The 48,301-nt window shown below is 46.0% G+C and carries 46 protein-coding genes; 26 read left to right on the top strand and 20 right to left on the bottom strand.

The genetic code is table 11. From position 1 onward, the window contains the following. Positions 1-102: 102 nt before the first annotated feature. On the top strand, positions 103-549 hold the full coding sequence (locus tag A1359_RS19825) for a glycine zipper family protein (RefSeq protein WP_066987593.1): 447 nt from the start codon (positions 103-105) through the stop codon (positions 547-549). A gap of 101 nt (positions 550-650) precedes the next feature. Here the strand turns inward: A1359_RS19825 and rluB are convergent, their stop codons facing one another. From rluB to A1359_RS19780, 9 genes are read right to left on the bottom strand one after another with little or no spacing between them, the layout of a single operon-like run. Beyond that, positions 651-1,427: a 23S rRNA pseudouridine(2605) synthase RluB gene (gene rluB, locus A1359_RS19820; protein WP_157200610.1), complete on the bottom strand. Its 777-nt coding sequence runs from the start codon at positions 1,425-1,427 to the stop codon at positions 651-653. Next, a complete protein-coding gene (gene scpB, locus A1359_RS23575) occupies positions 1,399-2,475 on the bottom strand; it encodes an SMC-Scp complex subunit ScpB (protein WP_332310101.1) in 1,077 nt (358 codons plus the stop codon). The genes rluB and scpB overlap by 29 nt, the downstream gene beginning before the upstream one ends. Beyond that, on the bottom strand, positions 2,390-3,199 hold the full coding sequence (locus tag A1359_RS19810) for a segregation and condensation protein A (protein ID WP_066987591.1): 810 nt from the start codon (positions 3,197-3,199) through the stop codon (positions 2,390-2,392). The genes scpB and A1359_RS19810 overlap by 86 nt, the downstream gene beginning before the upstream one ends. A gap of 22 nt (positions 3,200-3,221) precedes the next feature. Continuing rightward, complete coding sequence (locus A1359_RS19805) at positions 3,222-3,875, bottom strand: site-2 protease family protein (RefSeq protein WP_066987589.1); 654 nt, start codon at positions 3,873-3,875, stop codon at positions 3,222-3,224. A 2-nt stretch (positions 3,876-3,877) separates the two neighbouring features. Further along, positions 3,878-4,501 carry an L-threonylcarbamoyladenylate synthase gene (locus A1359_RS19800; protein WP_066987587.1) on the bottom strand — a complete coding sequence of 208 codons (624 nt, stop codon included), beginning with the start codon at positions 4,499-4,501 and terminating at the stop codon, positions 3,878-3,880. A 40-nt stretch (positions 4,502-4,541) separates the two neighbouring features. After that, positions 4,542-5,225, bottom strand: a complete 684-nt coding sequence (gene tsaB / locus A1359_RS19795; protein WP_066987585.1) for a tRNA (adenosine(37)-N6)-threonylcarbamoyltransferase complex dimerization subunit type 1 TsaB — start codon at positions 5,223-5,225, stop codon at positions 4,542-4,544. Beyond that, complete coding sequence (locus A1359_RS19790; protein ID WP_066987583.1) at positions 5,222-7,144, bottom strand: ATP-dependent DNA helicase; 1,923 nt, start codon at positions 7,142-7,144, stop codon at positions 5,222-5,224. Before A1359_RS19790 ends, tsaB begins: the two co-directional genes overlap by 4 nt. Before the next feature lie 19 nt (positions 7,145-7,163). Then, positions 7,164-7,859 carry a tetratricopeptide repeat protein gene (locus A1359_RS19785; protein ID WP_066987581.1) on the bottom strand — a complete coding sequence of 232 codons (696 nt, stop codon included), beginning with the start codon at positions 7,857-7,859 and terminating at the stop codon, positions 7,164-7,166. A 17-nt stretch (positions 7,860-7,876) separates the two neighbouring features. Next, positions 7,877-8,089 carry a hypothetical protein gene (locus tag A1359_RS19780; RefSeq protein ID WP_066987579.1) on the bottom strand — a complete coding sequence of 71 codons (213 nt, stop codon included), beginning with the start codon at positions 8,087-8,089 and terminating at the stop codon, positions 7,877-7,879. Positions 8,090-8,307: 218 nt separating this feature from the next. Between A1359_RS19780 and A1359_RS19775 the strand changes: the two genes are divergently transcribed. Then, positions 8,308-9,723 carry a PhoH family protein gene (locus A1359_RS19775; RefSeq protein WP_066987577.1) on the top strand — a complete coding sequence of 472 codons (1,416 nt, stop codon included), beginning with the start codon at positions 8,308-8,310 and terminating at the stop codon, positions 9,721-9,723. A gap of 117 nt (positions 9,724-9,840) precedes the next feature. On the opposite strand, the gene A1359_RS19770 is transcribed toward A1359_RS19775, so the two are convergent. Beyond that, a complete protein-coding gene (locus A1359_RS19770) occupies positions 9,841-10,968 on the bottom strand; it encodes an AI-2E family transporter (protein WP_066987575.1) in 1,128 nt (375 codons plus the stop codon). A 401-nt stretch (positions 10,969-11,369) separates the two neighbouring features. Here A1359_RS19770 and A1359_RS19765 point away from each other — a divergent pair, with 401 nt between their 5' ends. From A1359_RS19765 to A1359_RS19750, 4 genes are all read left to right on the top strand, one after another. Further along, positions 11,370-12,260, top strand: coding sequence for a hypothetical protein (locus A1359_RS19765; protein WP_083960735.1), 891 nt, complete (start codon positions 11,370-11,372; stop codon positions 12,258-12,260). Between the two features lie 405 nt (positions 12,261-12,665). Beyond that, positions 12,666-13,658 carry a hypothetical protein gene (locus tag A1359_RS19760; protein ID WP_066987573.1) on the top strand — a complete coding sequence of 331 codons (993 nt, stop codon included), beginning with the start codon at positions 12,666-12,668 and terminating at the stop codon, positions 13,656-13,658. A 3-nt stretch (positions 13,659-13,661) separates the two neighbouring features. After that, complete coding sequence (gene waaF / locus A1359_RS19755; RefSeq protein ID WP_066987570.1) at positions 13,662-14,678, top strand: lipopolysaccharide heptosyltransferase II; 1,017 nt, start codon at positions 13,662-13,664, stop codon at positions 14,676-14,678. A 4-nt stretch (positions 14,679-14,682) separates the two neighbouring features. After that, positions 14,683-15,096 carry an oxidoreductase gene (locus A1359_RS19750; protein ID WP_066987567.1) on the top strand — a complete coding sequence of 138 codons (414 nt, stop codon included), beginning with the start codon at positions 14,683-14,685 and terminating at the stop codon, positions 15,094-15,096. 26 nt (positions 15,097-15,122) lie between these two features. Here the strand turns inward: A1359_RS19750 and A1359_RS19745 are convergent, their stop codons facing one another. From A1359_RS19745 to A1359_RS19735, 3 genes are all read right to left on the bottom strand, one after another. Next, on the bottom strand, positions 15,123-16,247 hold the full coding sequence (locus tag A1359_RS19745; protein ID WP_066987599.1) for a GGDEF domain-containing protein: 1,125 nt from the start codon (positions 16,245-16,247) through the stop codon (positions 15,123-15,125). Between the two features lie 96 nt (positions 16,248-16,343). Beyond that, on the bottom strand, positions 16,344-18,902 hold the full coding sequence (acnB, locus tag A1359_RS19740) for a bifunctional aconitate hydratase 2/2-methylisocitrate dehydratase (RefSeq protein ID WP_066987564.1): 2,559 nt from the start codon (positions 18,900-18,902) through the stop codon (positions 16,344-16,346). Positions 18,903-18,984: 82 nt separating this feature from the next. Further along, positions 18,985-19,995 carry an isocitrate/isopropylmalate dehydrogenase family protein gene (locus A1359_RS19735; protein WP_066987561.1) on the bottom strand — a complete coding sequence of 337 codons (1,011 nt, stop codon included), beginning with the start codon at positions 19,993-19,995 and terminating at the stop codon, positions 18,985-18,987. A gap of 298 nt (positions 19,996-20,293) precedes the next feature. On the opposite strand from A1359_RS19735, the gene A1359_RS19730 reads away from it, so the two are divergent. From A1359_RS19730 to A1359_RS19715, 4 genes are all read left to right on the top strand, one after another. Further along, positions 20,294-21,208, top strand: a complete 915-nt coding sequence (locus A1359_RS19730) for an ABC transporter ATP-binding protein (protein WP_066987557.1) — start codon at positions 20,294-20,296, stop codon at positions 21,206-21,208. After that, the gene (locus A1359_RS19725; protein WP_066987555.1) at positions 21,205-22,497 is read left to right on the top strand and encodes a hypothetical protein; all 1,293 of its coding nucleotides are present in this window, start codon (positions 21,205-21,207) and stop codon (positions 22,495-22,497) included. The genes A1359_RS19730 and A1359_RS19725 overlap by 4 nt, the downstream gene beginning before the upstream one ends. 27 nt (positions 22,498-22,524) lie before the next feature. Continuing rightward, entirely contained in the window at positions 22,525-23,391 is an 867-nt protein-coding gene (locus A1359_RS19720; RefSeq protein WP_066987552.1) for an ion transporter, read from the top strand. A gap of 214 nt (positions 23,392-23,605) precedes the next feature. Then, entirely contained in the window at positions 23,606-25,360 is a 1,755-nt protein-coding gene (locus tag A1359_RS19715) for a L,D-transpeptidase family protein (protein WP_232322401.1), read from the top strand. Between the two features lie 19 nt (positions 25,361-25,379). Here the strand turns inward: A1359_RS19715 and A1359_RS19710 are convergent, their stop codons facing one another. Beyond that, positions 25,380-25,970, bottom strand: coding sequence for a YcbK family protein (locus A1359_RS19710; RefSeq protein ID WP_066987549.1), 591 nt, complete (start codon positions 25,968-25,970; stop codon positions 25,380-25,382). Between the two features lie 258 nt (positions 25,971-26,228). Here A1359_RS19710 and A1359_RS19705 point away from each other — a divergent pair, with 258 nt between their 5' ends. The 11 genes from A1359_RS19705 (at position 26,229) to rpiA (ending at position 36,755) form a co-directional block, all read left to right on the top strand. Further along, positions 26,229-27,401: an acetylornithine transaminase gene (locus tag A1359_RS19705; RefSeq protein WP_066987546.1), complete on the top strand. Its 1,173-nt coding sequence runs from the start codon at positions 26,229-26,231 to the stop codon at positions 27,399-27,401. Positions 27,402-27,407: 6 nt separating this feature from the next. Further along, entirely contained in the window at positions 27,408-28,307 is a 900-nt protein-coding gene (argF, locus tag A1359_RS19700) for an ornithine carbamoyltransferase (RefSeq protein WP_066987543.1), read from the top strand. Between the two features lie 46 nt (positions 28,308-28,353). Continuing rightward, positions 28,354-28,992 carry a TIGR04211 family SH3 domain-containing protein gene (locus A1359_RS19695; RefSeq protein ID WP_066987540.1) on the top strand — a complete coding sequence of 213 codons (639 nt, stop codon included), beginning with the start codon at positions 28,354-28,356 and terminating at the stop codon, positions 28,990-28,992. Between the two features lie 56 nt (positions 28,993-29,048). Further along, a complete protein-coding gene (gene ilvD / locus A1359_RS19690; protein ID WP_066987537.1) occupies positions 29,049-30,743 on the top strand; it encodes a dihydroxy-acid dehydratase in 1,695 nt (564 codons plus the stop codon). 52 nt (positions 30,744-30,795) lie between these two features. Then, the gene (locus A1359_RS19685) at positions 30,796-31,020 is read left to right on the top strand and encodes an addiction module protein (RefSeq protein ID WP_066987532.1); all 225 of its coding nucleotides are present in this window, start codon (positions 30,796-30,798) and stop codon (positions 31,018-31,020) included. Beyond that, the gene (locus A1359_RS23750; RefSeq protein ID WP_408606567.1) at positions 31,017-31,313 is read left to right on the top strand and encodes a type II toxin-antitoxin system RelE/ParE family toxin; all 297 of its coding nucleotides are present in this window, start codon (positions 31,017-31,019) and stop codon (positions 31,311-31,313) included. The genes A1359_RS19685 and A1359_RS23750 overlap by 4 nt, the downstream gene beginning before the upstream one ends. A 96-nt stretch (positions 31,314-31,409) precedes the next feature. Next, positions 31,410-31,670: an addiction module protein gene (locus tag A1359_RS19680; RefSeq protein WP_066987512.1), complete on the top strand. Its 261-nt coding sequence runs from the start codon at positions 31,410-31,412 to the stop codon at positions 31,668-31,670. 250 nt (positions 31,671-31,920) lie between these two features. Continuing rightward, positions 31,921-32,745, top strand: a complete 825-nt coding sequence (locus A1359_RS19675) for an AlbA family DNA-binding domain-containing protein (protein WP_066987509.1) — start codon at positions 31,921-31,923, stop codon at positions 32,743-32,745. 42 nt (positions 32,746-32,787) lie between these two features. Then, entirely contained in the window at positions 32,788-35,022 is a 2,235-nt protein-coding gene (locus tag A1359_RS19670; protein WP_066987506.1) for a fused MFS/spermidine synthase, read from the top strand. Between the two features lie 8 nt (positions 35,023-35,030). Next, positions 35,031-36,059, top strand: coding sequence for a UDP-3-O-(3-hydroxymyristoyl)glucosamine N-acyltransferase (lpxD, locus tag A1359_RS19665; protein ID WP_066987502.1), 1,029 nt, complete (start codon positions 35,031-35,033; stop codon positions 36,057-36,059). Between the two features lie 24 nt (positions 36,060-36,083). Continuing rightward, positions 36,084-36,755, top strand: a complete 672-nt coding sequence (gene rpiA / locus A1359_RS19660; RefSeq protein WP_066987499.1) for a ribose-5-phosphate isomerase RpiA — start codon at positions 36,084-36,086, stop codon at positions 36,753-36,755. A 67-nt stretch (positions 36,756-36,822) separates the two neighbouring features. Here rpiA and cmoA read toward each other — a convergent pair whose 3' ends face one another. Continuing rightward, positions 36,823-37,560: a carboxy-S-adenosyl-L-methionine synthase CmoA gene (gene cmoA, locus A1359_RS19655; protein ID WP_066987496.1), complete on the bottom strand. Its 738-nt coding sequence runs from the start codon at positions 37,558-37,560 to the stop codon at positions 36,823-36,825. Positions 37,561-37,987: 427 nt separating this feature from the next. Here cmoA and A1359_RS19650 point away from each other — a divergent pair, with 427 nt between their 5' ends. Further along, complete coding sequence (locus A1359_RS19650) at positions 37,988-38,671, top strand: TVP38/TMEM64 family protein (protein ID WP_066987493.1); 684 nt, start codon at positions 37,988-37,990, stop codon at positions 38,669-38,671. A 26-nt stretch (positions 38,672-38,697) separates the two neighbouring features. Here A1359_RS19650 and asnB read toward each other — a convergent pair whose 3' ends face one another. Then, positions 38,698-40,554 (bottom strand): asparagine synthase (glutamine-hydrolyzing), encoded by a 1,857-nt coding sequence (gene asnB, locus A1359_RS19645; RefSeq protein ID WP_066987491.1) that lies wholly within the window; start codon positions 40,552-40,554, stop codon positions 38,698-38,700. A 1-nt stretch (position 40,555) separates the two neighbouring features. Next, on the bottom strand, positions 40,556-42,283 hold the full coding sequence (locus A1359_RS19640) for a glycosyltransferase family 39 protein (protein ID WP_232322399.1): 1,728 nt from the start codon (positions 42,281-42,283) through the stop codon (positions 40,556-40,558). A gap of 577 nt (positions 42,284-42,860) precedes the next feature. Here A1359_RS19640 and A1359_RS19635 point away from each other — a divergent pair. Then, complete coding sequence (locus tag A1359_RS19635) at positions 42,861-43,559, top strand: CPBP family intramembrane glutamic endopeptidase (protein ID WP_232322397.1); 699 nt, start codon at positions 42,861-42,863, stop codon at positions 43,557-43,559. A gap of 338 nt (positions 43,560-43,897) precedes the next feature. Beyond that, complete coding sequence (locus A1359_RS19630; RefSeq protein WP_066987484.1) at positions 43,898-44,377, top strand: peroxiredoxin; 480 nt, start codon at positions 43,898-43,900, stop codon at positions 44,375-44,377. Positions 44,378-44,439: 62 nt separating this feature from the next. On the opposite strand, the gene A1359_RS19625 is transcribed toward A1359_RS19630, so the two are convergent. Then, positions 44,440-45,672, bottom strand: coding sequence for a dicarboxylate/amino acid:cation symporter (locus A1359_RS19625; protein WP_066987481.1), 1,233 nt, complete (start codon positions 45,670-45,672; stop codon positions 44,440-44,442). A gap of 92 nt (positions 45,673-45,764) precedes the next feature. Between A1359_RS19625 and A1359_RS19620 the strand changes: the two genes are divergently transcribed. Then, the gene (locus A1359_RS19620; protein ID WP_066987479.1) at positions 45,765-46,256 is read left to right on the top strand and encodes a YchJ family protein; all 492 of its coding nucleotides are present in this window, start codon (positions 45,765-45,767) and stop codon (positions 46,254-46,256) included. 11 nt (positions 46,257-46,267) lie between these two features. On the opposite strand, the gene A1359_RS19615 is transcribed toward A1359_RS19620, so the two are convergent. Together A1359_RS19615 and A1359_RS19610 are read right to left on the bottom strand one after the other, a co-directional pair. Beyond that, positions 46,268-46,735, bottom strand: coding sequence for a peroxiredoxin (locus A1359_RS19615; protein ID WP_066987476.1), 468 nt, complete (start codon positions 46,733-46,735; stop codon positions 46,268-46,270). A gap of 4 nt (positions 46,736-46,739) precedes the next feature. After that, entirely contained in the window at positions 46,740-47,273 is a 534-nt protein-coding gene (locus tag A1359_RS19610) for a glycine cleavage system protein R (RefSeq protein ID WP_066987473.1), read from the bottom strand. 178 nt (positions 47,274-47,451) lie between these two features. On the opposite strand from A1359_RS19610, the gene A1359_RS19605 reads away from it, so the two are divergent. Then, the gene (locus A1359_RS19605; RefSeq protein WP_066987470.1) at positions 47,452-48,075 is read left to right on the top strand and encodes an inorganic pyrophosphatase; all 624 of its coding nucleotides are present in this window, start codon (positions 47,452-47,454) and stop codon (positions 48,073-48,075) included. Positions 48,076-48,301: the final 226 nt, after the last annotated feature.

Here is a 48,301-nt window from a genome sequence, read left to right as displayed (position 1 = left end):
ATCCGCACCTACACAGGATTCTTGCATATGATATTCCATGCATATTCCTAACCGTATAGCAAAACCAACCCTCTTTAGCTATAACAACACATAAGGTAAAACATGAAGATACGCATTAACCAACACTCAAAGTCACTCCTTATTCTGCTTGCCACTGCCAGTTTTCCAGCACTGGTCTCAGCCCAAGACGCCTGGAGCAACGGTGCACCCATTGTTTACCCTGCAAAAGGACAGAGCCAGGATCAGATGTCCAGAGACCGTTATGAGTGTAGTAACTGGGCCAATCAACAAGCCAGCTCCAGTGCCAATCAATCCAATAATGGCAGCGCCGCCAAAGAAGGTTTGCGCGGCGGATTTAGAGGAGCCGCCGCGGGCGCAGCCATCGGTGCCATTGCCGGAAATGCAGGTAAAGGTGCCGCCATCGGTGCAACAGGTGGCGCATTAAAACGCGGAATTAATAAATACGACAGTAACAAAAATACGGCTTCATCCAACTTTAACCGTGCTGAAGCCGCTTGCCTGGAAGCCCGCGGATATAGCGTTAAATAATCCTTTTAGCAGACACTTCCACCTTAAAAGTCCAGGCTAACTTAGTCAGCCCGGACGCTCACCTTATCCAGCTGTTAGTGCTTGATTTTCCCGGGTAAAAACTATAAGCCGACAAACTCGATCAAAGCCGCAAGCTCTTTATGCTCCAGCTCGTAAAATGAATGCGACCTGACCCGTTCCGGCAAAGTAATGTCGCCGTAACGCACACGAATCAAACGACTGACTTTGACGCCCTGAGATTCCCACAAGCGCCTGACCAGCCTATTACGACCTTGTTTGACGGTAACGTAAAACCATTTATTGGCCCCTTCTCCGGCATAAAATCGTACCGCATCGAAATGCGCCGGGCCGTCTTCCAGCTCTACATCATTGCGTAAGCGTTCCATCATGGCTTCGTCCACTTCGCCCAAAATACGCACTGCATATTCACGTTCGACCTCGCGAGATGGATGCATCAAGCGATTGGCAAGTTCACCATTATTGGTCACCAGTATTAAACCGGAGGTATTGATATCCAAGCGACCGACAGCTATCCAACGCCCGACTGACAACCGTGGCAGTTGGGTAAAAATCACCGGTCTACCTTCCGGGTCGCGACGAGTGACTAATTCACCCACAGGCTTGTGATACACCAATACCCTAGTAGGCTGCTCGGCGTATTTCTCCCATTTCACCACCCGACCATTAATTTGCAGGAAATCGCCGGGCTTTAGATGATAACCGGGCTGAACCTGATTATTGTTGACCGTGAGCTTGCCTTCTTCCATCCAGCGCTCGATTTCCCTTCGTGAGCCGACCCCTGCCCTGGCTAGTAACTTCTGAATGCGTTCACCGCCTTCACTGGCCGCTTTAGTGAAGTGTTCGGTTTTCGGCGCCACTGTCGGCTTCGGCTGGCGAATCGGCTTCGGTTTCCTGCTCTGCGGATCGGAATTCGGTTTGTACTGTTTCGGTGAGTTCGGTTTGCGATCTTTCACGGTGTTCCTGTGGTTGTTCGTGACTGAAATCAAAATCGGCGATTTCGTCCAGTGTAGGTAATTGGCTTAAAGAGGTTAGGTTGAAATAATCTAGAAATTGTTTGGTGGTGCCGTACAGGGCTGGACGCCCAGGTACTTCTTTGTGGGCGATCACGCGTATCCATTCCCGCTCCAGCAAGGTATGGATAATACTGGAGCTAACCCCAACACCGCGTATATCTTCGATTTCACCGCGGGTGGCCGGCTGACGGTAGGCGATGATGGACAAGGTTTCTAACAAGGCTCTGGAATAGCGTGCGGGTTTTTCTTCAAACAAACGCGTTACCCATGGCGCCATACCTTCCTTGACTTGAAAGCGATAACCGCTAGCAAGTTGTTTCAGGCCAATGGGGCGAATTAGATAATCCTGGGCTATCGCTTCAAGCGCCACTTGGATTTCCAGCGTATCCGGCCGCTCCAACTCGGGAAAGGCTGCTTGAATCTGCTTTATCGTCATCGGTTTATTGGCGGCAAACAGGATGGCTTCTACGATGCGTTTGGTATTCACGTCGCACTCAATGGGCTGTTCAGGTAAAGTGGGTTCGCGCTCTATCAGACTAGAACGGTGATTATTCCGCCGCAAACCGACTGCCCATAAAGGCGGCAGGCGCGAGGCGATTTTTCGGTCTGGCATTGCGACAATAGACTGCGTTTTATGTGCGCGCAATTCAACCGTCCAAACAGCAGGAAAGCGCGTGACCTTTCTTTTGCTTTGCACAACAACCACAACCGGCTCAGGCTTGACACGCGGTTTACGCGGTTTAGGCTTGGCTTCGATAACAACATCGGCAATAACGGATTCTTCAACAACCTTTTCAACAACAACCTCAGGCGGCAGAGCGGATTCTAACGCTGAGGTCGGCGTAGGGTGCAGACTGGAAGATGTCGATGATGTTTTCTTTGCTGAGCTCAAGGACGGCAAGAAACGCGACAACCACTCCGTTTTTTCCTTCACTTCGGGTAAAACACGCTGCGAAAGGGAGTTGATCTGTTCGGTTAAGTTTTTCCAAAATGGCTGCCATTCGTTCACGGACTGATAAGGGCTCTTTGGTTATTTGGTGGTGACTGAGTTGCTGGACACGTTTTAACACATCTTGAAACGCCAGTAGTAATTCCTTGAGTTGCACATCCGGCAACGCCTGTTGCACACTTACCGTAGCGACATCAACTGTCGCGTCGAACGTGTCGCGCTCGTTTCTGGGCAACAGGTCAATTTCTTCCGCAGCTTTTTTAATGGCTTCGTATTCTTGTAGTTTACGAATCAAAAAGGCACGTGGATCGTCTTCTTCCTCTTCGCTCTCCGGTTGTCGCGGTAGCAGCATACGGGATTTAATTTCCGCCAGCAGCGCCGCCATTACCAGATATTCCGCCGCCAATTCCAGCCGCATCTTATCCATCATGTCGATGTAGCCGATGTATTGCTGGGTAATCTGAGCGATAGGGATATTGAGAATATCCAAATTCTGCTTGCGGATCAAATACAACAGTAAATCCAGTGGTCCTTCAAAGGCATCCAGGAATACTTCCAGGGCATCAGGTGGGATGTACAAATCATCCGGCACGTCCTGATAGGGCTGGCCTTGTACGCGAGCAAAAGGCGCATGCAGGATTTCGACTAGTGGATCTACAGCACTCATTATTGTAGCAGAACAGGCAAACTCACATGCCGGCCAAGCTGAAAAACAGCTGCTGAGCGTAATACATGGGATAAGCCAAGATCAGGCCCAACACATTGGTTGCAAGTAACAACAACAGAATCAAAAAGCCCCAGCGTTCCAATTTGTTATACTGCCAAGCCCAATAATCCGGTAATAAGCCGGACAAAACCCGACTACCATCCAGCGGCGGGATCGGCAATAAGTTGATCAGCGCCAAAACCAGATTAATGGTTATGCCGGCCACTCCGCTATAGATCAATGGCATGGAGATAGACTCCACTTCGATAGTGATGCCTATGCGTGCTATAACCGCCCAACCGATGGCCATTAACAAATTTGCTAAGGGCCCAGCTAGTGCTACCATCATCATGGCTTTTTTGGGGTTTTTAAAATTACGCGCATCCACCGGCACCGGCTTTGCCCAGCCAAAAATAAAACCGGTAAAAGTAATCAACAACAAACCGGGCACAATGATAGTGCCAACCGGATCAATATGCTTCAATGGATTCAGTGTCAACCGTCCTTGTTGATCAGCGGTATTGTCGCCGAATTTTTTAGCCATCCAGCCGTGCGCCACTTCATGCACGGTAATGGCAAAAATCACCGGCAAAATCCACACTACGATACGCTGTATCAGCGTGAGTTCGTCCATCATGTTCAATTCTCCAGCATAGGCGCATGACCTATGCCCTGCCTGACGATTTCGATAACATCATCGATACAGGCAATCACGGTGGTCGGTTGATAATCGATAATGCCACCGTCAATAATCAAATCCAGTTCGCGATCCAGCTTTTGTCTGATGTCATAAGGATCGGCCAACGCATGTTCCTCGCCGGGCAAAATCAGCGTCGTGGTCAACAACGGTTCGCCGAGCTCTTCCAGCAAGGCCCGGGCAATGCGATTGTCGGTTATCCTGACACCAATGGTTTTCTTTTTCGGATGTTGCAGCCGACGCGGCACTTCACGGGTGGCATCCAATAAAAAGGTAAACGGGCCGGGTGTCAGTGTTTTAATCAAACGATGGGTATCGTTGCCCATTTTGGTAAAGGTCGACACCTGCGATAACTCATTACATAACAAGGTAAAGTCATGATCATCATTCAATCGGCGAATACGGCGAATAGTGTCAGCGGCCTGCTTGTCGCCGATTTGCGCACCGATTGCATAGGAGGCATCTGTTGGATAAACGATGACACCGCCATTACGAATAATTTTAACCGCCTGTTGAATCAGACGTGGCTGCGGGTTTTGCGGGTGAATTTCGAGGAACTCGGCCATTTGGAAGGTTTCACGGCTTGAATAAAACAGCCATTGTACCTTATCTTTCAGACTGCTTTTTAGCGACTTTATCTCTTAAGTAGACCGGCATGGCTTGTTCGACCGGCACGGCTAAACCGTTGGCAAAATCATACGCAGCCAATTGGGCAATGCAGGCAGCATGTGGCCAGGCTACACTGACAATGCCTTGTAGTTTATCGCCGAGTCTAGCCCGCAAAACATCACCCTGTACCGCCCAACCTGAACCCACCCCAAAACCGAAACGTTCAGGAAACACTACATCAGCTGCCGGCGTAACCAACTCATCACCCAACAGCTCTGCAAGGCCTATCGCATTGCGTTGGTATACACCCCAAAAGATTTCATTCATGCGGGCATCCATCGCCGTGAAAGACAGATCAACATCTTGTTGATTGAAAAAACCCTGAGCAATAGCAGCCAGCGTCGACACCAACACCACCGGAATATCAGCGCCAAAAGCAATCCCATGCGCAACGCCGGTAGCGATACGCACACCGGTAAACGAGCCTGGCCCCCGACTCAACGCCACAGCATCCAATTGCTGCGGCTTCAACGCCGCATCAGCCATCAAGGCATCGATCATCGGCAAAAGCAGCTTGGTATGTTCGCGCGGAGCTAGTTCAAATTTTTCCCTGATTTCACCGTCTATAAATAATGCTGCCGAACAGGCATCGGTAGAGGTTTCTACTGCTAATAATTTCACTGCTGATCCTCTGTTGCAAAAAACTGCCGCACATCTTCAATATCTCGGCTACGCTTCATGGCCGGTACGCTATCGAGAAACATCTGCCCGTAAGATTTTTTTAATAAGCGCGGGTCGCAAACCATCAGCACGCCTCTATCGTTCACATCGCGTATCAAACGCCCTACCCCTTGCCTAAGCATGATGATAGCGCTGGGTAATTGATGTTCAAAAAATGGATTGCGCCCCTGTTTTTCCAAGGCATTCATACGAGCTTTCAGAACAGGATCACCTGGCGAGGCAAACGGCAGCTTGTCGATAATGACGCAAGATAAGGCATCGCCGCGCACATCCACGCCTTCCCAAAAACTGGCGGTAGCCAGCAACACCGCATTACCCAATTCCTTAAATTGATCCAACAATACGCCTTTGGAACGACTGCCTTGTACCAGTATCGGGTGATCGATTTTGCCTTCGAGCAATTGCGCGGCTCTTTGCAAAGCTCTGTGACTGGTAAACAGAAAAAACGCCCTGCCCCGACTAGCTTCCAGTACCGGCAGGGCAAATTCGACAATTTTATCGGTAAATTCAGGATCACTGGGTTGCGGCAAACCTTTTGGATGATAAAACAAAGCTTGATTGGGATAATCAAATGGACTTTCCCAGCTTTGACTTAGCGCACTACTGAGACCTAAGTTTTTGGCAAAATGCACAAAATTATTAGCCACACTAAGGGTAGCCGAGGTAAAAATCCAACTGGCTTTATGTCGCGCCATAAAACCACGAAATTCTTTGGCAATATCCAGCGGCGTGCGGCTGAGGGTAAAGGATTTACTATAGGTTTCGTACCATTTAATCCACTGACCGTCTTTATCCTTAATCAGGGTTTCTAAATGCATATCCAGCGTTTCAGCTCGATCGAAACAGGATTCCAGACCTTTACTACGTACCGAAGCACGTTCTAATTGATCGGTCAGCCGAGCGAGTTGTTTTTGTAACGACTCCAGTGCACCGGCAATTTTGGGATTGGTTTCAATATCCAGCCAGTCGCCGCGGCGTAATTCCAAGCCAAACGCCAGCCGCATATCCTTGACTTCTAATTGCAAGTCTTCGCAGGCGCTGCGCAAATCTGGCATATCTTTGGCATCGGTATGATATTCGGCCAAGGTGTCATCGGCCAGATCGGTAAGCTGCTTACCACTCAGATTGACACCCAAAAAATTGGATGCGGTATCCGCCAATTGATGTGCTTCGTCGATGATAACGACTTCCGCATCCGGCAATAACTCGCCAAAACCGATTTCCCGAATCGACCAATCCGCGCACAACAAATGATGATTCACTACTACAACATCGGCTTCCTGCGCTTGTTTGCGGGCTTTGGTGAGAAAACAGTCTGCATAATCCGGGCAGTCTTGCCCCAGGCAATTGTCAATAGTGGAGGTCGCATGAAACCAAACCGGATCACCGTCATGCACATCGGCGACTTCAGAGATATCGCCTGCTTTGGTGCGTTTAGACCAGGCTTTGATTTGCGCTAATGCGGCAGCCTCTTCTTTGCTATAACCAAAGGCAGTATTTAAAGCCAGCTCCAGCCGATAGGTACACAAATAATTAGCCCGGCCTTTTAACAAGCTGGCTTTAAATGGGATACGGGATAACACTTTGCGGATCAGCGGCAAGTCTTTACTGAACAGCTGATCCTGCAAATTCTTGGTGCCGGTGGAAACAATGACTTTTTTGCGCGATAAAATTGCCGGTATCAGATAGGCAAAGGTTTTGCCGGTGCCGGTGCCGGCCTCGGCAATCAGGTGTTGCTGTTTATCAATGGCATCGGCAATAGTCTGTGCCATTTCGATTTGCCCGGCCCGGGGTGAATAGCCGGTAATGACCTCAGCTAACGCACCATCGCTGCCAAATATCTCGGCTAAATCAGTCACTGAATGTAAACCTTAAACATCAATGACCGAAAAAACTGTCTGCCTTAGCTTTGGCTTCTTTAGCACCCGAGTAGTTTTGCTGCATGCGCCTGGCCTCGGCAATCAACAACCAGCTTTTGCGTTTTAAATCCAAATCGCCACCCGCCAGTAAAGCTGCTTTGCCGGCTAACTCTTCTGCCATCTGCGGTTTGTTTTGCTTGATTCTTAGCTGAGCTAATTTATAAGTCAAAGTAGGATTGCGCGAATCTATGCGCAAGGCACGTTCGGTGGAAACCACTGCGGCATCCAAATCGCCCGAAGCCCGATTGCGCTCTGCGTCAGTCAACAAGGCGACCACTGCGGGAGAGGTACCTGCCGGTATGCGAGCATCTTCAACCTGAAACGCCGGAATCGCTTGTACTGGTTGTGCTGATTGACCAGTTGCCGAAGGCAACCCCGTTGGCGACAGCAAAGATTCCTCTTGCATGGCTGGCATACTGGACTCAACCTTGAAATTATTCTTACCATTATCGATGGCGTAGGTTGCTGTACCACTACCTGGCGTCGGCTTTTTTGGCACAATGGGCTTGGTATTTTTAGCAGTCGGTTGAGCTGGTAATGGCTTTTTGGGCTTAACGACTTTGGCAACGGACTTGGGTGGCTTCTCATTGACTGTCGTACAAGCCGCAAGCGACAACATTATAGGCAAAAAGACCAATAAGACTTTGTTTTTCATCAATTATTTAGGATATATTAAGAATTAAAAGAATTCGAGCTTGTCAAAATCACCTGGATAGCATTGATGTCTTCAGCCATACTCGTAAAAGACTCGCCCAATACGCCGACAGATTTACTAGCCAATTTCAGACCAGCCTCAACTTGCGCCACAGAGACAGTCAGCAATTGCACAATTTCTTTAAAATGACTCCAATCTAGATTCGGTTGCTTTGATTCTAAAGATGACATGCATAAACATCCATACACCGAATGTAAACTAGAAATCAATAAGAAACCTTCATCAGCTCTACATTCTAGTGTAATTGAACAAGCAACACAAACCACTCAATCTAATGTTGTGAACCATCACCTAGCGTGCATCAGCTTGATTTGACGCCTAGTCTACAGTTAGAGTAAAAACACTAAAAGTGACAGAGAATAATAATTCATAAATTCACAGGGCAACCATGAACATTCAATCCACCAGCAAAAAACTATTTGTACTCGACACCAACGTATTGATGCACGATCCTGCATCTATTTTTCGCTTCCAGGAACACAATCTATTTATTCCGATGGTGGTTTTGGAAGAACTGGATCACGCCAAAAAAGGCCTATCCGACGTTTCTCGTAACGTGCGGCAAGTCAGCCGCTTTTTGGATGAGCTGATTCAGGATGCAGACCAACAAACCATCAATGATGGTTTGCCATTATCACTTATCGAACACGGCCCCGCTGGCAACAATATCGAGCAACCTGGCCGGCTGTTTTTTCAAACCCGGCAACTGAAACATTTACTACCAGACGATTTGCCAGGACAAATTGCCGATAACTCCATCCTCAGCATAGTACTGGCCTTAACTAAAGAATATCCCGAAGTCAATGTCATACTGGTATCTAAAGACATCAATATGCGCATTAAAGCTGCTGCATTACAAATTAATGCCGAGGATTACCATAACGACCAAACCATTGAAGACATCGATTTACTCTACAGTGGCTCTATGGCATTAGAGGCTGATTTCTGGGAAGAGCACGGCAGTAAAATGGAATCCTGGCAAGAAAACAATCAAACGTTTTACCGGATTCATGGCCCGCATGTGGCCGACTGGTATCCAAATCAATTTCTGTATATAGATGACGAATCCGGCTTTGAAGCCATTGTTAAATCCTGCGATGGCGAAACCGCTGTCTTACAATTAGCCTTGGACTATCGCAACAAGCATCACAACATCTGGGGTATCAACGCAAAAAACCGTGAACAAAACTTTGCCTTGAATGCCCTGCTCGACCCCAACGTCGACTTCGTCACCCTTTTGGGCGCAGCCGGCACCGGCAAAACCCTGCTGGCTCTGGCCGCCGGCCTAACCCTAACATTAGAACGAAAAGCGTATATTGAGATCATCATGACGCGAGAAACCATGCCGGTAGGTGAAGATATCGGATTTTTACCCGGCTCCGAAGAAGAAAAAATGGCGCCATGGATGGGTGCTTTGATGGACAATCTGGAATTACTCGGTAGCCGCTCCGGCAGCACCGACTGGGAACAAGGCGCATCCCATAACGTGATGATGAATCGGGTAAAAATCCGTTCTTTAAACTTTATGCGTGGACGTACTTTTTTAAATCGCTATTTGATAATCGACGAGGCGCAAAACCTGACCCCCAAACAGATGAAAACCCTGATTACCCGGGCCGGGCCGGGCACCAAAATCATCTGCATTGGTAATTTGTCGCAAATTGACACCCCTTATCTGACGGCTACTAGTTCCGGTTTAACCTATGTCGTCGACCGTTTTAAAGGCTGGGAAAATAGTGCTCACATCACATTAAAACGCGGTGAACGTTCACGTCTGGCTGATTACGCATCAGACAACTTATAAGCCAGCGCAAAAGGTAACAAGACAGTTGTTAAGGCAATACACAAAGGGTTTGGGTGCCGACTCAAACATGCCTAAACCCTTTATGGATAAACCACTAAAGATTACCCCCTTTGAAATTCAGCCTTGAACTTCGCGTTCCTGCTGATTAACACTGAGATCAGGCATTTGCCCCGACTGCGGCCATGCTGTTAACACTGCTTTAACCAAGGTAGCCAACGGGATGGCGAAAAACACCCCCCAAAACCCCCAGGTACCACCAAAAAATAAAATGGCCACAATAATAGCAATCGGATGCAGATTAACCGCCTCGGAAAATAGTAATGGCACTAATACCACTCCATCCATGGCTTGAATAATGCAATAGGCTATTAATATGTACATGAATTCATTACCATCACTCATACCCCATTGGACATAAGCCACGCCTAACACAGGAAAAGTCACTAGGGTAGCCCCTACATAGGGAATCACTACCGACAATCCCATTAATACCGCCAACAACATGGCATAGTTTAATTTCAACAAACTAAAGGTTATATAACTGGCCGCCCACAGGATAAAAACCTCGACGAATTTACCTCTGACATAGTTAGCAATTTGTATATCCACTTCCTGCCAAACCCGCTGTGTCAATGTCATATCTTGAGGAGAAAACTGTGCAAACCAGCCGATTAACATATCTTTGTCTTTCATAAAGAAAAACACCATCATTGGCACTAAAAACAGATAAATCACAGCTGCCAACAAGCCGGCAAATGATTGCGCGGAACCGGATATTAGATCTTGGCCATACTTCAACAAATCCTGCTGGATGGAAAACATAATTTCTCGAATTCTAGCCTGAGTAATAATCTCGGGATACATTTCAGGCAATCGCATAATCTGAATTTGCGCACTGTATACCATCTCCGGAATACGTTGCACCAATTGCACAGTCTGCTCCGAAACCATAGGTAACAGCACAAACAATACAAATCCCAGCGCAGTTAAAAAGGCGAAAAACACTAAATGAACCGCTAAAACCCTGGGTGTAGGCAAACGTTCGACTTTATGCACCAAGCCTTCCAGCAAATATGCCAATACGATGGCTGCAAAAACCGGCATCAATAAACCTAGCAGGCTATAAATCAACAACGATCCGACAATCAGACTGATTGCCAGCGACACAACCTGCGAATTAGGTAAAAAACGATGAAAAAAATCTCTAACAAAATCGAAATTGGAAAAATCAGTTTTTTTGCTCATTTATGGGAATGGCGACAGATAAAGTAATAGTTAACCCAATAGATTATGGGCGCAAATAATGCCGCTCAGAATAAAGTAAAAAGCGCATCAAAGCGGATGTTTTTTAAAACGTGGGCGTATAGCATAGAGGACAATGTGTTTAATCATCTTAATTTATAGAAGATAACAAATTATTACAAAGGGCTGCGTTGATCAGAAACAGGCAATATTAACCATTTTAGCGATGCCAGTTAAAAAACTAAAAAAAATACCTGTACCGCTAAAATCCACTTCATCAAAACATAATTTTGCACTAAAATGGTACGGTATTATCGATAGCAGTGAAATTAGTCCACATAAGCCTTATCGCTAACTATACTTATTCTGAATAGAGGGCTCTCAGCTTAAATAATGGAGATAAAATGACCCAAAAACACAAAATATTGCACCAACTACCTGCTTTAGCTGGCTTATTGCTTGGACTTAGTTCTTACCCTCTATCTGCAGAAGAGACCGGCTATCAAGCTGACAAACAAGCCGAACGATTTGCCTACAAAGCACAAAATCCTTTAAGCCCAACCTATAGCATTCCTTTAGAATACACTCAACACGGGGGTGCTGATAATGGAGATGTATCTATCGGCAGCATCAAACCTATCATTCCAGTCGCGCTGGGTAACGATTGGCATATGATTAATCAGTTATCCTTGAATTTTATTGGCACGCCGGGTGCTGTAAACGGTATTGCCGAATTACCGGAACCTTATCCGGGCAATGGCGTAGCCGGTTTAGGTGATACAACATTAACCTCACTTTTTACTGCCCCCATATCCGATAGTTTTATGATAGGCTTCGGACCGACTTTTGTGTTTCCAACCGATACATTGATGAGTGACACTGAAGATCGCAGATCGCGAGAACTCGGTAGCGGTAAATTCAGCGTTGGCCCTGCGCTAACATTTGTAACCCAACCCAGACCTTGGACAGCCGGCGTTAGTATCAAACAAATCTGGTCAGTCTTCGGCAACGATAGCCGTCATAGCGTAAGCCAAATGATTTTGGAGCCTTTTGTTAACTACAACCTGTCTGACGGCTGGTATTTGACTTCTGACATGGACATGATTGCCAATTGGGGTAGCCAGACTAATCAACACTGGACAGTACCCGTGGGTGGTGGTTTCGGCAAAGTATTACCAATCGGTAAACATGCCCTCAACACAAAACTAGAAGCCTATTACAACCCGATTCGACCTGATCAAAACAGTCCCGAGTGGTCGGCAAACCTTACCTTACAATTTCTGTTTGGAAAGTAACTGGGTGTTTGGCTGAGGTTAATTCAGTTTACGCCTAATATTTGCCAGCATTCATTGCCAGAACAAACTCACCTAGCCAAGTCTTAGGACCTGGCTAGGTGAGTGACCTCAAGGCGGCATACTACTCCGTCTCCTGGTTTGATTCATCCCACCTAGCTTTATAGCCTGAGTGCTAAAACGACGTGTATCAAGCCACAATCATCCAGCTAAAACCCAGCAAAATGTTACAAGCCAATTGCAGAAGCCGCTATTTTGTGAATAATTACAGACTACAACAATCAGCCGGGTAGTGAATATTTTCGTTAGCCTTAATTTTTGCAGCCCCAAAAGATGCATAAATTCATGCAAATGACTATCCAACACCATTCCCTCCCATAAAAACAATAAACCTTGAGAGCACACAGCATGAAATTTGTCGTTTCTTACCCGCAAACCAACTGGGATTATGTCAAGTTTAGGTTAAACCGCATCATCAGAGGCAAAGACAAGTCCAATGATGTGTTTAGAGGCTTGCCTGGCGGAAAATTAGAGTTATTCGAACATAACGGTGCATTGGGTGGCATTAAATCACTGGGCGAAATAAATCCGGTTAAACCTTTTGGACTGCAATATGTAACAGGTGAAGGCCTGTATTTCATAACAGGCTTACCTTGTAGCGCAGATGGCGTTTCCGGTGATGAACATATCGCCAGAATGAACGACAAGGGTGAAATCGACCTGGAAATCCGCAGCCCTTTAATGACACAAGTCCGTTCGTTGCGTCGGACCGAACGCGGACTATTGGTCACAGCTAGCGGTGTAGACGCTTTATTAGAATTTGACTTGTCGGGTGAGTTGATTTGGTCATGGTGGGCAACTGAACATGGCTATGACCAAGCTTATGGCGGCGGCCAACGCGTCATCGACAAGCAAATGGATCATCGTTTAAAAAACTACCCCGGCCGTTTACAAACGACCCACTTAAATTCAGCCATTGTCGACCCTTACGACAGCAACAAAATACTCACTATTTTGTTCTATCAAGGCAAAGTCATCCGTATTGACAGAGCAACCTTAACCCATGAAGTTGTCATCAACGATTTAAACGGCGCACATCACATCCGGCCACATTCCGGTGGTTATATGCTTTCTAATTCACGTAAGGGTGAAGTGCTGTTGTTTGATAAAAACTTTAAACTGACTCAAACCATCCCCGGAACCAATCGCTATTTCCCGGTTAAATGGGTTCAAGACGCAATCGAAACCCCGTTCGGCACCCATCTTATCGCCGACTGTAATACCTTTAATTTGCGCGAGCGCGACAAAGACGGCCGAGAAAAAACCCACAACACCCACATGCCTAATCGAGTATTTCAAATCGAACCGGTGGATGATAGCTTTAATTTTGCGGCCAAATAACACATGCGATTTCTAGTCGTAGCACCGTCCTGGGTGGGTGATATGGTGATGGCGCAAAGCCTGTTCATCCGTTTAAAACAGCAACACCCGGACTGTCAAATTGATGTGATTGCACCGCCAGGAACACTGGCATTATTAAGCTATATGCCCGAAGTTACATTAGCTTTTGAAATGCCAGTCAAACGCGGTAAATTAGGACTGTTAACCCGCATAAAATTAGGTCAGGACTTACAAAAACATCATTATGACCAAGCCATACTGCTACCTAACACCTGGAAATCTGCGCTGACGCCTTTTTTCGCCAACATACCTTTAAGAACGGGCTACGTAGGCGAATTTCGCTGGGGTTTGCTAAATGATGCGCACCGCCTGGATAAAACCAAACTGACCAAAACAGTGCAACGTTTTGTCGCTTTAGCACCTCAATCAAACACAAACAAGCTGACAGATTTCCCTAAACCTGCTTTCAAAATTAACCCTGAACGCCAGAAACAGGTCTTAGAAAAATATAAATTATCTGAAAATCGGAAAATTTTGGCTTTATGCCCAGGTGCCGAATATGGTGAAGCAAAACGCTGGCCTGCGGGGCACTTCGCTGAAGTTGCCAGACAACAAATTAAATTGGGCTGGCAAGTCTGGCTCTTAGGCTCGGCCAAAGACCAAACCGTTACTGAAGAAATCAACCAACTGACCAACAACGCTTGTATCGATTTCGCTGGAAAAACCAGTCTTGGCGAAGCTGTAGACTTATTATCGCTAGTTGATGCTGTTGTCAGTAATGACTCGGGATTAATGCATGTTGCCAGCGCTTTAAGCAAAAATCTAATCGCTATTTATGGCTCTTCCGACCCCACGTTTACCCCACCATTAAATGATAAAGCCAAAATCCTGTATGCCGGCTTAAGCTGTTCACCTTGTTTTAAAAGGGTTTGCCCCTTAGGTCATACTGATTGCTTAACCAACATCAGAGCCAGCTCTGTTATTGACGAATTAAACAGCCTTCTATCATTAGAGAACTAAGCGTATGCATAATACAGACGAATATTTTCAAGGACTTAGCGCTTTATTTGAATCTTCTTTTCCCAAAAAATGCTCAGTTTGCGGCAAAGTGTACAAAAACAGTGATCAATTTTTATCTGAAACCCAAAACATGCCCAACGGCCGCAGCTCACTGAAAGAAGCAATAGAAGACAATGGCACCGCCATTGTTGAGGTTTTCAGAAACTGCGCGTGCGGATCAACGCTGATGGATGAGTTTAATTCGCGTCGGGATAATTCCAGCCAGGGCCAAAAAAGGCGCCTACAGTTTGATAAGTTATTGAATATTTTACAGAAACAAGGCATCACAACTGAGATAGGCCGCCGTGAAATCATTAATTTCATCAACGGTCAGCATAGCGACATAATCGATTCTATCCGAAAAAAAGAGGGCCAATGAAGCTGCACCCTGCAGCTTCCGGCCTGTCAGGCTTGCTTCAACAAATTATCTAAAACCACCCCACTATTTTTCACCCGATTTCTACCCTCGCGCTTAGCTTCGTATAAAGCCGCATCAGCAGATTGAATTAACGCATTGGCTTTTGCCAAAACAGGACTTGTGCTGGCTTGACAGGGATCAAAGGTAGACGTTCCAATTGAAATTGTTACCGGCATAGCTTGACCATTAATTTCAACGGCCAAAGCCGCAATGTTGCTGCGTATCCGTTCGGCAATTTCTCCTGCATTTTTTTCGTCGCTTTCCGCAAGCAAAACCACGAACTCCTCTCCACCAAAACGTGATAACACATCATTATTTCGCAGTTGTTTTTTAATCGAGGCAGCGATTAAAGCCAGTACATGATCACCGGCTTGATGTCCAAAATTATCGTTAATACGTTTAAAAAAATCGATATCCAGAAATAAACAAGACAATGGCAACCTGGTACGCATGCAACGAGCTAACTCTTCTTCTATTCGTTGTTCCAGAAATCGCCGATTATTGACACCTGTTAATGGATCAATCAGGCTGGTGCGACGAATGGTTTCTATAATCAGGGTATTTTCCAGGCAAACACTCATCACGGATGCCAAATGCTCAATAAAATCAGTGGCCATATTGCGTATAAACCGATCTGACCGATAGCTGCCTAAATTCAAAGAGCCTAAATATCTACCTTGTCTAATTAAAGGGGCCAATATCACTGAGGAAGGACTTAGAGATTCGGTAGGGAAAAATGCAGAATAGATTTCAGCCTTATAAATTCCTAACAAGGGTCGCTGATTAAAATCAAATACCCGCTTGAACACACTGTCATCTTTGGTCAATAGCAGACCTTCCCGAGTTTCATAGGGGTAATGGTCACTGGTTAAATAATCGGCTATTTCGTCTTTGGCATCCTGCAGACACAAACTAACGATATCCAGAGCGAACAACGTCTTAGTTTCACTCAAAATATATTCGATAATTTCAGCCAACGTGTCCAAACCCAATAAACGCATTTCAAAAGACTGTAGCCGTTTTAGCGTTAGGCTGTTGTGTTGAACACGGTCCAGCATACCATCCAGATAGTTTTCTAAAACATAGAGCTCGGTTGTAATATCTTTTTCCAAGATCAATCTCAGTGCAAATTGCAGGTTGGATAAGATTAGCAGTATTCTCGAAAATTGTCCGATTCCCGCCAGCCAACGGGAATCGGAGCTTGTTGTTTATGAGACTAGATCTGCCTTGTCTTGATAGCTTTGCAACTGATTGAAATTTAGATAGCGATAGGTATCGGCACTGGTTTCATCTATCGTCGCCGCATACTGCATGTATTCTTCTACCGTAGGGATTTTACCCAACAACGAACATACCGCAGCCAGTTCCGCCGAGGCCAGATAGACATTGGCGCCATTGCCTAAACGGTTTGGGAAATTGCGGGTCGAGGTGGACACTACGGTCGAACCTTCCGCCACCCGCGCCTGATTACCCATGCACAAGGAACAACCCGGCATTTCGGTACGCGCACCCACTTTACCAAAGGTGCTGTAGTAGCCCTCTTCCACCAACTGCGCCTGGTCCATTTTGGTCGGTGGCGCCACCCATAAACGGGTTGGTAAAGCATTTGCTTTTTCCAGTAGTTTGCCGGCAGCACGGAAATGACCGACATTAGTCATACAGGAACCGATAAACACTTCATCGATTTTGGTATTGGCCAGTTCAGACAAGGGTTTTATGTCATCCGGATCGTTCGGACAAGCCATCAGCGGCTCGGTGATCTGATCCATGTCTATTTCAATGATTTCCGCGTATTCGGCATCGGCATCGGCCTGCATCAACACTGGCGTTTCCAGCCACTCTTGCATGGCTTTGATGCGACGCTGAATGGTGCGCACATCGCCGTAACCTTCGGCAATCATCCATTTCAACAAGGTAATGTTGGAATTAAGGTATTCGCGAATCGGTGCCTCGTTGAGCTTGATAGTACAACCGCCGGCAGAACGTTCAGCGGAAGCATCTGAAAGCTCAAACGCTTGCTCCACTTTTAGATCCGGCAGTCCTTCGATTTCCAAAATCCGTCCGGAGAACACGTTCTTCTTACCCTGTTTTGCAACCGTTAATAAACCGCGCTGAATCGCTGCATACGGAATTGCATTAACCAAATCGCGCAAGGTAATACCGGGCTGCATAGTTCCTTTAAAACGCACCAAAACTGATTCCGGCATATCCAACGGCATCACGCCGGTGGCGGCGGCAAAGGCCACCAAGCCGGAACCGGCTGGAAAGGAAATCCCGATCGGAAAGCGGGTATGCGAATCGCCGCCGGTGCCCACCGTATCCGGCAACAGCATGCGGTTTAGCCAGGAATGAATGATGCCATCGCCGGGACGCAGCGATACGCCGCCACGAGTCATGATGAAATCCGGCAAGGTGTGTTGCATGGTGACATCGACCGGTTTCGGGTAGGCTGCGGTGTGGCAAAAGGACTGCATCACCAAATCCGCAGAAAAACCCAAGCAGGCCAAATCTTTCAGTTCATCGCGGGTCATCGGGCCGGTGGTATCTTGCGAGCCAACCGTAGTCATGCGGGGCTCGCAATAACTGCCCGGACGCACGCCCGGCAAACCGCAAGCCTTGCCGACCATTTTTTGCGCCAAAGTAAAACCTTTGTCGCTGTCGGCCACCGCCGCCAGGATGCGAAACACGGTCGACACCGGCAGACCCAAAGCTTTGCGCGCCCTATCGGTCAGGCCGCGACCGATGATCAACGGAATCCGACCGCCGGCGCGCACTTCATCCAGTATGACTTCGGTTTTTAGTTGAAATTCGCACACCACCTCGTCGCTGCCGTGACGCTTGACTACGCCTTGATAGGGATAAATGTCGATCACATCGCCCATTTGCATGGCGCTGACATCACACTCGATAGGCAAGGCGCCGGAATCTTCCATGGTGTTAAAAAATATCGGCGCAATTTTGCTACCAATACAAACACCACCGGCGCGTTTGTTGGGAATATACGGAATATCATCGCCCATAAACCACAACACCGAGTTGGTGGCGGATTTACGCGAGGAACCGGTACCGACCACATCGCCGACGTAAGCCACCGGAAAGCCTGTGGTTTTCAGATCGTCGATTTGTTGTTCGGCGTTGGTAATGCCTTCGCGCGGCATTTTCAGCATGGCTTTGGCGTGCAACGGGATATCCGGCCGCGACCAGGCATCCGGTGCCGGTGATAAATCGTCGGTATTGGTTTCGCCGCTGACTTTGAAAACCGCAACCGTCAATTTTTCCGGCACTTCCGGTTTGGCGGTAAACCATTCGGCATCCGCCCAGGATTGCAGCACCTGTTTGGCAAACACATTACCCGCTTCGGCTTTTTCCTGCACGTCGTGAAAGGCATCGAAAATCAGCAGGATATGTGACAAGGCCTTGGCCGCAATCGGCGCCAAATCGGCATGATCCAGCAACTCGACCAACGGAGCGATGTTGTAGCCACCCAACATGGTGCCTAATAATTCGGTGGCTTTTTGCGGCGAAACAATAGGCGATACAGCCACACCTTTAGCGACATCAGCTAAAAATGCGGCTTTAACATAAGCCGCTTCATCAACACCGGCAGGCACTCGATTGGTCAACAAATCCAGAATAAAGGCTGCTTCGGCAGCCGGCGGCTGTTTCAATAATTCCACCAGCGCCGCAACTTGTTCGGCATCCAGTGGCTTAGGAACGATGCCTTCAGCAGCGCGTTCGGCAACATGTTTACGGTATTGTTCTAACATAAGAATAACCCAGAGGAATTTGGAAAATAGTGTCGGGTGGATTTAAACACCATCCACCCTAAAATCAGTATTGGTTTTTAAGTTAAACCATAGCATCAACAATAGCCTGGCCCATTTCCTTGGTACCGCAGCTGCTATTTGGATTCAGATCCGGCGTCACATATACACCTTCGTTGACCACTTTTTCGATCGCATTCAGCATGCGGGTTGCCGCTTCATGTTCACCCAGATGATTCAACATCATGACACCGGCCATCATCACCGCAGTTGGATTGGCGATATTTTTGCCGGCGATATCGGGTGCGCTGCCATGTACGGCTTCAAAAAGGGCTGCATCGGCGCCGATGTTGGCACCCGGAATCAAGCCTAAGCCGCCGACCAGGCCGGCTGTCAAATCAGACAAAATGTCACCAAACATGTTGGTGGTCACCACCACGTCGAATTGCTCCGGCTTCATTACCATGTGCATACAAGCGGCATCGATAATTTTTTCGTCGAATTCAATCTGTGGATATTTTTTGGCTACTTCACGCGCGGCATTTAAAAACAGACCTTGAGTGAATTTAAGAATATTGGCTTTATGGCAGACCGTGACTTTGTTGCGACCGTTATCGATGGCATATTTAAAAGCATATTCAACGATGCGCTCCGAACTATCTTTAGTCACCACAGCCAAACTCTCGGCAATGTCTTTTTGCGGTGTTAAAAAATGTTCCAGTCCCGCATACAAACCCTGGGTGTTTTCACGCACGATCACAATATCTACGTTTTCGTAACGGGTTTTAACACCTGGCCAGCTTTTGGCTGGACGTACATTGGCGTAAAGATCGTATTTTTTGCGCAGCTCGACGTTGATGCTTCTAAAACCTTCGCCAACCATAGTAGTTAACGGACCTTTAAAAGCGACTCGTGTTGCGTCAATTGATTGCATGGTGGCATCCGGCAAAGGGTTCCCAGTCTTTTCATAAGCAGACATGCCGGCTTCGGCTTCCAACCAGTTTATTTTTGCGCCGCTTGCATTGATGACCGCCACTGCGGCATCCATAATCGAAGGACCAATACCATCACCTTTAATCAACGTGACGTTGTGCATTCACTCTCTCCTGGGTATTTTTAAAAGTTAAATGATAACAGTTTCCTGATCTGCAGGCAGCCAAGCGACTCCGATCCACAAAAATCCTAGCATAGAAAAAGCTATCGACAGATGGATAAGCATGCAAAATGCATACCGTTCCAAAAATTTCCAACAACAGCCCAGCAACGCCGATTCGCTAACCCTTAAGCGAAATATTTGCACCAACTTGGACTAATGTGGTGTGCAGATGGTGCGAAATATCCGCAAATTATATTTGAAGGCTACAATACTCACTCCATACACAGAGCAATCACAGATGATTACAGTTGATAAGCTGATTTTTGAGTATCCTGGCTTAAGGGCGCTGGATGAGGTGTCATTTCGCATCAATCAAGGCAGTATTACAGCACTGGTGGGCCCCAATGGCGCCGGCAAAACCACCTTGCTACGTTGCATGGCGGCATTGGATCAACCTGTCAGTGGCTCTATACACATTGCTGGCATTGATGTCTTGGAACAGCCAAGGGATTGCCATCGTATGATTGGTTATTTATCTGACTTCTTCGGACTTTATCAACGCCTAACGGTTCGGCAATGTTTGCATTTTGTGGCTCGTGCCCAAGGTATTCCTGATCAGGATTGCGAGGCTGCTATTGTTGATGTGAGCCATCGTTTATCTATCGATGACCGTCTGAATATGCGGCCTAACGAACTCTCTCGCGGCTTACGGCAACGCGTGGCTATCGCCCAGGCCATTATTCACAAACCCAAACTGGTTCTACTGGACGAACCGGCCTCAGGGCTGGATCCGGAAGCCAGACACGAACTGGCGGAGCTGTTTTTGGAGCTACAGCACCAGGGCATGACATTATTAGTGTCATCCCATATTCTGGCCGAATTGGAAGCCTATTGCACGGAAATGCTGGTCATGCGCAAAGGACGAATAGTTGAGCAAGTGGGTGTTAAAAACTCAACTATTAACAAGCCTTTCAAATTACTACTCGCACATGCGGTTGACAATCTGGCCGCCTTACTTCAATCGCTGCCGGACATTATTGTATTGAATATTGAACACAATAAATTGGCGCTACTGCAAATAGCTGATGATTCACAGCTACAGCATGCTACTTTAAAAGCATTGCTAGCATTAAACCTGCCTGTCTGCGAATTTGCGCCCGCCACCAGCAATCTTCAAGATACTTATCTGCAAACCATCAGGCATTCGTCATGAATCTGAATCCGGAATTTCAACGCCAACTGTATTTAGAGTGCTCACAAGCCCGTTTAGTTGGCATTCCTTTAGTGCTGGGCTGTATCTTTACCTTAAGTTATTTTATCGATGGATATCACTTAGGCAGTGCCACAACACAAACTGCCTTAATACTTTTTATGCTCATCACACTATTGTGGGGTGCCCGGCAATCTATTGATAGCATCGTTGAAGAGTATCGGGATAGGACTTGGGATACACAACGCTTATCAGCCCTGGGTCCTTGGAGCATGACTTGGGGCAAACTTTTCGGCAGCACTGTAATGGTCTGGTACGCCGCAACGATATGTTTACTAGTGTACAGCCTGTCTACCGATAACCAAGCCACCCTGCCCCTTTTGTTGTTTTATAGCATTTGCGCTGGGCTACTCGTCCAAAACGGCGGCTTATTACTCGGATTGCTGGCTGTGCAGCGCGGACAAAGCAAAAACAGCTCTATTTTTTTGGTTGCTATCGTGGGATTTTTAGCCATCGCCCCTTGGTTAACTGAATTAGCCAGCCCATCCCCCCTTAACCGGCCTTTAGCTAACACTAATTGGTATACCAGCGCCATTGACAGCCAATTGTTTCATCAAGTGAGCTTGTTGCTGGCTATATTCTGGTGCGGCCTAGGCAATTATCGTCTGATGATGCAAGAACTGGGGATACGCACTAGGCCCTGGGTTTGGCTGGGGTTCAGTGTATTTATGACGGTGTATTTCGGTGGATTTATACCCAGCATCTTTTATACATTTTCGCTAGCGGCTTTTTTAGTTTGCTCGGGTTTGACTTACCTCGGCGTTTTGGTCGAACGTAACGATGCCATGCGCGTTAAGCGTCTGCTGATGTATTTTTCACAAGGCAATTGGCAGCGTGGCTTAGAAGAATTGCCTATCTGGTGGCTAAGTTTTATTTTGACGCTACCAGCAGCATTACAATTAAGCCTTTCTAGCCACCCACTCATCGAATTTAGCTCGGCATTTCATTTTTATCCACTGGCTTTGGCTTTAATTTTACTGCGTGATTGCGCATTGTATGTTTACTTTTGTTACGGCAAAAATCCACAGCGAGCACTCACTTTAAGCTTGTTAACAGGCGTATTGCTGTACGGAATTATTCCGGGAATATTCAAAGCTCTCGGTCAAACCGGGCTAGCCTCATTATTTTTCCCGCTATTGGCTGACTCGGCTACAGGCGCTTTAATCTGCGCTTTACTTCAAACAGGCTTTGTCATGCAACTGCTTTACCGGCGCTGGAAAATAAGCACCTGATGAGTTTTTACTTAACCACTTAACATTATGAAAACCATTTATCGCAAATCGGATATCACCGAACAGACCAGGCTTTCACCATGGCGAGAGAAGCTTAACGAAGTGATTTTTGGCTCTGAAACCAAGACAGGAAGACGCTTTGATGTCATCTTAATCGTTATGATCGCACTGAGTGCTGTTGTAGTAATGGTAGATAGCGTTGAGGATTTTCATAATCATAATGCTGATTTATTGGCAACTCTAGAGTGGACTTTTACAATCTTGTTCAGCGTGGAATATCTGCTACGCCTACTGTGCGTTCGAAACCCCTGGCTATATATGCGCAGCTTTTATGGCATTGTGGACTTGGTATCCATATTGCCAAACTATATTGGCTTATTTTTGCCTGGAACCCAATACACCATGGTGGTGCGCATTTTACGTTTGCTACGTATTTTTCGGGTAATGAAGCTATCGGTTTATCTCAGCGAAGCCAATATGCTAATGACGGCATTAATCAATTCGCGCACAAAAATCTTGGTGTTTTTATACGCTGTTTTGACACTGGTAGTCATTTTTGGGGCTTTAATGTATGTCATTGAAGGCTCGGATGCGGGTTTTACCTCGATCCCACGAAGCATGTACTGGGCCATAGTGACGCTCACCACTGTCGGTTATGGCGACATTGCTCCCATTACCACACTAGGGCAAATTACAGCTTCTATCATCATGATTATGGGTTATGGCATCCTCGCCGTGCCGACAGGGATTTACGGCTCGGAATTAATGAAAACAGTGAAAAAATCTAACATTAGCAATGATGCCTGTCCCAATTGTGGTGCAATTGGCCATGACGATGATGCCCACTATTGCAAATATTGCGGACACAACCTTAACCATCTTTCTTCTAATTAATGACTGCATCGAAAAATAGGTTTAGTTAACCTAATTTGCATAAAAAACATCAATCCAGCTCTAAAACACAGCTGACAACCTCAAAAACCTATCATTTATATTAATTTTTTGCCGTTAAGATAATCATTTTCAGGGAATTTGTTGTATAAAGTGTGTATTACCCGAAACGCAAACACATACCACTTGCGTTAGCCTAAGCATAGTTTGGTGCACCGTGACTACTCGATTAAATTTTTTACATAACATTGGCTTAAAAAAACTGGCATTCAATACCGGCAAACTATTGCCCGTTATTTTGGTTTTGTTTTCCCCCTCGCAACCAACATCCGCTGACGAGGTACAGCCAAACAATACCCCAGCCGCAGCCATTTCGACACTGATAGCTGAAAAACAAAATTCTTTATTGATAAAACCCGACTTTTCAAAACAAGCCGACCAACTACTTAGTCTTTATCAATTAGCTAACAACCAGTTTTTGTGGTTGGGCGACTCCCAATCACAAACAAACATAGACGCAGCCTTAGCCATTTTAACTAATGCGGGTGCCGATGGACTGGATCCAAGAGATTACGATGCCGATGTCCTAAAGCAAACCTTCGAACTTGCAACCGCAATACCTCCCAGCGCAATTAACGAACTGGCTAAATTCGACACCGCTTTATCGATAGCCTTATTGCGTTTTGTGAATGATTTACATCATGGCCGAGTCAATCCTCAGCAACTTAACTACCCCAGCCCATTTGGCTCCAAACAGTTTATAGAGGCTGCCCATCTGATCAAACAGGCGATTGATCAACACTCTGTGGCCCAATTACCTGAAGCTGCGCAACCAAAATATAAACAATACCAACAACTAAAGCAGATTCTAGCCGACTACCGTAAAGCGCCAGCAGATGGCAATTTCGAGCCATTGATTTTTGAAAAAGCACTACGCCCTGGCGAGCACCACCCTCAACTTGATGAACTACGTCAAAGACTTATCACCCTAAATGCGATGACTCCGGAAACGGCAGACTTGCAACCTGAAAAATTTTATTCAAAAAAATTACAGGCCGGCGTAAAAGAATTTCAACGTCAAAACAATTTACAAGCAGACGGCATTATTGGCAAAGAAACTGCCGCAAAACTAAATCAGTCACTTGAGCAAAAAATCCTGCAAATCGAACTTGCCATGGAAAGACTGCGCTGGTTGCCCGACGATATCACTGGTCCGGTAATTATTGTGAATATTCCAGCGTTTCAGTTGCGGGCATTCAATTCCGTCAATGAAGCAGACATATTGAGCATGAAAGTCATCGTCGGAAAAGCGGAGAAAAACCAGACGCCTGTTCTTTTAGAAGACATGAAATACCTGGAATTCATGCCGTACTGGAATATTCCTAGCAGCATCATGAAAAAGGAGATTTTACCCAAAATGTATAACAATCTTGGCTATCTACAAAGCCAGGATATAGAACTAGTGCAGCTCTACTCTAAACAAGACTCAGGCTGGTACAGCGTTTTTGACGACATAAAACACGGTCGTGTTCGTGCCAGACAGCGACCCGGCAAAAAGAACCCTCTGGGTAAAGTGAAATTCATTTTCCCAAACAAAGAAGATGTTTACTTACATGACACCTCATCACCTAGTTTGTTTAACCGCAATCAGCGTGATTTAAGTCATGGTTGCGTCAGAGTTGCTGAGGCTGAAAAATTGGCTGAGTTTGTGTTGGGCAACCAACCAGAAACCAACTGGGATTTGGCAGCCATACAACAAGCTATGTCCGGCTCTAAAACCCGCCGGGTATCATTAAGTAATCCGATTCCGGTATTGTTTTTTTACACTACTACATTTGTCGATCAGGATAACCAAATCCATTTTTACCGCGACATCTATAACCAGGATGAAGTTCTGGAAAAAGCATTAGGAAGAATGCCTTTTCCAGACAATAGCAGCCTTGTTACGGCTAAAACCACTACATCAGGTTAACCAGGAAATATAAAGACACTTACCAGGTTCTAAAATTGCCGGTATCAAGATGCACAAAATCGGATTTTGCATAATAGCCTACGCCGCCGCGATGCATAGAAAGTGCAGCGTTACGCAAATGACGGGTGTCAAGACCTTCCAAACGAATATCAATCGCCCTGCCCTGCATATGCAAACTGTTATTAGCGACCCCGGAGCTGTGATTACGCAGCTTGGCGTTCGTGTGAGGTGAACGGTAACCACTAATAATCTCAAACGGCCGATTCACCCCCATTATCATTTTCAGCTCGTGCAATTGATCCAGCAAAGCAGGATCAATCCGATGCACGTCCCCGGTACGATAATCTCTTAACAAGTAGTCAATCTCACGCAATGCGGAACTGATATAACGGCCTTTTTCATAATATGTCAGCTTGAGTTTATCGCCGGTATTTAGATTGTCGAACGCCAGTGTTTTATGTATAGGAAAGCGAGCTTTTGCGGCCTCTGCAATCACAGGGCTGCCTAAAGTCAATAATGACCCGCAGACTAGGTGGCCCACAAATCGACGTCTTGACATAACAATGTCGCTGTCGTCACTGGTTCTATTTTCTAAAATTCGTTGTAACATAGTGCTCCTATAAAATTTCAACTTAAATTAAAAGCAACCATGCACCTTCAATTTAAGTTCAGATTTTTTAAATAATGCCAATTTTTCTTATAGTTACATTATCACAGTTAAGGTGAAAAATACTTCTTGCTTGCCAAAACTGCGACCATTTACCGCACCCAACCACAACAATGTATTGCTTCTGATGTCTCAAAAAAATATAATCGCGGCTTTTTTTTAAACACTGCCCTTCCTTCATTAATAAATTTATAGATTCCAATGACCAGCCACATCATGCCCACTTATGCTCGCCAGACAGTGACTTTTGAACGCGGTGAAGGCGCGTGGCTTTGGGATAGCCAAGGCAAACGCTATCTGGATGCTTTATCGGGTATTGCAGTATGTAATCTCGGTCACGCCCATCCTGCTGTGCATGAAGCTATTTGCCTGCAAAGCCAAAAACTCATTCACACATCCAACTTATACGGCGTCAAATTACAGGAAGAATTGGCTGATAAGCTCTGTCATCTTAGTGGGATGGACAATGTGTTTTTTTGCAATTCCGGTACTGAGGCTAATGAAGCGGCCATCAAAATTGCTCGCAAATATGGGCATGAAAAAGGCTTAGATCAGCCTGTCATTATTACCATGGATAAAAGTTTTCATGGACGCACCATGGGAGCCCTTAGTGCAACCGGCAACATCAAAGTTAAACAAGGCTTTGCACCACTTTTGCCGGGTTTTATACATGTACCCTATAACGATATAGCGGCCATCAGTAAAGCCATTGCGGCAGACAAAAACATTGTCGCCATTTTGGTTGAGCCTATTCAAGGTGAAGGCGGCGTCAACATTCCTGATGCAAACTATTTAAACCAGATTCGTGCCCTATGCGACGAACATAAATTACTCATGATGCTGGATGAAATTCAAACCGGTATTGGTCGCACCGGTCGGTTCCTGGCTTATCAGCATAACGAGATTTTGCCGGATGTTTGTACCCTGGCCAAAGCCTTGGGCAACGGCTTACCGATCGGAGCCTGTATGGCCCGCGGAAAAGCGGCCGCTATTTTAACAGCCGGTAATCATGGCTCTACCTTTGGCGGCAACCCGTTGGCCTGCAGCGCGGCACTGGCAGTTATCGACACCTTAACCAGCACAAATCTAATTACTGAGGCGAACGATAAAGGCAAACGTATTTGTGATGCCATTACCCAGAACACCAGCGGCAATCAACAAATTGTTTCCATTCGTCATCAAGGCCTGATGATAGGAATCGAACTGAGCACACCCTGTAGCGAGTTGGTCGGTAAGGCCCTGGAAAAAGGCCTGCTAATCAATGTCACTGCTGACAACACCATTCGCTTATTACCGCCACTGCTGATCAATGACGAACAAATTTTGCTTTTAAGCGAAACATTATCTGCACTTATACAAGCACACACCCATTAGAATTTTATGCAACCCAGACACTTCACCAGCCTGCTAGACCTCAGCAGCAGCGAATTGCGCAAGCTCATTCATCGGGCAATTGAACTTAAAACCCATAGAAACGCCGACTTTCAGCCCCTGAAAGGCAAAGTACTAGCAATGGTGTTTGAAAAATCATCCACGCGCACACGGATTTCTTTTGAAGCGGGTATGGTGCAGTTTGGTGGCAGCGCAATATTTTTGTCGCCACGTGATACTCAGCTTGGTCGAGGCGAACCCCTGGAAGACAGCGCTAAAGTCATTTCCAGCATGGTTGATTGTATTATGCTGCGCACGCATGAACATGAAACCGTCACTACGTTTTCTCGTTATTCCAGGGTACCGGTCATCAACGGTTTGACTGATTTATTACATCCCTGCCAATTACTGGCAGACATGCAAACCTATTTCGAATTACGGGGCGACATTGCCGGCAAAACGGTAGCCTGGATCGGCGATGGCAATAATATGTGCCACTCTTATATCAATGCCGCTCGCCAATTTGATTTTAAATTGAACATCGCCTGTCCATTTGATTACCGACCACTGCAAAGCATTGTTGATCCAGCGTCCAATAGAGTGGCATTTTTTAACACGCCGGAGCTTGCCGCCAAAAATGCTGACTTAATCGTCACCGATGTCTGGGCCAGCATGGGCCAGGAAGAAGAACAAAAAAAGCGTGAATGTGTCTTTAAAGACTTTCAAGTAAACTCAACAGTCATGCAAGCAGCCAATCCAGATGCTTTATTCATGCATTGCCTGCCTGCACACAGAGGCGAAGAAGTGACTGCTGATGTTATGGATGGTCCACAAAGTGTCGTGTTTACGGAAGCAGAAAATCGTCTCCACGCACAAAAAGCCCTGCTAGAGTTTCTCATCTGCCAATAATTTCGCTAGAATCTTTTATTTTAAGTCAGCCGATAAGATTAACATCGTGAATAAAGTCATCGTCAGTATTCTTGTTTTACTCGCTAGTAGCTCAGTTGTACAAGCCAGAACCGCTTATGTAACCGATAGCGTAGATTTACCGTTGCGCAGCAGCGAAAGTGAACGCAGCAAAATTGTCAAAATGCTCCCAAATGGGATGGCGCTCACCCTACTGGGTGATAATACAGAAAATGGCTATACCTATGTGCGAGCCGAGAATGGTGCGGAAGGTTTCATTCTGACTCGCTATCTAAGCAGCACCCCCATTAGTCGCACACAACTGGAGGCGGTTAATGCTAAATTGGCAACACTACAAGAAGAGAATCAACGACTGAAAGAATCCGCCGGCAATGGCGAAAACGCCATCAAAGAACGAGACAGCCTCAGCACTGAACTGAGCGAATTAAAACATACCTCGACTAATGCAATTCAACTCAAACAAGAACGTGATCAACTACAAGAACGCGTGATTAGTGCAGAAAGAGAGTTAGAACATTTGAAGCGGGAAAATCAGGCCCTCACTGACAACACCAATCAAGACTGGTTCGTATACGGAGGCAGCCTAGCCCTACTAGGCGTGCTACTCGGTTTTCTCCTACCTAAACTTAGCTGGCGCCGACGCACCAGTACTTGGGACACTTTTTAAAGAAAACCCATCCTGCTTTCTTCTATAGCCCATTATAATTTTTGGAAACATAACCCATGTCCCAATCAAACGATAAAACTCGCCATTTTTCCTCACTCGTTGTCGACGGCATGGAACGCGCTCCGAGTCGCGCCATGCTGCATGCCGTGGGCTTTAAAAACGAAGACTTCAAAAAACCCCAAATCGGCATTGCCTCGACCTGGAGCATGGTCACGCCGTGCAACATGCATATCAATCATCTAGCGGACGATGCGGCACGCGGTGTCGATAACGCCAATGGTAAAGCGGTGATCTTCAATACCATCACCATCTCTGATGGCATCTCGATGGGTACAGAAGGCATGAAGTACTCGCTGGTATCGCGGGAAGTGATTGCCGACTCCATCGAAACCGTAGTCGGTTGCCAAGGTTTCGACGGCGTTGTCGCTATCGGCGGTTGTGATAAGAATATGCCAGGCTGCATGATTGCCTTGTCCAGATTGAATCGTCCAGCGATATTCGTTTACGGCGGCACCATTTTGTCTGGTTGTCATAACAATAAAAAACTGGACGTAGTTTCGGTGTTTGAAGCCGTTGGTGCCCGTGCCAACAACAAAATCGATGATGCCGAACTGGCAGCAATCGAAGCCAAAGCCATTCCCGGCGCCGGTTCTTGCGGCGGCATGTATACCGCCAACACCATGGCTTCTGCTATCGAAGCCATGGGCATGAGCTTGCCTAACAGTTCCGCGCAAACCGCAATTTCCAAAGACAAACGTCTGGACTGTGAACGCGCGGGAGCTGCTGTGTTGGAGTTATTGAAAAATGACATCAAGCCACGCGACATCATGACCAAGCCGGCGTTTGAAAATGCCATAACCGTAATCATCGCCCTCGGCGGCTCGACCAATGCCGTGTTACATTTGCTGGCGATGGCCAACGCTACCGGCGTCGACCTGAGCCTGGACGACTTTACCCGCATCGGCGAAAAAGTGCCCATGCTGGCCGACCTGAAACCTAGCGGCAAATATTCAATGGCGGAACTGGTCGAAATCGGCGGCATCCAGCCATTGATGAAAGTATTGTTGAACATCGGTCTACTGCACGGCGACTGCCTGACCGTTACCGGTAAAACGCTGGCCGAAAATTTGGCTGATGTCCAAGCTTACCCAGCCGACCAGGACATCATCCATCCGCTGAGCAATCCGATCAAAAAAGACAGCCACTTGGCGATTTTATACGGCAATCTGGCTACAGAAGGCTCAGTCGCCAAGATCACCGGCAAGGAAGGCTTGGTATTTACCGGCAAAGCCAAAGTCTTTGACGCCGAAGAACAAGCTCTGAAAGCGATTTTGGACGGCAGCATCGTCAAAGGCGATGTCATCGTGATCCGCTACGAAGGCCCCAAAGGCGGCCCCGGCATGCGCGAGATGCTCTCTCCTACCTCCGCCATTATGGGTAAAGGTCTGGGCAAAGAGGTGGCATTGATCACCGATGGCCGTTTCTCCGGCGGCACACACGGATTCGTGGTTGGTCACATTTCACCCGAAGCCCATGTTGGTGGTGCGTTAGCGGTTGTGCAAAACGGAGACGAAATCACTATCGACGCCGAAACCAAACAATTAACCTTGCACGTCAATCAGCACGAAATTACCCGCCGCCTGGAAAAATGGCAGCAACCTGCACCACGTTATACCCGTGGCGTGTTGGCTAAATATGCCAAGCTAGTGAGTTCGGCTTCTAAAGGTGCTGTGACGGATAATTTGGATTGACATGTAGGCAGGGTTAACGCTAGCGTAACCCAACAACATTGGAGTACAAACCATGAACCTCGCTCAACTTGAATCCGAAGTCTTCGCCCTACCCATTCAGGACAGGGCTGCATTGGCAAAACGTTTGTTATTAAGTTTGGAAGAAGTATCAGATGCGGAATTCGAGACTTTGTGGGGCGAGGAGTCGGCCCGTCGAGCCGCAGAATTGGACCTAGGAATGACTCAAGCCATTCCAGGTCAAGAGGTTGCTAAAAAAGCACGTGCTTTATTGCGGTGAAATATAGCTTCCTGGTCGATGCGGAAACCGAATATCTTGAGGCAATTAGATTTTACGAACAGCAGCAATTAAACCTTGGAGCATCGCTAATCCACGAATTCGAGCGAGCCATGGTTCTGATAGTAAAGAAACCGGAAATTTATCGCCTTGTTCACCCTAGCGGAATTCGTCGAATTAGTCTCGATAGATTTCCTTATTCAGTGTTTTATAGAATATCAGCCGACCATATCCTGATTACAGCATTTGCACACCATAGACGCCGACCGGATTATTGGCTGACAAGAATCAAATAAATCACTGAATTATCGTTAATTACGCGTAACCGAGATGAGCTGACATACTACTGAAAAATGCTCTAACCCCAACCCACACAAAACGGTAGGTAATTGATGAATATAGAAACCATTACCGAACAAGCCCTAAATCTCGACCCAACATCCAATGCATATCTCGCTGAAATTTTGTTGGACAGTATGGACTATGAAGAGGACATTTCAGTATCTGAAACATGGCGACAACTGATACAGAAACGCTGTAAAGAAATTGATGCCAATCCTGCAGTACTAATTGATGGGGAAAAATTTATTGCAGAATTGAAACAGCGCTACCTACTCACGCTACAGAGGAACAGACCAAGCTATTTTGTTTAATCCATCGCAACAAGTAATTATACAAAAGCGTTTTATTGCAGTGCTAGATAACGTGGTTAATCGCATTTACTGCAACCCGTTTCTTTATCGAAAATTAGATAAAGAAGCTAGAAAGCGTAGGTTGTTGCATTTTCCTTACCCATTTTCAAACAAATCTCGGCCAAGATAGAAATCATCGCTGTCATGTACCTATGCAAACAGCCAAATTATTGGCAATCGAGAAAATAATGCGACTACCTACCCATTACCCATGAAACGCTTCCTCCTCCAACTGATTGCCATCTGGAAACAACAACTTAAGCTCTACGTTTTAGCAGCGTGGGTAGGCGCAGGTATCGGTATTTTTTTGCTGGCACCTAGTTACGACTATATCAGCTCCAGAGAACGTAACGCTGATCCGCTGTCTTCTATTGAATTTGTATTCATGCAATTTAAAGAGGTGATGACAGGGCAAATCAACCAAAACAACATTATCATTTTTTACGCTGAAATCGGGGCGGTATTGGGTTTATTGTCGTTGATTCTTTACAAGATGCTACACAGTCGACTGATGGATTTGGATGCCTTAAAAGCAGAGCTGGACAAAGATTTACCCTCCATTATTCGACAAGGCGAAGGCCCGATATTAGAATTCAAGTCTTCCTTGCGCTGGGATATGCAGGAGGAACGCGTCAACCGTAATCTGGAAGGTGTAGTGCTAAAAACCCTGGCTGGTTTTATGAACAGCCATATTGGTGGCACTTTGTTGATTGGCGTCCAGGATGACGGCGAGGTTATCGGCCTGGAAAAAGATTATCAAACCTTGAAAAGACCTGATCAGGATGGTTTCGAACAAGCCTTAATGACGACTATCTCCAACAATTTAGGCACCGATCTCTGCCCAAATGTGCATATATTGTTTCATGCCATTAACAGTAAAGACGTTTGCCGGGTTATTATTTCTCCCGCGATAAGACCCGTATTTTTGACGCAAGGCAATGCCCCCAAATTTTTCGTCCGCACTGGCGGCGGTACCCGTGATTTGAATATTCAGGAGGCATTGGAATATGTCGCCGGACGCTGGAAAAAATCTTAGATTCAATTAGCTTTAGCTAAGCCACAAATAATCATAATAATAATGAACACACCTTTGCAATCTACCAAAAAACCTTTGATATCACCGGTTATATTATTTGCCGGCACCTTGTTCATTAGTGCCATGCTGATGTTTGTGCTGCAACCGATGTTCGGCAAGCTATTGTTGCCATTATTAGGCGGCACCCCCGCAGTTTGGAACACCTGTATGGTGTTTTATCAAACCTTGTTATTCGGCGGCTATTTGTACGCCCATTGGCTAACAACTCGCTCCGGCAATCATCGGCAAATTCAAATACATACGGCATTGATGATCTTTAGTCTATTTGCACTGCCCGTCGCACTGCCGCTTGATGCTAACCCGCCCAGTGAAGGCAACCCGACCTTCTGGCTGATTTGGACTTTATTTCTGGCTATAGGCCTACCGTTTTTTGTCGTATCGGCTACTGCCCCGCTGCTGCAAAAATGGTTCTCACAACTGGGTCATCGCAGCAGTGGCGACCCTTATTATCTGTATGCGGCCAGTAATGCCGGCAGCCTGTTAGCCCTGTTAAGTTATCCATTTTTGCTCGAACCCAATATTGGCTTAGTTAATCAACGCTTGTTCTGGAGTGTAGGTTATGGCTTGCTGTGCGTTTTGATAATTGTCTGTGCGATAGCGTTTTGGCGAAGTCAGCCTGAGTTTGATGCCGACGACTCGCGGGACAACCAAGCCGACGAAATCGAAGCGCCTAGCCTGAAACAACAGTTGCACTGGATGGCACTGGCTTTTGTTCCCTCCAGCTTATTACTGGGATTAACCCAATACATCAGTACCGACATCGCCGCCGTACCTTTGTTGTGGATACTGCCACTGACGATATACTTGCTGTCGTTCATTTTGGTTTTTTCCAAATGGGCCGACCGCATACACCCGCTAATGGTGTCGCTGCAACCGGCCGTATTACTGGTATTTATTGCTTATTCTTTCATCAATCCAGCTGTATTGCCTTACTGGCTGGATTTAATCTTGCACTGTCTGGCGTTTTTCCTGGCTATTATGGTCTGTCATGGCGAACTGGCTAAACATCGTCCGCATCCACGATATCTGACGCGATTTTATTTGGTCATGTCCTTTGCCGGCATGCTGGGCGGTTTATTCAATACTTTTGTCGCACCGTTTGTATTCAACGCGGTGTACGAATACCCGATCATGATAGTCGCAGCTCTATTGCTGCGTCCGGGCTTTTTCAATGGTCGCTGGTTTTTACAACCCCTATTTCCAGGTCTGGTTTTATTGCTCGGCCTGGGCATTTATCTCAGTAGCGATAACCTATGGGATTATCTGGACATCATTGGCGGCGCATTGATTTTGCTGGCTGGTCTGACCTATTCGGTGCGAAATAGCCCCTTAGGACTAGGCTTGTTAACGGCAGTCATACTGATATTTAGCTTGGGCTTGCATAGCCTGGCATCCAGCACGCTTTATCAGGAACGCAGCTTTTTTGGCGTATTATCGGTACGAGAAACCGTGATCGCCGATGAGAACCAACGTCCGGAAAAAGTACACGAACTTTATCATGGCACCACCAAACATGGCGCCGAGCGTCTCACTGCCGCTAACATTACCACGCCACTGACCTATTACAGCCGCCCCGGCCCTATCGGCCAGCTATTTGCCGAATTCGATGCCGAAAATCAAAACTGGCGCATCGGCTCAGTCGGCTTGGGCGCCGGCGCGCTGGCTTGCTATAACAAACCTGGACAAGACTGGCGTTTTTACGAAATCGACCCCTTGGTGGTCAAAGTAGCGCAAGACCCGACCTGGTTTCATTATCTTGAGCGTTGCAACAAACAGGCGGCCATGATTATTGGCGATGCCCGCTTGTCGCTCATCAAAGAACCCGATCAAAGTTTTGATTTATTAATTATGGATGCTTTCAGTTCGGATGCGGTGCCCACGCATTTGCTGACACGTGAAGCCATGCAGCTATACTTTAGTAAACTAAAAGACGACGGTTTATTGGCGTTTCATATCACCAACCGCCATTTAGCCCTGAAAAAAGTCCTGGCCGATCATGTCAACAGTTTGCAACTTTCGGGCTTGTTGCAGGAATTTAATCCGGAAGCAGCGGCCCCTTTGGTGGTTGCCACCGATTGGGTGGTAATGGCCAAAGACCCGCAACGTCTTGAGCGTTTGCGACAAAGTCGTCTTGGACATTGGCAGAAATTGCCGTTGACTTTTGACTTAAAACCCTGGACAGACGACTTTACTAATATCATAGGAATCTGGAAATAGGAAACAACATGCTAATTACGGAACTTGCCCAACTTTGCGACGCCCAGCCTCAGGGTGAACACCCTGCAGTCGAAATTAAATCCGCTGCTGATATCATGACGGCTCAAAGCCATCAGGTCACGGTGCTGAGTGATGGCAAATATAAAAAACATCTAAAAGACTGCCAAGCCTCAGCCTGCTTTATTTCTGAACAACTGCTGGATAATGACATTCCCCCCGGTTTGACTTTATTGCTGTGCAAAGATCCGGAAATCAGTTTTTTGAATGCTGTCAAAGCTTTGCATCCTGAAACACCATTAAAAAGACAGGTTTCGGCGCATGCCGTGTTAGCCGATACCACAACTTTGGGTGATGACATCCATATTGGCCCCTTCACCACGATTGGTCCGCACAGCAGCGTTGGTGACAGCAGTACTATCGAAGCCAGCGTGCATATTGGTAATCATGTGGTTATCGGCAAAAACTGCCGGATTCATCCTAATGCGGTGATTTACGACAACTGCGTGATCGGCAACAACGTCATCATTCATTCCGGCGCCATTATTGGTGCCGATGGGTTTGGTTATAAATTCCGCAACAACCAGCACATCAAAGTGCCGCATGTCGGTAATGTGGTGATCGAGGACAACGTGGAAATCGGCGCCAATACCTGCATCGATCGCGGCGCCTTAGGATCAACCCGCATTGGTCTGGGCAGCAAGATCGACAATCTGGTGCAGCTGGGCCACAATAATAACGTTGGTCGCCACGTCATTATTTGCGGCCAATCCGGCATATCCGGCTCCTGTACCATAGAAGACGGCGCCGTCCTGGCCGGCAGTGTTGGGGTAGCCGATCACATAAAAATCGGCACCCGCGCAGTAGTCATGGCCCGTAGCGGTATTTCGCAGGATGTAGCGCCAGGCACGCAGGTCTGGGGTAGCCCTGCGAAAGACAGAAAAGTCGCCTGGCGCGAACTGGCTGCACTGGCTAAATTACCTGAACTGCTGCAAAAAATTAAAACATTCGAAAGCCGACTCACCAAACTGGAAGAATAAGCTTTCCTACTACCGGAGCCGCTCATGAACGACAAACAACGCGTTGCAGAACACGCCGCCCAACAGATCAAAAACGGTATGTTAGTGGGCTTGGGAACCGGCTCCACCGCAAATTATTTTATCGAAGCCCTTGCTCGTCGCCAGCAAGAAGAAGGCTTGCAAATCGAGGTAGTTGCCAGCTCAATAGTGAGCAGTATCAAAGCCCTGCAATTAGGCTTGCAGCTGCGTAGTATGGAGCATATCGCCCAGCTTGATGTGTATGTTGATGGTGCCGACGAGGTCGCGCCTGATCTAACACTGTTAAAAGGTCGCGGCTCAGATTTGGTGCGGGAAAAATTATTGGCTAAAGCCAGTAAAGCATTTTGGGTGTTGATCGATGAAAGCAAACAGGTACAGCGTATCGGCCAAAACTTCCCCATTCCAATCGAAGTGATACCGTTTGCCTGGCAATTGGTTAATCAAAGCCTGACCAACCTAGGCGGCACGGGCACACTCCGTAGTAACGGCGATGGTTTGTTTGTAACGTCTCATGGCAGCCTGGTGTTGGACAGCGTTTTTGCTGCCGATGTTGACGGAAAATCCCTGAATGACACACTCAACGCCATTCCCGGTATCGTCGAGCATGGCATCTTCGCCAATCTGACGACTGCTGTATTTTGCGGGCAAAATGGCGCAATTGAGGAAAAATGGATTTAACTAATAAGCTTCGCTTTAGCTCAAAATCCTGTTGATAAACTGGCTGACAATCACTTCAACTAAATATTTACTTAATAGCAATCAGACAAGCAAAGTTAAACCAGCGAAAAAAAGTATCGATACGGGTAAAACCAGCTCGGTTCAACAAAAGGTAGTTTTCATCGAGTCTATAGGGAACCAACACATTTTCTAGTGCTTCACGTTTGCGTTGGTTTTCTGTATCGGTATAGCCGCTTTGTGATTTTTTAAAGTCCAGGTAATGATCGATATAAATACGATTCAAGGATGGATCGTCACTTAAAATCTTTTCCGATAAAAAGACTACGCCACCCGGTAACAATGCATCGTAAATACTTTTAAGCAACTGTTCGCGGCCTATCGGACGGACGAACTGCAAAGTCCAGTTCAAAATCACCACATTACTGGCCGGTAATACCGGCAGATCACTCAAATCGGCAATCTGCAGCGAGACCCGGTCTTCTGCAACTGCAGGTGATAATTTTGCAGATGCTTTATCCAGCATCGAGGATGAATTATCAAAGCCGATAAACTTTGCGGTTTTAGGACATTTTGGATGTTTCAAGATATGTTCGATAGTTGTCCCTGTTGAACAGCCTAAATCACACACCACCCCGTCAATTTCCGGCAAAAATTCAACGATCAAATCCGATTGTATTCGCTGAACTTCGCTATAAAAAGGTACGCTTCTGGATATCATGTCATCAAACACACTGGCTACCCGCTCATCGAAACTAAAGTCTTTTGCCCGATTTGTGTCTTGAAAAATTCGATCTTCCTGAGTCATTGATTTGCTATCTATTTTTGTTGTTGATCAAACTAGCTTATTGATTTGGACAGTCAATTCTTTTAAATAACGATCAGCACCATAGTCGGTAGTGTTCGAAGTAGCTGTCTATATAATATTTGTTTTGTTTTGAGCCTGGCTGTCAGTAAGATTCAATCTAGTAACCAACTCCTTAACAGGCCAATCCATTGTATCGCGTAAACCTTTAAACCTTGGTATCCGGCGTGAGACATTGCTGTCAATCTCTGTTATAAACAAAGAGTTAGTATCTGTTAATTTTATTTTTTGGCTGCTTTTCAAAAAATTACGCCATAATGCTTATAATAGTTACTGCTGAAATTGGCGTTTGGTTTATGAAATTGAAAACGTCTTTTTGTTCCGCGCTATACACTGAATCACACACGTTTGATTATATTCCTGGCAACTAATGGCTGAATTAACAAAAAAGCTTTCCAAAACAATTGCGATAGGCTCTCTATTTATCGCTGTCATCGGCTGTAGTCTTTTAATCTACTCCATGCCAATAAAAGAGCTACTGAACCAGAGCAATCAGATTAAATCCTGGCTTGCATTGACGGGCTATGCAGCCCCAGCTGTGTTTGTTTTGTTAGCCGCCTTACTTACCGTTATCGGTATGCCTCGTCTGCTGTTATGTTCATTGGCAGGATTAGTATTCGGCTTTACTTGGGGTTTTGTTTTGAGTCACTTTGCTACAGTACTTGGCGCTTATGGCACATTCATATTTGCTCGTTGGACTGGTCGCGAGTATGTCCAGCAAAAATTCCCAAAGATTGTCGCCCTGTCTAAGTCCACTCACGCCAGTGGCTGGCGGTCTGTGCTATTCATGCGGCAATTGCCAATTAGCGGTCTTTATAATGACATTCTGTTGGGAATAAGCACGGTTAGCCACTGTGATTTTTGGATCGGAACCGCCTTAGGCTTTCTCCCGCTTGGCGTAACGGCAACCCTAGTTGGCGCAGGCGCCATACAAGCCGATATTACTCAGGTCGCACAATATCTAGGTATTGCTGCTGTTGCTTTCTTATTATTGAGCCTGACAGTAAAGTGGACTCTAGTGCAAAGACGCAGCAAAAACCTCAGCATAAGTTAAGGTAAAGTGCCCTAAAATCATTTGAACTAACCTAGCCCTGCTTCCGATACCCACTCCAGCCATTCGCTCAAAACTATTAGCGTCCAGATTGCTCGAGCATGATCCGCTTTTCGCTGCATGTGTTCTTGCAATAATTCCTCAGCCACGTAACGATTAACCCCCGCGCGCTCCAACAAGGGCGAGGATAATCTCGATTTCGCCCAGTCATACAATGGCTCTCGTAACCAACTGCTCAGTGGTACTGACAGTCCACGTTTTTTGCGATGAACAATTTCCTTAGGAAGGTAGCGTAAAGCATAGCGTTTCAAAAAAACTTTGGTTTGAAAATGATGGATACGTTCCTTTTCGGGGAGTGAAGCTGCGAATGCCATCACTTCCTGACCAAGAAAAGGTGCACGGAGTTCTAATGCAGATTTCATACTGGCACGATCTGCTTTGGTCAACAAGCCCTCCGCCAGTGATGTCTCCAGATCCTGCTGTTGAAGCCGATCCAGCATTTCGGCCTTTGAATAGTTGGGCCGCGGTGACAAAGGCGGTGTTACACCAAGGCGAGTCAAAGTTGCTGGCGAAATACAAGACGTCCAGAGAATATGACGCCCCAGATAATCCAGCTCATCTCCCAGAATAAACCGCTTAAGCAGAAAGTTGATGGTTACTTTCTTATCACTAGCCGGCCAACTTTCTACCGCACGCCGGATCGATGCTCTGACTGGATTGGGCAGTCGCGCATAATACCCGGCAAGTTCAGCACCAAAATAGGTTGGATAGCCTGCAAACAGCTCATCCGCGCCTTCTCCGACCAGAGCAACACGCACATCTTGAGCTGCACGCCTGGCCAGTAGAGCACTTGGCACCCAGGCCGGATCGGCCAACGGCTCGCCAACTTGCCTAACCAGTTTGGCGATCGTTGGAGGAAAATCTTCCGGACGCACCCAGACCGGTACAAATTCAACACCCAGGGTGTTGGCCACTTGCTCGGCAAAATGACCTTCGTCATAAGAAGCTTCACTGAAGCGAAGACTATAGGCTTTCAGGGTTTTGTCCGGCCTAATATCGCGGGTAACGGCCGTAATTAATGAAGAATCGAGGCCGCCACTTAAAAACAAGCCAAAATCGACATCAACCTCGCTTTGCTGACGTACCGACTCGCGAAAAATTTCGTCGAACTTATCCAAAGAACCTGGCTGCTTATGAGTTTGTAACGCATTCCAACGCCAGTATCGTCTGCGTTGAATACCATCGCCGTCTATCGTTACCATCTCACCTGGCAACACTTTTTGAATTTCTTTAAAAGGGCTTTCAGGCGCGACAAAAAAACCGGATTGCAAGTAACTGTGAATGGCATTTGTGTTGATGCTCAAGGTACTTGACTCCGGCGAAACCAATGCTGATATCAGCGAGGCAAAAGCTATGCTGCCGTCGTTGATCGAGTAAAACAGTGGCCGTTCACCGGCCCGATCGCGAACCAGTAATAATTTGTTCTCGCGTGGATCCCAGATCGCAATGGCAAAAGCCCCTCTGAGACGATCCACAAAGGCATCACCCAACTCCAGATACATAGCCGGAATCACTGCAACATCGGTGGATTGTGTAACAGTTCTTCCCTGCTCAAGCAACCAGTCGCGTAACTCCAGATGATTGTCAATTTCACCATTGCAGGCCACCATGACACCACTTGCATGATCAATGATCGGTTGTTTGCCGTCGCTTAATCCTCGAATGGCTAGTCGTGTCATGCCGAATACTGCCGAATGATCGCCGTCTATGCCGGTATCATCGGGGCCTCGATGCATTAACGCATCGACCATCTGATTAATTCGTAAGGAAGCAGCATCCCCCATCACCGGTCCATTCGGAACAACTAAACCACAAATACCACACATATTATTTCCCAGCTGGGAATGGTAATAAAACGGCCGAATATTTGGAACTTAAGTCAACGACTTCAGCACCTTGTTTCTGTGCAATATCTTCAAGTTGTGCTAAATGGTTTTTCTCAGCAATCAGATAGATGGGGTGAGTACGGGCTATTAGCCACTGCTGGTATTGTTCTATGGGTACCACACCTTGTGGCCAGGGCTTAGCGGAATTTAGTGTAAATATCACATAATTACTGGTTAGTTCGCTACCATTACGGGTTATTACTGTGACGAAACGCTTCAGATAAAACGACAGACCATTCGGCAGGCACTCCAGGCAGACCAACTCAGTCGTAGGCTCAAGTGTTGGTGAAATGCGTTCGGCTAACTCACGCGAAGAGCGGCTTTCGGCATAAACCGCCAACAGATCATAATTGACGGTGATTAATAGCAGCGGAAAACTTATAAAAGCAACAAAAACCAGTTTGGTGTTACGAGTCCATAGCGCAATTACCGAAAGCAATGCAACAAGCGCAAACGACAATGCCATAGGCAGAATAGTTGGCATAAACAGTTCGACAAGATCCTGCTTACGCGGAAACCTGCTAATCAGTATTTCAGGATTGGACGCAATCATACCCAGCAAGCAAGCCAGTACCATACTAAACACGAGCAAAGGTATTGTTCCATGCCAGACAATTCGAGCCGCGCGCCCAGTGCTTTTATTTAAAGCCAGTGCAAACATACGGGCGGTCAAGACGCCCAATGCAACGATAGCTGTAAGAATGTAACCAGGCAATTTGGACTGGGAAATAGAAAAAAAGATCACCACCACGACGGCCCAAACAATAAATAGTCGGTCTGTCCGCGACCAGCCTTTTCTCCCCCGCCAGGCTGCCACTATGGATTCAGGCAGCAAAAGACTCCAGGCAAAAAAAGTTCCGGCAATGATAGGGGCATAATAATAAAAAGGTGCCGTACGATGGAATTCTGTGGTGGTAAAACGGGCAACCGACTCTCTCATAATGCCATAGTAGGGAAAGTCTGGGCGAAGCAACGACAAGCCGATAAACCACGGCAGCACAATAGCGAAAAAAACAACCCAATTGCGCACGGCGAAAGCACGCTTCATTACAGTCAAGCGACCCTCAACAGCATTAAAAATCACCATCACCAGAGTGGGAACAATAAATCCCACCGGACCTTTAATCAGTGTGGCAATTCCGGCCGCTGCAGCAGCAGCCAGATACCAAACCGCCCTATGCTTTTCTGAAGACTCCTCCGCCAAAAAACACGCCAATATGCTGGCACAGACAAAAAAGGCTAATGACATATCAAAAATCACTATCCGCGAAAATGCCATGAAAAGCGGCGTTGTAGCTATGACCAGTATCGCTAGAGTTGCTGTACGCTGATCGTACATTCTCTGGCAAAACAAGAACACCATCACCAGCAATGAAAAGCCAAACAAAGCAGATGACAGCCTTGCAATGCCCTCAGATTCACCAAATAATGAAAATGACAGCGCGATGGTTTTGAAGTAAAAGGCCGGCTTATCTAGATAAGTTAAGCCGTCATAAGTTGGCACCAACCAGGAGTGAGACTGGCTCATTTCCCTTGCCACCTCAGCATTACGCCCTTCATCCGGAGCAATAAGCGGCCATCCGCCAAGACGACCAAACAACATATAAGCGCAGACTATAAACGCAAACACCACAAACCAGGTATTAGTCTTGCGGGTGGTGTTGCTCATTTGAGGCGAAAAAGGAAGCATAGGTAATGACGGTAAAATTTTGCAGGGTCAGCAAGTTCTGACATTTATGGAAATTGCAGAAAAGTTTTTAAGAGTTACAATTTGGGCATTTTAGCCTATCCAGTCCTGGGATTTTCAAAAACTTGCCTTTTTAACCAAGCTGTAAAAAATATTTAGATTAGCAACAGCCACAGATTCGATAAAGTGAGAAAATAGCACTCACAATTGAATGATATTAATTATAATTATTGGCTAATTTCAACCTGTAATATTTGTAATTCATCTTTAATAATGGATCTTCTCTCATGAATTACACCTTATATAACACATTAAATCTTCAATTAAATAACCTACTTATTTAAAAAATAATTCTATGATATCTCTTATGATTTTGAAAAAATCGATGACGCGCTATCTTTACTACACAAGTATGCCTTCGATTGTTTTACTAGCTGCACTTTCCTTGGCCTGTATCGTGGGTTATTTTATCGTGCAGCTTTTAGGGGATCTTATATCTTTCCGACAAATAATAAACCGGTTGGCACAGCTATTTTTAGTGTTAAGCATTTTTCCAGCTATGGCTTATTTGAAAATCGATAAAACCGAATTGGGTTTTGCCCCAAGGCCTATGTTTTTAAAGCAATTATTACAAGGCTTTCTACTAGGATTTGTAACCTTAATGCCTGTTTTTATAGTCTTGTATATACTCGGCGTCAATGTAATTGATGAAGAGCAATTATGGACGACAGAATTTTTAGCAAAACAAATTATAATCAATCTGCTAATAGCACTATTAATTTCATCGATTGAAGAACCGCTATTTAGAGGCATATTGCTAACCAGTTTAAGCAAGAAGTTATCCACAGCGGCCGCCATTATCATCAGCTCAACCTATTATGCCGGACTACATTTTTTTAGCAGCAAAACCGATATACCACTACAGGATATTACATTATTGAGTGGCTTTGAATTACTGGCTGAAGCCTTTAGTAATTTATGGAATACCGAAATCATATCGGCATTTTTAGCCTTATTGATGGTGGGTATTTTTTTAGGCGTGCTCAGAACGCAGACAAAAGCTAGCCTAGGTCTATGTATCGGCTGCCATACCTGTTGGGTATGGCAAATTAAGATGAGCAAAAAATTACTTAACACGGATTTTAGCTCGCAATATATTGATCTAGTTAGCAGCTATGATGGTGTCGTCGGACCGTTAGTGGCTTGCTGGTTGATGTTAGCTATTGGCGGCTATTTTGCTTACCAACGACTGAGATGATCCCTTCAAAGAAAACCTGGCTTATTTCTTTAATCAGCCAAACTCTCAGGCTATTGCTAACGAATCCAATTATCTCGGGTCTCACGCGCTATTAAAACCTAGGGTTACGCAACTTTTTGTTTAACCCAAAACATGTTTTTCCTGGCATTGATCTTCTAGCCGGATTATCCTAAGCCCTGGTGATGTCGCTGAATTTAAACTACTTTTAATCCTGCTACGATGAAGACCTGCTTACTAAATTAAAAGCAGGAAGTCACAGCGCCTGATTACCGTTGTCAGCTACAAAATAAACCAACATTGCTGACTGTTATATGAACAACTTTCAATTGGAGAAACCCATGTCACAAGTATTAGAAAAAGACCAGGAAGCGCCTTTTTTTCGCTCTGTCAATCAAGACAACAAGATGATCTATTTGTCTGATTACAAAGGCGAAAAAAATGTAGTGTTATACTTTTACCCCAAAGACGACACGCCAGGTTGTACGATAGAAGCCAACGATTTTACTGCACTGGCTGCGGAGTTTGATGCATTGGATACCATCATCATTGGCGTCAGCAAGGACGATTGTGGCAGCCATCGAGATTTTATTAGCAAATATGGGCTCAACGTACAGCTGCTAGCTGATACCTCTGGCGAACTTTGCGAAAGTTACGGCGTCTGGCAAGAAGTGGAAAAAGAAGGCGTGAAAAAATGGAAAATCGTCCGATCCACTTTTATTATCGGTAAAGACGGCATGTTAATTGATGCAATGTACGGTGTTAACCATGAGGGGCATGCTCAGGCCGTTCTGGACATCATCAAAAACCTGAATAGCTAATTTTTACTGTTGAATGTAGGGCGTGGGCGGTGTTTATTGACACTCCCATTCCCTACGCCTCTCTATTTTTCTTTAACCAGTCTTTGCACTATCAAACTACCGACCATATCACCTTCAACATTGACCATAGTCCTAAAAGTATCCAATAAGCGATCAATAGGCAGTAATATCGCCACCGCTTCGGCAGGCAACCCCACTGATTGCAGCACCATGACCATGGTCACCATTCCCGCACTGGGAATACCTGGCGCGCCAATAGCAGCCATCATAGTGGTAAAAAATACAATTAGCTGCTGCCCCAAATCGAGCTCAATACCCGCCAGATTGGCTACAAACAAAGCAGCAGATGCTTCGTACAACGCAGTGCCATCCATATTGGCCGTTGCACCTAGCGGAATTACAAAACCAGCAATACTAGGATTGACGTGTAAATGCTGTTCCGCGCATCTCAGCGTCACCGGCAATGTCGCCGAACTAGAACTGGTCGCAAATGCGGTAATCAAAGCCTCACGCGCACCTTTAAAAAACCGTAACGGCGACACTTTAGCAATCAAAAACAACAGCAGCGGCAATACCACAAAACCATGCAACAAAGTTGTGCCCAGCACCACGGCCACAAATTGAGCCAAACTGCCTAAAACCGCCATATTTTGGCTTGCCAGCAACTGTGCCAACAGCGCTAAAATTCCCAAAGGTGCCAGACGCATAATCCAGCCGACCATACGTAGCATCAATTCCAGCCCTTCCTGCAACAGCACCAGAATATTGCGATATCGATCGCCACCCATCACTAGCGCAATACCTAACAATAAGGCAAACATCACAATGGCCAACACATTACTCTGAGCTAGTGCAGTAAAAGGATTGATAAATAAACCATGCAAGAAACCAGCGATGAACTCGGCAAAACTCATTTGTTTAGCGGCGATGTCTTGATTGGCCCCCTGAAATAAATCAAGACTTAACCCTTTACCCGGCTGAAACCAATTGGATGCAATCAGCGCCAACACGATAGCCAGGGCCATTGAGAGCATGAAAAAACCCAAGGTGGAAATCCACACGCGATGTAACTGACTATGCTGCCGCAAATTAGCCACGCCCACCGCAATCGAGGTAAACACCAGCGGCACTAACACCATTTTTAGTAAATCTATAAACAAAGTACCCAGCAGACTGCATAGATAAATACCCTGCTTGACTCCATTTGTCTGCGTCCCCATTTTCGCAAACAGCAAACCCAGCGCTATGCCCAGCACTGCACTGAGAAAAATTTGCGTATTCAAAGAAATTCGCACGACAGCCTCCTAAGGGTTGCAATATCAATACAGACTGACATCATACCGATGTTATTTGACTTCGCACCGGCATATTTCTGTAAAATCCTAGCATGACAATAATTGATGAAAACATCACCTGCCCCTGCGGCTCCGAACTAACGTATAAAAACTGTTGCGGCCTTTTGCTTAGCAAAGTGCAGCGCCCTACCACTGCCGAGCAACTGATGCGTTCCCGCTTTACTGCTTATACACAACGAAATGTCGATTATCTGCTGGCGACATGGGACCCGAAAAACCGCCCTGCAAGCATAGACTTTTCCAAAGAAACGGCTGAATGGCAAAAGCTACAAATCGTCAGCAGTAAAAAAGGCGGGGCCAAGGACAATAAAGGCATCGTAGAATTCAAAGCGTTTTATCGTCAGGATGGAATTGATTATTTTATGCACGAAATCAGCCGGTTTATAAAAACAGGCCAAAACTGGCTTTACCTGGACGGCGTCATTAAAGCGACTGGAAAAGTTGAGCTTAGCTCATCAGCCGGCAGAAATTCGCCATGTATTTGCGGCAGTGGCAAAAAATTCAAACACTGCTGCGGACGTTAGTAATCAGTTTTTTAGATTTGCTGTAAAAATTGCAGCACCTCTTCAATATGGGTTTTGACTTTTACTTTGCGCCATTCGTGGATCAACACAGCATTTTCATCAATTAAAAATGTACTGCGCTCAATGCCGCGTACTTGTTTGCCATACATGTTTTTCATTTTGATAACATCAAACAACTGGCACAAGGTTTCATCCGGATCTGAGAGCAAATCGAACGGAAAATTTTGCTTGCATTTAAAACCTTCATGCACCTTCACACTATCTCTGGAAACACCCACAACGGTGGCATTTAAACTGTCAAATTGCTGAATATGATCTCTGAAAGCCTGACCTTCCAATGTGCAACCAGGCGTGTTGTCTTTGGGATAAAAATACAACACCAGCTTTTTGCCTTTAAAATCTGCAAGTGAAAGCGTTTTGTCACCGGTTGATGACAATTGAAAATCAGGAACGGACTGACCAATAGTGATTGTTGTCATAAAATTATCGCTTAATAGGCTCAAGAATTGCGTCAATATTCAGATTGTCACAGAAATCCATAAATTCCTCCCGTAACGACAAAATCCTCACATCCGGCGGTACCAACAAGGTAAATCGAGAAGAAAAAATCTGATTATCAAACAACATTGCAGGATGCAGATTAGCGTTGATTTCGTCGATAAAGATACCGCGATCCAATAAAAAAGAGGTCAGGGCAAACAACAAATCCTTTTTTTCCATTGAGATGGTTTCCAGGGTATATGGCACCCCCTCATTGGGCATAGAAACCGGAGGCGATTCCTGTGGGCGGAAAAAAATGATTTGCACCTGGAACCGAGTGCGCATAATTTCCAGTAAGCCCTCTAGTTTTGCCACATGATTCCAGTTGCCATCAATCACAGCATAAGCCGAGGTGATTTCAGTCAGATTAGAAGTGCGAAACTCCAGAACACTACAGTGACAAGCACTGATCGCCGATAGCATTTCAGCGATAAATCCATCGGTTTTATTACCTAATACAGTGATTGCAAGCTGCATAAATTTACCTTTAAGTTATGCTAAAAGTGTAACATCAATATCCAATATAACGACAGGAACCACATTCATCCGCCATAGGCTCATACAATCGAGCTTGTTTTCAGATTTAAAATCGCATCCCCACTAGTCACGAAATCATGGTAGATTGCTTACCATAATTCCACCACCACGTTTTGAAATGATTATTGCACATAAAGCACACCCCTGGCATGGCATTCCACCCGGCGACAATGTGCCTGAAATTGTCACCGCATTTATCGAAATTGTACCTTCAGACACCGTCAAATACGAAATTGACAAAGCCAGTGGCTACTTAAAAATAGACCGTCCACAAAAGTTTTCTAACATGATTCCAACCTTGTACGGCTTTATCCCCCGTACCTATTGTGCTGAAAAAATTGCCGAATATGCACAAACCATGTCCGGCAAAACTGTCAGCAAAGGTGATGGCGATCCATTGGATATCTGCGTCCTGAGTGAACGCAGCGTGACGCATGGCGACATTCTGTTACAGGCCATCCCAATCGGGGGATTTCGTTTGTTAGATGGCGGAGAGGCTGATGACAAAATCATTGCGGTTATGAAAGGTGATGAATTTTACCGTCAATGGAATGATGTCTCCGACTGCCCGGACTCATATATCAATCGTTTAAAGCATTACTTTCTGACCTACAAACACCTTCCGCACGAAAAAAACATTTGTGAAATCACAAACGTATATGGTCGTGAAGAGGCGCATGAAGTCATTAATCGTGCCATGGCAGATTATGAATATCATTTTGGCTGCCAGGATGTTGAATAATTAGAGGCTGAATAAAGAGCCTAGGGTTTGGTTTGGCATATCTTCCCGAATTGAAACCCCCATGCAAAACATCGTCGTTCCGGCAGGGATTGCCGGAACGACGATGTCATGAATGACTGTAGGCCTTACACATCCATGTTACTTGGATGCCGGCATGACGCGCTTGGATAGTGGGAAGTTATTTATAACCAAATCCCTAGCAACTACAGCACTGCCATTAAGTTAA

It is taken from the genome of Methylomonas lenta (assembly GCF_001644015.1).
Lineage (GTDB): Bacteria > Pseudomonadota > Gammaproteobacteria > Methylococcales > Methylomonadaceae > Methylomonas > Methylomonas lenta.
Note: the sequence above shows the minus strand (reverse complement) of the source record. Positions and strands in the feature narration are given on the sequence as shown.

Coding starts and splice junctions, on each gene's coding strand:
- A1359_RS19825 (WP_066987593.1), top strand. CDS start 103: ATGAAGATACGCATTAACCAACACTCAAAGTCACTCCTTATTCTGCTT.
- A1359_RS19810 (WP_066987591.1), bottom strand. CDS start 3,199: ATGAGTGCTGTAGATCCACTAGTCGAAATCCTGCATGCGCCTTTTGCT.
- A1359_RS19805 (WP_066987589.1), bottom strand. CDS start 3,875: ATGATGGACGAACTCACGCTGATACAGCGTATCGTAGTGTGGATTTTG.
- A1359_RS19800 (WP_066987587.1), bottom strand. CDS start 4,501: ATGGCCGAGTTCCTCGAAATTCACCCGCAAAACCCGCAGCCACGTCTG.
- A1359_RS19785 (WP_066987581.1), bottom strand. CDS start 7,859: ATGAAAAACAAAGTCTTATTGGTCTTTTTGCCTATAATGTTGTCGCTT.
- A1359_RS19780 (WP_066987579.1), bottom strand. CDS start 8,089: ATGTCATCTTTAGAATCAAAGCAACCGAATCTAGATTGGAGTCATTTT.
- A1359_RS19775 (WP_066987577.1), top strand. CDS start 8,308: ATGAACATTCAATCCACCAGCAAAAAACTATTTGTACTCGACACCAAC.
- A1359_RS19770 (WP_066987575.1), bottom strand. CDS start 10,968: ATGAGCAAAAAAACTGATTTTTCCAATTTCGATTTTGTTAGAGATTTT.
- A1359_RS19765 (WP_083960735.1), top strand. CDS start 11,370: ATGACCCAAAAACACAAAATATTGCACCAACTACCTGCTTTAGCTGGC.
- A1359_RS19760 (WP_066987573.1), top strand. CDS start 12,666: ATGAAATTTGTCGTTTCTTACCCGCAAACCAACTGGGATTATGTCAAG.
- waaF (WP_066987570.1), top strand. CDS start 13,662: ATGCGATTTCTAGTCGTAGCACCGTCCTGGGTGGGTGATATGGTGATG.
- A1359_RS19750 (WP_066987567.1), top strand. CDS start 14,683: ATGCATAATACAGACGAATATTTTCAAGGACTTAGCGCTTTATTTGAA.
- acnB (WP_066987564.1), bottom strand. CDS start 18,902: ATGTTAGAACAATACCGTAAACATGTTGCCGAACGCGCTGCTGAAGGC.
- A1359_RS19735 (WP_066987561.1), bottom strand. CDS start 19,995: ATGCACAACGTCACGTTGATTAAAGGTGATGGTATTGGTCCTTCGATT.
- A1359_RS19730 (WP_066987557.1), top strand. CDS start 20,294: ATGATTACAGTTGATAAGCTGATTTTTGAGTATCCTGGCTTAAGGGCG.
- A1359_RS19725 (WP_066987555.1), top strand. CDS start 21,205: ATGAATCTGAATCCGGAATTTCAACGCCAACTGTATTTAGAGTGCTCA.
- A1359_RS19720 (WP_066987552.1), top strand. CDS start 22,525: ATGAAAACCATTTATCGCAAATCGGATATCACCGAACAGACCAGGCTT.
- A1359_RS19710 (WP_066987549.1), bottom strand. CDS start 25,970: ATGTTACAACGAATTTTAGAAAATAGAACCAGTGACGACAGCGACATT.
- A1359_RS19705 (WP_066987546.1), top strand. CDS start 26,229: ATGACCAGCCACATCATGCCCACTTATGCTCGCCAGACAGTGACTTTT.
- argF (WP_066987543.1), top strand. CDS start 27,408: ATGCAACCCAGACACTTCACCAGCCTGCTAGACCTCAGCAGCAGCGAA.
- ilvD (WP_066987537.1), top strand. CDS start 29,049: ATGTCCCAATCAAACGATAAAACTCGCCATTTTTCCTCACTCGTTGTC.
- A1359_RS19685 (WP_066987532.1), top strand. CDS start 30,796: ATGAACCTCGCTCAACTTGAATCCGAAGTCTTCGCCCTACCCATTCAG.
- A1359_RS19680 (WP_066987512.1), top strand. CDS start 31,410: ATGAATATAGAAACCATTACCGAACAAGCCCTAAATCTCGACCCAACA.
- A1359_RS19675 (WP_066987509.1), top strand. CDS start 31,921: ATGAAACGCTTCCTCCTCCAACTGATTGCCATCTGGAAACAACAACTT.
- A1359_RS19670 (WP_066987506.1), top strand. CDS start 32,788: ATGAACACACCTTTGCAATCTACCAAAAAACCTTTGATATCACCGGTT.
- lpxD (WP_066987502.1), top strand. CDS start 35,031: ATGCTAATTACGGAACTTGCCCAACTTTGCGACGCCCAGCCTCAGGGT.
- rpiA (WP_066987499.1), top strand. CDS start 36,084: ATGAACGACAAACAACGCGTTGCAGAACACGCCGCCCAACAGATCAAA.
- cmoA (WP_066987496.1), bottom strand. CDS start 37,560: ATGACTCAGGAAGATCGAATTTTTCAAGACACAAATCGGGCAAAAGAC.
- A1359_RS19650 (WP_066987493.1), top strand. CDS start 37,988: ATGGCTGAATTAACAAAAAAGCTTTCCAAAACAATTGCGATAGGCTCT.
- asnB (WP_066987491.1), bottom strand. CDS start 40,554: ATGTGTGGTATTTGTGGTTTAGTTGTTCCGAATGGACCGGTGATGGGG.
- A1359_RS19640 (WP_232322399.1), bottom strand. CDS start 42,283: ATGAGCAACACCACCCGCAAGACTAATACCTGGTTTGTGGTGTTTGCG.
- A1359_RS19635 (WP_232322397.1), top strand. CDS start 42,861: ATGGCTTATTTGAAAATCGATAAAACCGAATTGGGTTTTGCCCCAAGG.
- A1359_RS19630 (WP_066987484.1), top strand. CDS start 43,898: ATGTCACAAGTATTAGAAAAAGACCAGGAAGCGCCTTTTTTTCGCTCT.
- A1359_RS19620 (WP_066987479.1), top strand. CDS start 45,765: ATGACAATAATTGATGAAAACATCACCTGCCCCTGCGGCTCCGAACTA.
- A1359_RS19615 (WP_066987476.1), bottom strand. CDS start 46,735: ATGACAACAATCACTATTGGTCAGTCCGTTCCTGATTTTCAATTGTCA.
- A1359_RS19610 (WP_066987473.1), bottom strand. CDS start 47,273: ATGCAGCTTGCAATCACTGTATTAGGTAATAAAACCGATGGATTTATC.
- A1359_RS19605 (WP_066987470.1), top strand. CDS start 47,452: ATGATTATTGCACATAAAGCACACCCCTGGCATGGCATTCCACCCGGC.